61 protein-coding genes (2 of these 61 running past the window's edge) are annotated in these 53,908 nt (G+C 69.1%); 33 read left to right on the top strand and 28 right to left on the bottom strand.

Going from position 1 to position 53,908, the window contains the following annotated elements; all coding sequences use genetic code 11:
* On the bottom strand, positions 1-452 hold the 5' portion of the coding sequence (gene mntR, locus PK98_RS12260) for a manganese-binding transcriptional regulator MntR (RefSeq protein ID WP_039097158.1). 4 nt of this gene lie to the left of the window's left edge; 452 of the gene's 456 nt are visible here — the first part of the coding sequence; the start codon lies at positions 450-452; its stop codon lies beyond the left edge, outside the window.
* A gap of 61 nt (positions 453-513) precedes the next feature.
* On the bottom strand, positions 514-1,509 hold the full coding sequence (locus PK98_RS12265; protein ID WP_039097159.1) for an adenosine kinase: 996 nt from the start codon (positions 1,507-1,509) through the stop codon (positions 514-516).
* A gap of 92 nt (positions 1,510-1,601) precedes the next feature.
* Between PK98_RS12265 and PK98_RS12270 the strand changes: the two genes are divergently transcribed.
* Together PK98_RS12270 and PK98_RS12275 are read left to right on the top strand one after the other, a co-directional pair.
* A complete protein-coding gene (locus PK98_RS12270) occupies positions 1,602-2,300 on the top strand; it encodes an EI24 domain-containing protein (protein WP_039097160.1) in 699 nt (232 codons plus the stop codon).
* Complete coding sequence (locus PK98_RS12275) at positions 2,297-2,734, top strand: hypothetical protein (RefSeq protein ID WP_039097161.1); 438 nt, start codon at positions 2,297-2,299, stop codon at positions 2,732-2,734. The genes PK98_RS12270 and PK98_RS12275 overlap by 4 nt, the downstream gene beginning before the upstream one ends.
* A 22-nt stretch (positions 2,735-2,756) precedes the next feature.
* On the opposite strand, the gene PK98_RS12280 is transcribed toward PK98_RS12275, so the two are convergent.
* From PK98_RS12280 to PK98_RS12320, 9 genes are read right to left on the bottom strand one after another with little or no spacing between them, the layout of a single operon-like run.
* A complete protein-coding gene (locus tag PK98_RS12280; protein WP_039097162.1) occupies positions 2,757-3,116 on the bottom strand; it encodes a HesB/IscA family protein in 360 nt (119 codons plus the stop codon).
* The gene (locus PK98_RS12285) at positions 3,116-3,571 is read right to left on the bottom strand and encodes an SUF system Fe-S cluster assembly protein (protein ID WP_039097163.1); all 456 of its coding nucleotides are present in this window, start codon (positions 3,569-3,571) and stop codon (positions 3,116-3,118) included. Before PK98_RS12285 ends, PK98_RS12280 begins: the two co-directional genes overlap by 1 nt.
* The gene (locus PK98_RS12290) at positions 3,568-4,770 is read right to left on the bottom strand and encodes an aminotransferase class V-fold PLP-dependent enzyme (RefSeq protein WP_081996221.1); all 1,203 of its coding nucleotides are present in this window, start codon (positions 4,768-4,770) and stop codon (positions 3,568-3,570) included. Before PK98_RS12290 ends, PK98_RS12285 begins: the two co-directional genes overlap by 4 nt.
* Positions 4,767-5,513, bottom strand: coding sequence for a SufD family Fe-S cluster assembly protein (locus tag PK98_RS12295; protein WP_039097164.1), 747 nt, complete (start codon positions 5,511-5,513; stop codon positions 4,767-4,769). Before PK98_RS12295 ends, PK98_RS12290 begins: the two co-directional genes overlap by 4 nt.
* Positions 5,513-6,253 (bottom strand): Fe-S cluster assembly ATPase SufC, encoded by a 741-nt coding sequence (gene sufC / locus PK98_RS12300; RefSeq protein ID WP_039097165.1) that lies wholly within the window; start codon positions 6,251-6,253, stop codon positions 5,513-5,515. The genes PK98_RS12295 and sufC overlap by 1 nt, the downstream gene beginning before the upstream one ends.
* Before the next feature lie 7 nt (positions 6,254-6,260).
* Complete coding sequence (locus tag PK98_RS12305) at positions 6,261-7,229, bottom strand: hypothetical protein (protein WP_039097166.1); 969 nt, start codon at positions 7,227-7,229, stop codon at positions 6,261-6,263.
* Positions 7,230-7,286: 57 nt separating this feature from the next.
* Positions 7,287-7,850, bottom strand: coding sequence for a DUF559 domain-containing protein (locus PK98_RS12310; protein ID WP_039097167.1), 564 nt, complete (start codon positions 7,848-7,850; stop codon positions 7,287-7,289).
* Entirely contained in the window at positions 7,847-9,379 is a 1,533-nt protein-coding gene (sufB, locus tag PK98_RS12315; RefSeq protein WP_081996222.1) for a Fe-S cluster assembly protein SufB, read from the bottom strand. Before sufB ends, PK98_RS12310 begins: the two co-directional genes overlap by 4 nt.
* Positions 9,376-9,792 (bottom strand): SUF system Fe-S cluster assembly regulator, encoded by a 417-nt coding sequence (locus PK98_RS12320; protein WP_039097168.1) that lies wholly within the window; start codon positions 9,790-9,792, stop codon positions 9,376-9,378. The genes sufB and PK98_RS12320 overlap by 4 nt, the downstream gene beginning before the upstream one ends.
* A 398-nt stretch (positions 9,793-10,190) precedes the next feature.
* Between PK98_RS12320 and PK98_RS12325 the strand changes: the two genes are divergently transcribed.
* On the top strand, positions 10,191-11,222 hold the full coding sequence (locus tag PK98_RS12325; RefSeq protein WP_039097169.1) for a quinone-dependent dihydroorotate dehydrogenase: 1,032 nt from the start codon (positions 10,191-10,193) through the stop codon (positions 11,220-11,222).
* Here PK98_RS12325 and ggt read toward each other — a convergent pair.
* Positions 11,219-12,967 (bottom strand): gamma-glutamyltransferase, encoded by a 1,749-nt coding sequence (gene ggt, locus PK98_RS12330; RefSeq protein WP_039097170.1) that lies wholly within the window; start codon positions 12,965-12,967, stop codon positions 11,219-11,221. The genes PK98_RS12325 and ggt overlap by 4 nt on opposite strands.
* A gap of 136 nt (positions 12,968-13,103) precedes the next feature.
* Between ggt and PK98_RS12335 the strand changes: the two genes are divergently transcribed.
* A complete protein-coding gene (locus PK98_RS12335; protein ID WP_052208627.1) occupies positions 13,104-14,909 on the top strand; it encodes an AMP-dependent synthetase/ligase in 1,806 nt (601 codons plus the stop codon).
* 7 nt (positions 14,910-14,916) lie between these two features.
* Here the strand turns inward: PK98_RS12335 and PK98_RS12340 are convergent, their stop codons facing one another.
* Both PK98_RS12340 and PK98_RS12345 read right to left on the bottom strand, forming a co-directional pair.
* Positions 14,917-15,627, bottom strand: a complete 711-nt coding sequence (locus PK98_RS12340) for an anti-sigma factor (protein WP_039097171.1) — start codon at positions 15,625-15,627, stop codon at positions 14,917-14,919.
* A complete protein-coding gene (locus PK98_RS12345; RefSeq protein WP_052208629.1) occupies positions 15,617-16,240 on the bottom strand; it encodes a sigma-70 family RNA polymerase sigma factor in 624 nt (207 codons plus the stop codon). Before PK98_RS12345 ends, PK98_RS12340 begins: the two co-directional genes overlap by 11 nt.
* A 108-nt stretch (positions 16,241-16,348) precedes the next feature.
* On the opposite strand from PK98_RS12345, the gene PK98_RS12350 reads away from it, so the two are divergent.
* Both PK98_RS12350 and PK98_RS12355 read left to right on the top strand, forming a co-directional pair.
* Complete coding sequence (locus PK98_RS12350; protein ID WP_039097172.1) at positions 16,349-17,332, top strand: ferritin-like domain-containing protein; 984 nt, start codon at positions 16,349-16,351, stop codon at positions 17,330-17,332.
* A gap of 50 nt (positions 17,333-17,382) precedes the next feature.
* Complete coding sequence (locus PK98_RS12355; protein WP_039097173.1) at positions 17,383-18,435, top strand: ferritin-like domain-containing protein; 1,053 nt, start codon at positions 17,383-17,385, stop codon at positions 18,433-18,435.
* A 58-nt stretch (positions 18,436-18,493) separates the two neighbouring features.
* On the opposite strand, the gene hemE is transcribed toward PK98_RS12355, so the two are convergent.
* Complete coding sequence (gene hemE, locus PK98_RS12360; RefSeq protein ID WP_039097174.1) at positions 18,494-19,522, bottom strand: uroporphyrinogen decarboxylase; 1,029 nt, start codon at positions 19,520-19,522, stop codon at positions 18,494-18,496.
* 294 nt (positions 19,523-19,816) lie between these two features.
* Here hemE and PK98_RS12365 point away from each other — a divergent pair, with 294 nt between their 5' ends.
* The 9 genes from PK98_RS12365 (at position 19,817) to PK98_RS12405 (ending at position 25,902) form a co-directional block, all read left to right on the top strand.
* Positions 19,817-20,671, top strand: coding sequence for a pyruvate, water dikinase regulatory protein (locus tag PK98_RS12365; RefSeq protein WP_039097175.1), 855 nt, complete (start codon positions 19,817-19,819; stop codon positions 20,669-20,671).
* Positions 20,668-21,252, top strand: a complete 585-nt coding sequence (locus PK98_RS12370) for a Maf family protein (RefSeq protein ID WP_039097176.1) — start codon at positions 20,668-20,670, stop codon at positions 21,250-21,252. Before PK98_RS12365 ends, PK98_RS12370 begins: the two co-directional genes overlap by 4 nt.
* Positions 21,249-22,115, top strand: a complete 867-nt coding sequence (locus PK98_RS12375) for a shikimate dehydrogenase family protein (RefSeq protein ID WP_039097177.1) — start codon at positions 21,249-21,251, stop codon at positions 22,113-22,115. Before PK98_RS12370 ends, PK98_RS12375 begins: the two co-directional genes overlap by 4 nt.
* Positions 22,112-22,723: a dephospho-CoA kinase gene (gene coaE / locus PK98_RS12380; RefSeq protein ID WP_039097178.1), complete on the top strand. Its 612-nt coding sequence runs from the start codon at positions 22,112-22,114 to the stop codon at positions 22,721-22,723. The genes PK98_RS12375 and coaE overlap by 4 nt, the downstream gene beginning before the upstream one ends.
* A 5-nt stretch (positions 22,724-22,728) precedes the next feature.
* Positions 22,729-23,433: a DNA polymerase III subunit epsilon gene (gene dnaQ, locus PK98_RS12385; protein ID WP_039097179.1), complete on the top strand. Its 705-nt coding sequence runs from the start codon at positions 22,729-22,731 to the stop codon at positions 23,431-23,433.
* A gap of 88 nt (positions 23,434-23,521) precedes the next feature.
* Complete coding sequence (gene hpf, locus PK98_RS12390; RefSeq protein WP_039097180.1) at positions 23,522-24,091, top strand: ribosome hibernation-promoting factor, HPF/YfiA family; 570 nt, start codon at positions 23,522-23,524, stop codon at positions 24,089-24,091.
* Between the two features lie 120 nt (positions 24,092-24,211).
* Positions 24,212-24,673 carry a PTS sugar transporter subunit IIA gene (locus PK98_RS12395; RefSeq protein WP_039097181.1) on the top strand — a complete coding sequence of 154 codons (462 nt, stop codon included), beginning with the start codon at positions 24,212-24,214 and terminating at the stop codon, positions 24,671-24,673.
* Positions 24,674-24,997 carry a DUF1491 family protein gene (locus tag PK98_RS12400; protein ID WP_039097182.1) on the top strand — a complete coding sequence of 108 codons (324 nt, stop codon included), beginning with the start codon at positions 24,674-24,676 and terminating at the stop codon, positions 24,995-24,997.
* A gap of 239 nt (positions 24,998-25,236) precedes the next feature.
* Positions 25,237-25,902, top strand: a complete 666-nt coding sequence (locus PK98_RS12405; protein WP_039097183.1) for a cell wall hydrolase — start codon at positions 25,237-25,239, stop codon at positions 25,900-25,902.
* A gap of 59 nt (positions 25,903-25,961) precedes the next feature.
* On the opposite strand, the gene PK98_RS12410 is transcribed toward PK98_RS12405, so the two are convergent.
* The gene (locus PK98_RS12410) at positions 25,962-26,729 is read right to left on the bottom strand and encodes a LytR/AlgR family response regulator transcription factor (RefSeq protein WP_039097661.1); all 768 of its coding nucleotides are present in this window, start codon (positions 26,727-26,729) and stop codon (positions 25,962-25,964) included.
* Positions 26,730-26,734: 5 nt separating this feature from the next.
* A complete protein-coding gene (locus PK98_RS12415; RefSeq protein WP_235425502.1) occupies positions 26,735-27,979 on the bottom strand; it encodes a sensor histidine kinase in 1,245 nt (414 codons plus the stop codon).
* 248 nt (positions 27,980-28,227) lie between these two features.
* On the opposite strand from PK98_RS12415, the gene PK98_RS12420 reads away from it, so the two are divergent.
* From PK98_RS12420 to PK98_RS12435, 4 genes are read left to right on the top strand one after another with little or no spacing between them, the layout of a single operon-like run.
* Positions 28,228-28,860, top strand: coding sequence for a protein-L-isoaspartate O-methyltransferase family protein (locus tag PK98_RS12420; protein WP_039097184.1), 633 nt, complete (start codon positions 28,228-28,230; stop codon positions 28,858-28,860).
* A gap of 31 nt (positions 28,861-28,891) precedes the next feature.
* Entirely contained in the window at positions 28,892-30,433 is a 1,542-nt protein-coding gene (locus tag PK98_RS12425) for a TolC family outer membrane protein (protein ID WP_081996277.1), read from the top strand.
* Between the two features lie 32 nt (positions 30,434-30,465).
* The gene (locus PK98_RS12430; protein ID WP_039097185.1) at positions 30,466-30,915 is read left to right on the top strand and encodes a DUF2497 domain-containing protein; all 450 of its coding nucleotides are present in this window, start codon (positions 30,466-30,468) and stop codon (positions 30,913-30,915) included.
* The gene (locus tag PK98_RS12435; RefSeq protein WP_235425503.1) at positions 30,908-31,336 is read left to right on the top strand and encodes a (2Fe-2S) ferredoxin domain-containing protein; all 429 of its coding nucleotides are present in this window, start codon (positions 30,908-30,910) and stop codon (positions 31,334-31,336) included. The genes PK98_RS12430 and PK98_RS12435 overlap by 8 nt, the downstream gene beginning before the upstream one ends.
* On the opposite strand, the gene PK98_RS12440 is transcribed toward PK98_RS12435, so the two are convergent.
* On the bottom strand, positions 31,321-31,620 hold the full coding sequence (locus PK98_RS12440) for a hypothetical protein (RefSeq protein WP_039097186.1): 300 nt from the start codon (positions 31,618-31,620) through the stop codon (positions 31,321-31,323). The two genes, PK98_RS12435 and PK98_RS12440, sit on opposite strands and share 16 nt — an antisense overlap.
* Before the next feature lie 124 nt (positions 31,621-31,744).
* Between PK98_RS12440 and PK98_RS12445 the strand changes: the two genes are divergently transcribed.
* The 3 genes from PK98_RS12445 to xth all read left to right on the top strand — a co-directional run bounded on the left by PK98_RS12445 (position 31,745) and on the right by xth (position 33,438).
* Positions 31,745-32,203 carry a CBS domain-containing protein gene (locus tag PK98_RS12445; RefSeq protein ID WP_039097187.1) on the top strand — a complete coding sequence of 153 codons (459 nt, stop codon included), beginning with the start codon at positions 31,745-31,747 and terminating at the stop codon, positions 32,201-32,203.
* Between the two features lie 91 nt (positions 32,204-32,294).
* Positions 32,295-32,654 carry a HesB/IscA family protein gene (locus PK98_RS12450; protein WP_052208632.1) on the top strand — a complete coding sequence of 120 codons (360 nt, stop codon included), beginning with the start codon at positions 32,295-32,297 and terminating at the stop codon, positions 32,652-32,654.
* A gap of 13 nt (positions 32,655-32,667) precedes the next feature.
* Positions 32,668-33,438, top strand: a complete 771-nt coding sequence (gene xth / locus PK98_RS12455) for an exodeoxyribonuclease III (protein WP_039097188.1) — start codon at positions 32,668-32,670, stop codon at positions 33,436-33,438.
* Between the two features lie 29 nt (positions 33,439-33,467).
* Here the strand turns inward: xth and PK98_RS16060 are convergent, their stop codons facing one another.
* Positions 33,468-33,785 (bottom strand): UrcA family protein, encoded by a 318-nt coding sequence (locus tag PK98_RS16060; RefSeq protein ID WP_081996278.1) that lies wholly within the window; start codon positions 33,783-33,785, stop codon positions 33,468-33,470.
* Positions 33,786-34,010: 225 nt separating this feature from the next.
* Between PK98_RS16060 and PK98_RS12465 the strand changes: the two genes are divergently transcribed.
* The 3 genes from PK98_RS12465 to PK98_RS12475 are packed head-to-tail and all read left to right on the top strand — an operon-like array spanning position 34,011 to position 36,028.
* A complete protein-coding gene (locus PK98_RS12465) occupies positions 34,011-34,265 on the top strand; it encodes a hypothetical protein (RefSeq protein ID WP_039097189.1) in 255 nt (84 codons plus the stop codon).
* A gap of 60 nt (positions 34,266-34,325) precedes the next feature.
* The gene (locus PK98_RS12470; RefSeq protein ID WP_039097667.1) at positions 34,326-35,174 is read left to right on the top strand and encodes a diacylglycerol kinase family protein; all 849 of its coding nucleotides are present in this window, start codon (positions 34,326-34,328) and stop codon (positions 35,172-35,174) included.
* Complete coding sequence (locus PK98_RS12475; RefSeq protein WP_039097190.1) at positions 35,171-36,028, top strand: metallophosphoesterase family protein; 858 nt, start codon at positions 35,171-35,173, stop codon at positions 36,026-36,028. Before PK98_RS12470 ends, PK98_RS12475 begins: the two co-directional genes overlap by 4 nt.
* Positions 36,029-36,047: 19 nt before the next feature.
* Here PK98_RS12475 and PK98_RS12480 read toward each other — a convergent pair whose 3' ends face one another.
* From PK98_RS12480 to PK98_RS12500, 5 genes are all read right to left on the bottom strand, one after another.
* Positions 36,048-36,320, bottom strand: a complete 273-nt coding sequence (locus PK98_RS12480; protein WP_052208637.1) for a hypothetical protein — start codon at positions 36,318-36,320, stop codon at positions 36,048-36,050.
* Between the two features lie 87 nt (positions 36,321-36,407).
* The gene (gene rpsI, locus PK98_RS12485; protein ID WP_039097191.1) at positions 36,408-36,941 is read right to left on the bottom strand and encodes a 30S ribosomal protein S9; all 534 of its coding nucleotides are present in this window, start codon (positions 36,939-36,941) and stop codon (positions 36,408-36,410) included.
* On the bottom strand, positions 36,941-37,420 hold the full coding sequence (gene rplM, locus PK98_RS12490) for a 50S ribosomal protein L13 (protein ID WP_039097192.1): 480 nt from the start codon (positions 37,418-37,420) through the stop codon (positions 36,941-36,943). Before rplM ends, rpsI begins: the two co-directional genes overlap by 1 nt.
* Positions 37,421-37,580: 160 nt before the next feature.
* A complete protein-coding gene (locus tag PK98_RS12495) occupies positions 37,581-38,357 on the bottom strand; it encodes a hypothetical protein (protein WP_039097193.1) in 777 nt (258 codons plus the stop codon).
* A complete protein-coding gene (locus tag PK98_RS12500) occupies positions 38,354-39,457 on the bottom strand; it encodes a COX15/CtaA family protein (protein ID WP_081996223.1) in 1,104 nt (367 codons plus the stop codon). The genes PK98_RS12495 and PK98_RS12500 overlap by 4 nt, the downstream gene beginning before the upstream one ends.
* A 201-nt stretch (positions 39,458-39,658) precedes the next feature.
* Here PK98_RS12500 and PK98_RS12505 point away from each other — a divergent pair, with 201 nt between their 5' ends.
* Genes PK98_RS12505 through PK98_RS12515 form a run of 3 tightly spaced genes read left to right on the top strand, consistent with a single transcriptional unit; the run spans position 39,659 to position 42,815 of the window.
* Complete coding sequence (locus PK98_RS12505; protein ID WP_052208803.1) at positions 39,659-41,398, top strand: DUF885 domain-containing protein; 1,740 nt, start codon at positions 39,659-39,661, stop codon at positions 41,396-41,398.
* Positions 41,395-42,027: an NUDIX hydrolase gene (locus PK98_RS12510; protein WP_052208639.1), complete on the top strand. Its 633-nt coding sequence runs from the start codon at positions 41,395-41,397 to the stop codon at positions 42,025-42,027. Before PK98_RS12505 ends, PK98_RS12510 begins: the two co-directional genes overlap by 4 nt.
* Positions 42,024-42,815 carry a FadR/GntR family transcriptional regulator gene (locus tag PK98_RS12515; protein WP_081996224.1) on the top strand — a complete coding sequence of 264 codons (792 nt, stop codon included), beginning with the start codon at positions 42,024-42,026 and terminating at the stop codon, positions 42,813-42,815. The genes PK98_RS12510 and PK98_RS12515 overlap by 4 nt, the downstream gene beginning before the upstream one ends.
* 36 nt (positions 42,816-42,851) lie before the next feature.
* On the opposite strand, the gene PK98_RS12520 is transcribed toward PK98_RS12515, so the two are convergent.
* Both PK98_RS12520 and PK98_RS12525 read right to left on the bottom strand, forming a co-directional pair.
* A complete protein-coding gene (locus PK98_RS12520) occupies positions 42,852-43,619 on the bottom strand; it encodes an SDR family NAD(P)-dependent oxidoreductase (RefSeq protein ID WP_039097194.1) in 768 nt (255 codons plus the stop codon).
* Between the two features lie 29 nt (positions 43,620-43,648).
* Positions 43,649-44,446 carry an IclR family transcriptional regulator gene (locus tag PK98_RS12525; RefSeq protein ID WP_039097195.1) on the bottom strand — a complete coding sequence of 266 codons (798 nt, stop codon included), beginning with the start codon at positions 44,444-44,446 and terminating at the stop codon, positions 43,649-43,651.
* Positions 44,447-44,620: 174 nt separating this feature from the next.
* Between PK98_RS12525 and rhmD the strand changes: the two genes are divergently transcribed.
* The 5 genes from rhmD (at position 44,621) to PK98_RS12550 (ending at position 51,188) form a co-directional block, all read left to right on the top strand.
* The gene (gene rhmD / locus PK98_RS12530) at positions 44,621-45,808 is read left to right on the top strand and encodes an L-rhamnonate dehydratase (RefSeq protein WP_039097196.1); all 1,188 of its coding nucleotides are present in this window, start codon (positions 44,621-44,623) and stop codon (positions 45,806-45,808) included.
* Positions 45,809-45,821: 13 nt separating this feature from the next.
* Entirely contained in the window at positions 45,822-46,679 is an 858-nt protein-coding gene (locus PK98_RS12535) for a fumarylacetoacetate hydrolase family protein (RefSeq protein WP_039097197.1), read from the top strand.
* Positions 46,676-47,431 (top strand): SDR family NAD(P)-dependent oxidoreductase, encoded by a 756-nt coding sequence (locus PK98_RS12540; protein WP_039097198.1) that lies wholly within the window; start codon positions 46,676-46,678, stop codon positions 47,429-47,431. Before PK98_RS12535 ends, PK98_RS12540 begins: the two co-directional genes overlap by 4 nt.
* 17 nt (positions 47,432-47,448) lie before the next feature.
* Positions 47,449-48,354 (top strand): amidohydrolase family protein, encoded by a 906-nt coding sequence (locus tag PK98_RS12545; RefSeq protein ID WP_039097199.1) that lies wholly within the window; start codon positions 47,449-47,451, stop codon positions 48,352-48,354.
* A 71-nt stretch (positions 48,355-48,425) separates the two neighbouring features.
* Positions 48,426-51,188, top strand: coding sequence for an exo-rhamnogalacturonan lyase family protein (locus PK98_RS12550; RefSeq protein ID WP_039097200.1), 2,763 nt, complete (start codon positions 48,426-48,428; stop codon positions 51,186-51,188).
* A 48-nt stretch (positions 51,189-51,236) separates the two neighbouring features.
* Here the strand turns inward: PK98_RS12550 and PK98_RS12555 are convergent, their stop codons facing one another.
* On the bottom strand, positions 51,237-52,751 hold the full coding sequence (locus tag PK98_RS12555) for an MFS transporter (RefSeq protein WP_039097201.1): 1,515 nt from the start codon (positions 52,749-52,751) through the stop codon (positions 51,237-51,239).
* A 100-nt stretch (positions 52,752-52,851) separates the two neighbouring features.
* Positions 52,852-53,908, bottom strand: the 3' portion of a protein-coding gene (bglB, locus tag PK98_RS12560) for a beta-galactosidase BglB (protein ID WP_039097202.1). Its footprint extends 59 nt past the window's final position; the window shows 1,057 of its 1,116 coding nt (coding positions 60-1,116); the start codon falls outside the window, past its right edge; the stop codon is at positions 52,852-52,854.

Genomic DNA, 53,908 nt, shown 5'->3' on the forward strand with positions numbered 1-53,908 from the left:
CTGTCCGCTTGCGGGTTCCGGGCGCGCAGTTCGGCCGTCAGCGCCTGCAGCTTGCCCAGCGTCGTCTCGCTGACGTGATGCTCCATCCCCTCGGAATCCTCATGCGCGGTGGGTTCGTCCACGCCCAGTGCGCGCAGGAAGTCGAACACGACCTGGTGCCGGGCGCGCGACATGGTGGCCATCGCCTGCCCGGCCTCGCTGAGGAAGATGGAGCGGTAGCGGCGGTTCTCCACCAGCCCGTCACGGCGCAGGCGGGCGACCACCTTGCTGGCGGTGGCCTGCGTCACGCCGACATTGTCGGCGATGTCGGTCAGGCGCGCCTCGCCATGCTGGCGGATCAGGTCGCCGATCAGCTCGACATAATCCTCCGCCATCTCCGTCTGGTGCGCCTCGCGCACCTTGCGGAAGGCATCCGCCCGTTCGAAGACCCGTTCCGCATCCGACCCCGTCATGCGGCCGACCTTATCTGCAAGCCAGTCGCAAGGCCAGAGGCGGCCGCAGGACCCGGACGGCTCAGCCCAGCCGCTCGGCCATCAGCTGCTTTAGGTTCACCTCCGTACGGGCGCCGTAATGGCCGATGATCTCCGCCGCGGCAATCGCGCCCCGCCGCAGGCAGGTTGCAGGATCGTCGCCCTGCACATGGCCCCACAGGAAGCCGGCGGCGAACAGGTCGCCCGCGCCCGTCGTGTCGACCACCCGCGCGATCGGCTCCGCCGCGACTTCCGCCCGCACGCCGTCGACCAGCGCCACGGCCCCGTCCGGCCCGCGAGTCACTACCAGCACCGGCACCCTGGGGCTCAGCTGCGCCAGCCCGGCATCGAGCTCCGCCTCGCCCGTCAGCGCGGCCAGCTCGCCCTGGTTGGCGAACAGGATATCGATCTGCCCGTCCGCGATCAGCGCACGGAAATCGTCGCCATGGCGGGCGATCACGAACTCTTCCGACGGGGTGAATGCCACCAGCCGGCCCGCGGCCCGGGCCGTGGCGATCGCCCGGCGCATGGCGGCGCGGGGCTCCTCCGGATCCCACAGATATCCTTCCAGATACAGCACGCGGGCATCGGCGATCGCTTCCTCGTCGATCAGCTCGGCCGGCAGGAACTGGCTGGCGCCCAGGAAGGTGTTCATGGTCCGCTGCCCGTCCGGGCTGACGAAGATCAGGCAGCGCGCGGTGGCCGGATCGCCGGCGCGGGCGGGCGTGTCGAAGTCGATGCCGCCGGCGCGGATGTCGTGCGCGAACACGGCACCCAGCTGGTCGTCCGCCACCTGGCCGATGAAGGCACAGCGCGCGCCCAGCGCGGCAAGCCCGGCCAGCGTGTTGGCGGCGGACCCCCCCGAGATCTCCCGCGCCGGACCCATCGCATCGTACAGCGTGTCGGCCTGTGCCTCGTCCACCAGCGTCATGCCGCCACGGTTCAGGCCCAGCCGGGCGATCAGCGCATCTTCGGCCGGGGCCATGACATCAACGATGGCGTTGCCGATGGCGATGACATCGTAGCGGGGTTCGGACATTGAGATTCCACACAGCTGAGAAGGGAGACGCCGTGGCAGGCCTGCCCGGCGGGCGTTGACTTGCCCTGCCGCCCGCGCAATCGCAACCCCGTATGCTGCTCGTCATCCGATCCCTGATGCTCGCCTTGCGCGAACTGGCCCGCCCCCGCGTGCTGGCCATCCTGGCGCGCAGCCTGGCCGTGTCGCTGCTGCTGTTCGCGCTGCTGGCGGGCGGCGGCTGGTGGGCGCTGGACTGGCTGTTCGCCACGCTGGGGCTGGAGGATGCGCTGTTCGCCGGCGCCGGCCCGCTGCGCGCCGCACTGTCGGTGCTGCTGGTCGGCCTCGGCCTGTGGCTCGGCTGGCGGATCGTGGCGATGGCGGTGATCGCCTTCTATGCGGACGAGGTGGTCGCGCTGGTGGAGCAGCGGCACTATCCCCATGCCGCGCAGACCGCGCGCGACCCGTCGCTGCCCACCCAGGCGCGCGTGGCGCTGGCGGGTGCGGGGCGTGCGCTGCTGGCGAACCTGCTGGTGCTGCCGGTCGCGCTGGCGCTGCTGGTGACAGGGGTTGGCACGCTGGCGCTGTTCCTGCTGGTGAACGCCGTGCTGGTGGGGCGCGAACTGCAGGACATGGTGTGGCTGCGGCATCGCGCCGATGCCGGTCAGCCCGCCCCGTTCAGCCGCGCCGAACGGTTCCTTTTGGGCGGCATGATCGCGGTCCTGCTGGCCGTGCCGGGTGTTGCGTTCATCGCCCCGCTGCTAGGGGCAGCGGCGGCCACTCACCTGCTGCATCGCAAGCTGGACAAATCATGACCCCTCGCCTTCTTGCCCCCCTGTTGCTGACCAGCCTGGCAGCCTGCACCACCATCCCGCAGGCCGGCAATGGCGGCTCGCGCCCGCCGGCGCGTCCGCCCGTGCAGACGCAGGTGCCGCCGCCCACACGCCCGGCTCCGCCGCCGCAGACCGGCTTCCTGGCACCGCAGGTGCAGCGCCTCGCCGGGCTGGAGCGGGTGATCGAACGGGATGGAGCCACGCTGGTCCGGCAGTTCGGCCAGCCGCGGCTCGACGTGCGCGAAGGCGACATGCGCAAGCTGCAGTTCAGCAGCAGCGCCTGCGTGCTGGACGTGTTCCTGTATCCCTTGCGCCAGGGGGCGGAGCCGGTCGCCACCTGGGTGGATGCCCGCCGCGCGAGTGACGGGCAGGAAGTCGATCGCGCGGCCTGCGTGGCCGCGCTGGCGCGGGGCTAGGTCCAGCCCCCCGCGGCGCGGGCTACACCATGAAGCTTTCGCCGCAGCCACAGGCGCCCTTGGCATTGGGGTTGGTGAACACGAAGCCGGCGGTGAAGTCGTCCTCCACCCAGTCCATCGTGCTGCCCACCAGATAGAGCACGCTGGCGCCATCGATGTAGAAGGTACCGCCGGGGGTCTCGATCTTCTCGTCGAAGGCGGCTTCGGCGCTGACATAGTCGACCGAATAGGCCAGCCCCGAACAGCCGCGCCGCGGGGTGGACAGCTTCACCCCGATCGATCCTTCGGGCGCCTTGCCCATCAGCTCGGCAATGCGTGCCTCGGCTGACGGCGTCAGGTTCACCGCGGCAGGCCGGGCGCGGACAGGTGCGGTCGTCGCCATCACAGCATCCCCAGTTCGAGGCGGGCCTCGTCGGTCATCTTGGACGGATCCCATGGCGGATCCCAGGTGACGTTGACCTGCGCATCGCGCACGCCGGGCAGCGCGCCCACGCGCATCTCGATCTCGCCCGGCATGGTCTCGGCCACCGGGCAATGCGGCGTGGTCAGCGTCATGGTGATCGCCACGTCGGCATCCGCCGTCACGTCCACGCCGTAGATCAGCCCCAGATCGTAGATGTTCACCGGGATCTCCGGGTCGAAGATGTCCTTCAACGCCTCGATCACGGCATCGTACATCTGGCCGCCGGGCTCGCCCACCGGCTGCTCCGCTGGCTTCTGCGCCAGGAAGCCGGACAGGTAATCCTTCTGCCGCGGCTCTGGCTCGGGCGCGGGCAGGTCCGCATCCGACACGCGGGCGCGGGGGGGTTTGGCGAGCTGCTGTTCGTCGGGGGTCATCCGAAAATCCTTCTGGTCCGCGCGATGCCGCGCAGCAGCGCGGCGACGTCGTCCTCGTCGCTGTAGAGGCCGAAGCTGGCCCGGGCCGTGGCCGGCACGTCCAGCAGTTCCATCAGCGGCTGGGCGCAATGGTGCCCGGCGCGGATGGCGACGTCCTCTTCATCCAATATGGTGCCCAGATCGTGCGGGTGAACCCCGTGCATCGCAAAGGATACGATGCCGGCGCTGTCCTCCGGTCCGAACAGGGTGATGTCGTCGAACTGCCGCAGCCCGTCGCGCAACTGCGCCACCAGCTGCGTCTCGTGCGCATGGATCACGTCACGGCCGATCCCGTCGACATAGTCGCACGCCACCGCCAGCGCGATCGCCTCCACGATGGCGGGGGTGCCGGCCTCGAACCGGGTGGGTGCCGGCAGGTAGGTGCTGGCGGCAAAGGTGACCTTGTCGATCATCGAGCCGCCACCCTGCCAGGGCGGCATCCGGTTCAGCAGCTCGCTGCGGCCCCACAGTGCACCGATCCCGGTTGGACCGTACAGCTTGTGGCCGGACAGGGCATAGAAGTCGCAGTCCAGCGCCGCCACGTCGACCGGCAGCCGGGGGGCCGACTGGCAGCCATCCAGCAGCAGCAGCGCGCCGACATCGTGCGCCAGTGCCGCTGCCCGGGGGGCGTCCAGCACGCTGCCTAGCACGTTGGACACATGGGCGAAGGACACCATCCGGTGCTCCGCCGTCAGCATCCGTTCGGCAGCGTCCAGGTCGATCCGGCCATCGGCGGTCAGCGGGCAGACATCCACCTGCCAGCCGGCCAGCTGCCACGGCACGATGTTGGAGTGATGCTCCAGAGCGGAGAGCAGCACCCGGCCCCTGGTGGGCCATTGATGCGCGACCAGGTTGATCGCCTCGGTCGCGCCACGGGTGAAGACCAGCTCGTCCTCCCGCCCGCCGATGAACGCGGCAACACGGCGGCGGGCCGCCTCGTAGCCCAGCGTCATGTCGGCGGAGCGGCCATAGACGCCGCGATGCACGGTGGCGTAGTCGGCCCCGATCGCGCGCGTCATCGCGTCGATCACCACCTGCGGCTTCTGCGAGGTGGCGGCGGTGTCGAGATAGTGCCACGGCGCGCCACTGGCGGTCCGCATGCCGGGGAAGTCGGCCTTGCGCGCACTCGTGACAGACAGGGCCGGCGCCATGCTGCTCATGACCGGTCCCCCAGCGCCGCCAGCGCCACGTCCATCAGCCGCGCCTGCTCGTCCTCGTCCTCCAGCGCGGCGAAGGCATCGCCGATGAAGGCCTGCACCAGCAGCTTGCGCGCCAGTTCGGGCGGCAGGCCGCGTGCCGCCATGTAGAACCGTGCGCCCTCGTCCAGCTGGCCGATGGAGGCACCGTGGGCGCACTTCACGTCGTCGGCATAGATCTCCAGCTCGGGCCGCGCATTGGTCGCCGCGCCGCGTTCCAGGATCAGGCCCTTGAAGTCCTGCGCCGCATCGGTCTTCTGCGCGTGGCGCGCCACGTCAATCCGCCCCAGGAAATTGCCGGTCGCGGTGCCCCAGTGGACAGCACGGATCACCTGGTCGCTGGTGGCGTCGGGCAGCGCATGGTCCATGCGCGTCACGATCTCACGCACCGCATTGCCGCCGCCGATGGTGACGCCGCCGAACTGGAAATGCGCACCCTTGCCGAGCGAGACGACAACCTCGAGCCGGGCGTAGGCCTCGCCGGCCACCACACCGAACAGCTCCGCCGTGGCGCCGTCACCCACGCTGACGCGCACCCGGATCAGCTCCGGCCCGGCGCCACCGGCCACGATGACGCGGCGGGCGGTCTCGCCCGGGTCCACGGTGAAGTCGTCCCACTGGTCCAGCACGTCCGGGTCCAGGTTCGCCAGCACCGCGCCATCGGCGTAGCGCCAGCTTTCGTCACGGGTGGTGGGAAGTGTCGCCATCACGCCACCGCCTCGTAGCCTTCGCTTTCCAGCCGCTGTGCCAGTTCCGGCCCGCCGCTGGTGACGATGCGGCCGGCGGCCAGCACGTGCACGAAGTCGGGGCGCACGTAATCGAGCAGGCGCTGGTAGTGGGTGATCAGCAGCACCGCCTTGTGGGGCGCGCGCATGATCGTGTTGATCCCGTCGCCCACCACCCGCAGCGCATCGATGTCGAGGCCGCTGTCGGTCTCGTCCAGCACGGCGAAGCTGGGATCCAGGATGCCCATCTGCACCATCTCCGCGCGCTTCTTCTCGCCGCCGGAGAAGCCGACATTCACGTTGCGCTTCAGCATCTCCATGTCCATCCGCAGCAGCGCGGCCTTTTCCCGCGCCAGCTTCAGGAACTCGCCGCCGGACAGCGGGGTCTCGCCCCGGGCGCCGCGCTGCGCGTTCAATGCCTCGCGCAGGAACTGCACGTTGCTGACGCCGGGGATCTCCACCGGGTACTGGAAGCCCAGGAACATGCCGGCGGCGGCGCGTTCGTGCGGATCCATGTCCAGCAGGTCCGCGCCGTTCAGCGTGACCGATCCGCCCGTCACCTCATATCCGAGACGGCCGCCCAGCACATAGGCCAGTGTCGACTTGCCGGCGCCGTTGGGTCCCATGATCGCGTGGATCTCGCCCGCATTGACGCTGAGGGTCAGGCCCTTGAGGATCGGCTTGCCGTCGATCTCGGCATGAAGGTCGTTGATGTGCAGCATGTTCGTGTCAGTCCAGCAGCGGGGCGAAGCGGCGCCCCTTCAGGTGATGCGCAATGGCGCGAATGGTGTTGCGGAGGCCCTTGCGCCGGCGTGCCACATCGGCGCGCAGCTCGGCCATGAAGGCGGCAGGAACGAAGGGTCCGGCGGCCGGGCGGGCCAGCAGGTGCTTGTCTGCGGGCAGATGCAGGATCGCGCATTGCTGCGCATCGGCCAGCCGCCCCAGCCGGCGCGTCATCGGAACCGACCACCAGCGTGCCACCAGACCGGCGGCGCCCGCATCGTTGAGGGCATAGCCATTGTCGATCAGCCGGTTCAGCGCGGCAGACAGGACCATCTCGTCGCCGCTGTGATACATGTCGCTGCCGACCGCATCGCGATAGGTGGGCCAGAGGTGCGCGACCGTCTGCCACAGGCCGGCGAAATCCGCCTGGCGCCCGGCCAGGAACTCCCCGCCGAACCAGCGTTGCGTATCCAGCGGCACGCGCGCGACCTGCTCCAGGCTGGCGATGGCCGCCCGGTGCTTCGGGCCGCCGAGGATCTCGTGCGCGATGTCATAGGCCCACAGGCCGGGCCGGTCGGGAAACTCCAGCGGTTTCAACGCGACCACATCCAGGTCCAGCAGCGCCGGGAACGGGCCGAAGCGCCCTTCGGCGAACAGCCGCAGCAGCTCCAGCTTAAAGTGCGCGGAATAGAACCGGACACCCGGTGGCACGTCCAGCGTGAAGGCGACCTCCTCGACCGCGACCGATCCGGTGCCGCCGGCCTGCGCCACCAGGGCGTCGACCCGCGCGGCATCGTTGACCAGCAGGGTAAAGGCCTGGCCATGCTGCCGCAGCGAGCCCGCAAGCGTCAGCGCGTTCCGGACATAGAGCAGCAGCGGATCGCCGCCGCCCGTGCCCACATTGGCATGCCGTTCCGTCCGGTCGCCGCAATACAGCAGGCCGCAGATGGCGCTTGGCCGCACGGTCCCGCTCATGCCGCATCACCCGCGCCGCCAACCGGCACGGGCCGGCGCTGCAGGGGCATGACGATCCTACCGCTTGTTGTCATATCCGGTCCTGCCCGGTCCCGAGCGCCCCGGCCCGCCACGCGGCGGTCCGTCGCGGCCGGGTAGGCGACCGCTGGTCTGGCCCGGATTGGCGCGGTAATGCGCCTTGCGCGCGGTCTGCTTGTCGCCGATGCGCATCCGCATGCCGGCCGCGATGCGCGGCAGCAGGGCGTCCATGTCGGTGAGGATCTCCTCGGCCTTAAGGTGCATGGTGCGGATGCCGACCGCTTCCAGGCTCTTGTCGCGCCGGTGAGTCAGCGGATCGCCTTCCTCGTCGATGGCGATCGCCATGCCCAGTTCAAGGCAGGCGAAGTCGACAATGGCGCTGCCGATCACCGGGAACTGCTTCCAGCTATATTGCCCGAAATCGGCCTCGGCGAAGCGGTCGGCCAGCGCCTTGTGCGCGTCGGTCGGGTGCCGGCGCATGTCACGCGCCCGTTCGTGCAGCTGGTCCAGCCGGGCAGAGTTGATCTCCCACCCGCGGCCCTTCTTCTTGATGGCCGGCGGGTCGGTGGCTTCACGGACGCCAAGGGTCTTGCGTTCGGTCACCCCACGCTCCCTTCCAGGCTGATCGCCAGCAGCTTCTGCGCCTCGACCGCGAACTCCATCGGCAGCTCCTTCAGCACTTCCTTGGCGAAGCCGTTGACGATCAGCGCCACGGCCGCCTCGCTGTCGAGGCCGCGCTGCATGGCGTAGAACAGCTGGTCGTCGCTGATCTTGCTGGTGGTTGCCTCATGCTCGATCTGCGCGCCGGGGTTGCGCACCTCGATATAGGGCACCGTATGCGCGCCGCATTGGTCGCCCAGCAGCAGGCTGTCGCACTGGGTGAAGTTGCGCACGCCATCGGCATTGGCGGCCACGCGCACCAGCCCGCGATAGGTGTTGTTCGACTTGCCGGCGGAGATGCCCTTGGAGATGATGGTCGAGCGCGAGCCCTTGCCATTGTGGATCATCTTGGTGCCGGTATCGGCCTGCTGGTGGTTGTTGGTGACCGCGATCGAGTAGAACTCGCCCACCGAATCCTCGCCATTCAGCACGCAGGACGGATACTTCCAGGTGACGGCGCTGCCCGTCTCCACCTGCGTCCAGCTGATCTTGGACCGGGCGCCCTGGCACAGGCCGCGCTTGGTGACGAAATTGTAGATGCCGCCCTTGCCCTCGGCGTCGCCGGGATACCAGTTCTGGACGGTGGAGTACTTGATCTCCGCATCCTCCATCGCGACCAGCTCCACCACCGCGGCGTGCAGCTGGTTCTCGTCCCGCATCGGCGCGGTGCAGCCTTCCAGGTAGCTGACATAGCTGCCCTTCTCGGCGATGATCAGCGTGCGCTCGAACTGGCCGGTATTCTCCGCATTGATGCGGAAATAGGTCGACAGGTCCATCGGGCAGCGGACGCCTTCGGGAATGTAGACGAAGGTGCCGTCGGAAAAGACCGCGCTGTTCAGCGTGGCGAAGAAGTTGTCGCGCTGCGGCACGACCCGCCCCAGCCACTTGCGGATCAGCTCCGGATATTCGCGGATCGCCTCGCTGATCGACCGGAAGATCACGCCGGAAGCCTCCAGCTCCTTGCGGAAGGTGGTGGCGACGCTGACGCTGTCGAACACCGCATCCACCGCCACGCGGCGGGCGCCCTCGACACCGGCCAGCAGCTCCTGCTCGGCCAGCGGGATGCCCAGCTTGTCATAGACCCGGCGGATCTCGGGATCGAGCTCGTCCAGGCTTTCCAGCGTCGGCTTCTGCTTGGGCGCGGCGTAGTAGAACGCGTCCTGGTAATCGATCGGCGCGATGTTCAGCTTGGCCCAGTCGGGCGCCTCCATCGTCTGCCACAGGCGGAACGCCTTCAGCCGCCAGTCGAGCATCCATTCCGGCTCGTTCTTCTTGGCGGAAATGAACCGCACCGTGCTCTCGTCCAGGCCCTTGGGGGCGAACTCGGTGTCGATCTCGCTGGACCAGCCATGCTGGTAATCGGCCGCGCTCGCCGCTGCTTCGCGCGCGGCAAGATCGGTCACTTCGGGCGTGTCCCGTTCGGCCGTATCGACCAGGTCACGGGTGTCGGAGGTCAGGATAGACTCGCTCATGCCGGTACTTCCATCTGTGCCAGGCGGGTCAGCGGCACATCGGCCAGCGCCCCGCGCAGGGCATCGTTCACAGCGCCCCAATGCGGGCGCACGGTGCAGCAGCCATCCAGCGCACAATCATGGCGCTGCCCCTGCGTGCAATTGGTCAGGGCGATCGGCCCGTCGACGGCTTCCACGATTTCCGCCAGCGTGATCCCCGCCGCCGGGCGCGCCAGTTGCAGGCCACCACGCGCGCCGCGTTCCGATACCAGCAGCCCGGCCGCGGCCAGCTTGCCAGCCAGCTTCTGCATGGTGGGCAGCGGCACACGGGTTTCCGCTGCCAGGCTGGCCGCGCTGAAACGCGCCCCGGTCGGCTGGCGGGCGGCGGCCGTCATCGCGACCACCGCATAATCGGCAAGGTTGGACAAGCGCATGGTGGACCTTCGAAACTGGCGACCAGCGGGCGATTCTCAAATAGGATCGCTGCGGTCCGATTTCACCTAATGCCCCGGCAGATCGTTTTCAACCGGAACGATCGGGATCGCAGACGCAAAAAAAGGGCGGCCCATGCACGAATGCGCGGGCCGCCCTGTAAAGTCAGAACTCGTTGCATTCCTGCCTCGAGCCCTTCGGGTCGCACAGGTCATGTAGCTGATTCGCCATTCAGCGGCTTGTAGGAATGCGACAGTTAGCAGGGTAATTTTCTGACGAATGTTAGGAAAGCATCATCAGATCGCCGCCAAGGACGACAAATGGCAACTGGTGGCAGATTTGTGACGCTGCGGCGCAGCAATCGACAGCGCGGGCGCACGATGCCATAGGCGCGGCCATCATGCTTTACCGGTTGCTGCGGCCCGCCCTGTTCACCATCGATCCCGAACAGGCCCACGAACTGTCCCTGAAATGGCTGGAGCATCGACGGCCGGGGCCACCCGTTGCGAATGGTACTTGCGCGATCAACGTGGCGGGGATCACCTTCCCCAATCCGGTCGGTCTGGCGGCCGGCTACGACAAGGATGCCCGCGTGCCCGATGCACTGCTGGGCATGGGCTTCGGCTTCGTGGAGGTGGGATCGATCACTCCGCGCCCGCAGGCCGGCAACCCCAGGCCCCGGCTGTTCCGCCTCGCAGCGGACCGGGCGGTGATCAACCGCATGGGATTCAACAATGGCGGCTCTGAAATCGCGGCGCAGCGACTGGCGCGTCGAGCCGCTTCCGGCATCCTGGGCGTGAACCTGGGGGCCAACAAGGATTCGCCGGACTGGATCGCCGATTACAGCCACATGGCGCGCGTCATGGCGCCATTCGCCACCTACCTGGCGGTCAATGTGTCCAGCCCCAACACGCCGGGGCTGCGCGCGATGCAGGATGCGGGCGCGCTGGGCGCGCTGCTGGATGCGGTGCTGGCGGCACGCGGGGCGGACGGCCCGCCGGTGTTCCTGAAGGTCGCGCCCGATCTGCTGCCGGCCGACATCGACGATATCGCCCGCATCGCCATGGACCGGCAGCTGGGCGCGCTGATCGTGTCCAACACCACGATCTCCCGCCCGGCCCTGCGATCGCCCCAGGCGGACGAGACCGGCGGGCTGTCGGGCGCGCCACTGAAGGCGCTGGCGCTGGAACGGCTGCGTGACTTCCGCCAGGCGACCGGCGGTGCGCTGCCGCTGATCGGCGTGGGCGGGATCGGCAATGGCGTGGATGCGTGGCAACGGATCAAGGCCGGCGCCAGCCTGGTGCAGCTGTACAGCGCGCTGGTCTATCGCGGCCCGGGCATCGCCCGCACCATGGCCGACGATCTGGAGCGGCTGATGCAGCGCGAAGGCTTCGCCACCCTAGCCGAGGCCGTCGGCAGCGAGGCCGGTTAGGGCTGCCGCGGCGCCGTTTCCGCCACCGCGCGCCCTTCGCGCCGGGGGTCGTAGCCGCCGTCGAACACGCCATTGCGGATCATCACCGCATGCACACCCGAATCCTCGCCTTGACCGGGCTTGAGGTCGATGCCGCGTGCGGCCAGCCCGGCCAGCAGCTCCGGCGTGAACTTCGTCACCTCCCCCTGGAAGGCATTGCCGCGCGCGACCAGGTTGGGCAGCGCCAGCGCGTCCTGCGCCGGCAGGCCCCAGTCGATCGCCGCGACCAGGCTCTTGCCGACATAGGCGAGAATCGAATTACCCCCGGCCGATCCCATCGCGCCGGCAAAGCGCCCCTGCCCGTCCACCAGCACCAGCGGCGTCATGGAGGATCGCGGCCGCCTGCCCGGCGTCACCGCATTGGCCGCCGCCGTGCCGTCGGGCAGCAGCGGGGCGAAGGCGAAGTCGGTCATCTGGTTGTTCAGGAAGAAACCGTCGACCATGCGGCCGCTGCCGAAGATCGATTCCACGGTGGTGGTCATGGACACCACGTTGCCCTGCGCATCGCCCACCACGAAATGCGTGGTGCCGGCAGGCTCCCGCGTGCGGTCGGCCGCGCGGGCGGGAGCCCCCGGCGGGGTGCCGGCCACCGGTGCCGGCCCGGCGCGCTCGCCGATCAGCCGTGCCCGCGACGCGACATAGGCCGGGTCCAGCAGCCCCGCGACCGGCACGTCGACAAAGGCGCTGTCGCCCACATACAGGTCGCGATCGGCATACATCAGCCGGCTCGCCTCCGCGAACAGGAACCAGCCCTGCGGATCCTGCGGGCCGCGCTCCGCGATGTCGGTCCGTTCGAGCAGCGCCAGCAATTGCAGAAGGCCCACGCCGCTGGACGGCGGCGGCGGCACGCAGACCATGTACACCCGGTAGCTGCCGCACACCGCATCGCGCTTCAGCGGCTGGTAGCCGGCGAGATCGGCGAGAGTCATGGTGCCCCCCAGCGGGCCGGCCTGGGTCCGGGCGACGATCCGTTGCGCCGTCTCCCCGCGATACAGCGCATCGGTGCCCTGCGTGGCTAGGCGGCGCAGGAACGCAGCGTAGGCCGGGTTGCGCAGGGTATCGCCGGGATCGAGCAGCGTGCCGTCCGCCTCCGCGAAATAGGCCCGCACGTCAGGCGCCTGCAGCTGCGGGAAGCCGCCCCCCAGGAAACGGCCGAGCCGGGGGGAGACGGTGAAGCCGTCCTCCGCCGTGCGGATCGCATCGGCGAACAGCCCGTCCCACGACAGTTCGCCATGTTCGCCCTGCACCATCGCCAGCATCCGCACCGCGCCGGGCACGCCCGTCGCGCGCCCGCTGGTGACCGCGGCGGAGAAGTCCAGCGGGCGGCCATTGTCGTCCAGGAACATGTCGGCCGTCGCGCCGGCGGGGGCGGTCTCCCGCCCGTCATAGATCGCGACCTCACCAGTCTCGCCGTCGAACCAGGTCATGAAGGCGCCACCGCCCACGCCGCTGCTTTGCGGTTCCACCAGCGAAAGCATCGCCTGCACCGCCACCGCCGCATCCGCCGCGCTGCCACCGCGACGCAGCACGGCCATGCCGGCCTCCACCGCCAGCGGATTGGCGGCGGACACGAAGATCTGCGGCTCTGCCAGTGCCGACGTGGTGACCGGACCCCGGGTCGCCAGTGAGGCATCCGCCGGCAAGGTCGCGCAGGCGGTGGTGAACAGCGCGCCGATCAGCGCCGCGAATGTGCCAAGCCGTGCCATCACCTGTTCCCCTGCGTGCAAACCCTTGGCGTCCGTGATGGGGCAGTCCGTTCGCAGGTGCAAGGTAGCAGCCGCTTGCCCGGCTGGCGGGCGTGCCGTAACCCCGCTGCACCGGCACGACATGGCCGGGCAGAGGATGAAAGGGGCTTTGTTGCAACTCGCGGATTTTCCCGCCGCCAGCAGCCTGGTGCGCCTGTTCTTCGATCGCGCCGATGCCTTGCGCGATGCTCCCTTCCTAGGTCGCAAGCATGGCGGCACGTGGACGACGCTGAGCTGGGCGGAGGCGGCCGACCGGGTCTGCCTGCTGGCGCAGGCGTTACGCGAACTGGACCTCGCCACCGGGGACCGGGTGCTGATCGTGGCGGAGAACCGGCCCGAATGGTGCATCGCCGACATCGCGATCATGGCCGCGGGGCTGGTCACCACCCCTGCCTACATCACCAACACCGCCGCAGATCACGCGCATATCCTGGCCGATAGCGGCGCGCGCGCGGTGATCGTCAGCGGCGGCAAGCTGCTGGCACCGCTGCTGCAGGCGATGCGCGAAACCGGCGTGGCACAGCATCTGGTGGTGATGGACGGCGACCTGCCCGATGCCACCGCGCAGCCCTTCGCCGTGCACCGCTGGGCCGACCTGGTCGATCCGGGCGCGCCGGAGGACGGCCGCGCCGCACATGCCCGCACCGCTGCGGAACTGCGCCAGTCGGGCGTGGGGCGGACCGATCTTGCCTGCATCATCTACACCAGCGGCACCGGCGGGGTGCCGCGCGGGGTGATGCTGTCGCATGGTGCGATCCTGGCCAATGTCGCCGGCGCCGCGACCGCGCTGGTGGGCGATTATGGCTGGCACACCGAACGGTTCCTGTCCTTCCTGCCGCTCAGCCACGCCTACGAGCATACGGCCGGGCAATGGCTGCCGGTCGGGCTGGGCGCGGAGATCTGGTACGCCGAAAGCCTGGAGAAGCTGGCCGGCAACATGGCGGAGGCATCCCCCACGCTGATGGTGGTGGTGCCCCGCCTGTTCGAGGTGCTGCGCGCGCGGATCATCAAGCAGGTGGCCGGCCAGGGCAAGCTGGCGCAGCGTCTGATGGATCAGGCGCTGGCGCTGGGCACGCGGCAGGCGGCGGGCACGTACCGGCTGGGCGACAAGCTGCTGGACCTGGCGCTGGACCGCACGCTGCGCCCCAAGATCCGTGCGCGGTTCGGCGGGCGGATCAAGGCGCTGGTGTCGGGCGGGGCGCCGCTCAACCCGGAGGTCGGACGCTTCTTCCAGTCGCTCGGCCTGCCGCTGCTGCAGGGCTATGGCCAGACGGAGGCGGCGCCGGTGATCAGCTGCAACTATCCCAGCGCCGGCATCGCCATGGAAACGGTCGGCCCCCCGCTGCAGGGCAACGAGGTGCGCGTGGCGCCCGATGGCGAGCTGCTGGTGCGCGGCGAGCTGGTGATGAACGGTTACTGGAACAATCCGGAGGAAACAGCCAAGGCGCTGATCGATGGCTGGCTGCACACCGGCGACATCGGCCATTTCGATCATCGTGGCCGGATCGTCATCACCGATCGCAAGAAGGACCTGATCGTCAACGACAAGGGCGACAATGTCGCGCCGCAGCGGGTGGAAGGCATGCTGACCCTGCAGCCGGAAATCGCGCAGGCGATGCTGTATGGCGACCGCCGCCCCTACATGGTGGCGCTGCTGGTGCCCGATGCCGAATGGCTGACCGAACGCGGCATCACGGAGCCGGAGGCAATCCGCAGCGTGCTGGACGTGGCGGTATCCCGGGTGAATGCATCGCTGGGGGTGGTGGAACGCATCCGCCGCTTCACCCTGGCGGACGCGCCCTTCGCGATCGACAATGGCGAGCTGACGCCCAGCATGAAGATCCGCCGCCACATGATCCGCGCCCGGTACGAGGACCGGCTGGGCGCGCTGTACCGCAGCTAGGCCGCGATCAGCTCGTCACCAGCGGCCCCGCCGCGATCACTTCGCCGGTCGGCAGTCCCGTGGGGGACCCGCCAGCGGGCTCGATCGAGATGGCAATCGTCTCGTCCGGCTGCAGCACCAAGTCACCCTCGATGCGGATGGTGGCGCGATTGCCGGGGCTCAGCAGGCCCAGCGCCCGCGGCACATTGTCGCTGCCGATGCGCCACAGTTCCGCGGCGCGGTCCGCCGGCACGGTGATGGTGGCGGTCAGGCGCAGGGTCCGGGTCTGCTGGTCGTACACGGCGGCGACCGGTGCGCGGTCGATGCCCTTGCCTGGTGCCAGCACGGCGACCAGCGGCGGTGGCGCAGCCACGGGCACCTCGACCACGCGCTCCGTCACGCGCTCGATCACCTCCGGCCCGGGCATCAGCAGCAGCGCCGCCAGCCCCGCGGCCAGCGCGCCCGACAGCATCCCGCCGCCGAACCACGGCCATGGGCGGCGGGCGGAGACAACCCGCACCGGAGCAGTCAGCCGTTCCTCGATCCCCTCCAGCAGGCCGGCGGGCGGATCGGCAGGCACCGCATCGTCGGCCAGACCGGCGAACTGTTCCTGCCACCACGCGGTCTCCGCCGCGAACTCCGCATCGGTCAGCAGGCGTGCGCGCGCGGCGACCAGCTCCGGCCCTTCCAGCAAGCCCAGCGCGAGCTCGGCGGCGAGGAATTGATCGTCAGGATTCATTGTTCAGGCACTTCCGCAACTGGAGCAGCCCCCGCCGCACCGTGCTCTTCATGGTTGCCAGCGGCACGCCTTCGCGCCGGGCAAGGTCGCTGTAGGTCAGGCCGCCCAGGAACGCCGCGCGGATCGCCCGGCGCGGCTTGTCCTCCAGGATCATCAGGCAGTCATGCAGCTGCTGCACCTCCTGCTGCCGGATCATCGCTTGGTCGGCCGGAACAGCATCGTCCGCCGCATCGTGGGCCCGGGCACTCCCGTCCCCGGAGACTGCGGGTGCAAAGCGGCCATTCGCCCGTTTCCAGTCGATCGCCCGGTTGCGGGCGATGGTTGCCATCCAGGTGATCGGACTGGCGCGGGCCGCATCGAAGCTGGAGGCACGGCGCCAGATGATCACATATACCTCCTGCAGCACATCCTCGGCCGCCTGCCGCTCCCCACAGATACGCAGGCAGATGCCGAACAGCTTCGCCGCGGTCAGCTGGTACAGCAGCTTGAAGGCTTGCCGGTCCTGCATGCCGGTGGCGATCAAGGCACCCTGCAGAGTGCTGCGGCGGGAGGATTCAGGCGTATCCGGGTTGCCCGGCTGCAAGGTGGCGGGCTGATCGATTCCGATGCCCATTATTTATTTGCTCGCAATTGCATCCGCAACGACCCCCCAGGCGTAGTTGAGAAAGCCCGCACGACCATAACCGTTCCCCAACAGCTGGCGGGCACACGGGAGGTGCCAATGACGTTGCCACAAGAACAGGTCATGGAAGCGTTCGAATCGCGTGCGGAACGCCGCGCCGACCGGCGGGCTTTCTTCACCGCCGCAGTAGGTGCCGCCGCAGTCGGCTCCGCCTTTGCCTATTCCAACCCGGCCGCCGCTCAGGCTGCCGTGACCGATGCCGATGTGCTGAACTTCGCGCTCAATCTCGAATATCTCGAGGCACAGTTCTACCTCTTTGCCGTGAACGGCGCCGGCCTCCCGGCCAACCTGACCACCAGCGGCAGCGGCGCAGCTGGCGGCACCGTTACGGGCGGCGCATTGGTGAACTTCACCAGCGACCCGCTGACCGGCGCCTATGCGCGCGAGATCGCAGCGGACGAGCAGGCGCATGTCGCCTTCCTGCGCACTGCGCTGGGTTCCGCTGCAGTCGCGATGCCCAACATCAACATCTCCGGCGATGCCAACGGCCCGTTCACCGCTGCTGCGCGTGCGGCCGGCGTGGTGCCTGCAGGCGGGGTGTTCAATCCCTATTCCTCGCCGGAGAACTTCCTGCTGGGCGCGTTCATCTTCGAGGATGTCGGCGTCACCGCGTACAAGGGCGCAGCCCCGCTGCTCACCAACAAGACCTTCCTGGAAGCCGCTGCCGGCATCCTGGCGGTCGAGGCCTATCATGCGGCGATCGTGCGCACGACGCTGTATGCCAAGGGCATCCCGGCACTGATCGACGCGACGGAGCAGATCTCCAACGCGCGTGACACGCTGGACGGCACCGTCACCGACGACCTGATCCGGGGCATCGGCGCCGATGCCGACCAGGGCATCCGTCCCACCGGCAGCGGCAGCACGCTGACTTCCAACATTGCCCCGCTCAACAGCAATGGCTTGGCCTACAGCCGGACCACGGGACAGGTGTTGAAGATCGTCTATCTCAACGCCGGCACCACCACGATGGGCGGCTTCTTCCCCAACGGCGTGAACGGCACCATCCGCTCGACCACCTGAGCGACCGGGACCGATCCGTTTCACGACCAGTCTACAGGGAATATTTCACCATGATCGACCCAAGCAATGCACTCGATATCCTCGCCGCCGCACAGGCCCGCAAGGGCGCCCGCCGCCAGTTCCTGAAGATCGCCGGCGGCAGTTCGCTGGCGGTCGGCGGCCTCGCCATGCTGGGCGGCTGCTTCGGCGACGATGACGATGGCGAAGTCATCGTCCCGGCGCCGACGCCGACCCCCGCCCCCTCCGCACCGACCGACGCGGACATCCTGAACCTGGCGCTGAACCTCGAATATCTCGAGGCGCAGTTCTACCTGTTCGCGATCAATGGCGCGGGCCTGCCCGCCAACCTGACCGCGAGCGGAACAGGCACCGCCGGCGGTACCGTCACCGGGGGATCGCAGGTCAACTTTACCGCCGATCCGCTGGTGGGTGCCTATGCCCGCGAGATCGCGGCCGAAGAACAGCAGCACGTCGCCTTCCTGCGCGCCGCGCTTGGCAGCGCCGCCGTGGCGATGCCCAACATCAACATCTCGGGCGATGCCAATGGCGCCTTCACCGCGGCGGCCCGGGCGGCCGGCGTGGTCGGCGCGACCGAGACGTTCAATCCCTACGCTTCGCCCAACAACTTCCTGCTCGGGGCCTTCATCTTCGAGGATGTGGGCGTCACGGCATACAAGGGCGCGGCCCCGCTGCTGACCAGCAAGGTCTTCCTGGAAGCGGCAGCCGGCATCCTGGCAGCAGAAGCCTATCACGCCGGGCTGGTCCGCACGGTACTGACGGCCCGGGGGGTCAACACCGCAGCGCTGGTCACCGCGGCGGAGCGTATCTCCAATGCCCGTGATACGCTGGATGGAGCGCCGGCGGACGATCTGATCCGCGGCATCGGTGCCGACGACGATCAGGGCATCACCCTGACCGGCAGCGGCAACACGCTGACGGCGAACCTGGTGCCGACCAACTCCAATGGTCTCGCCTACAGCCGCTCCAGCCAGCAGGTGCACAACATCGTGTACCTGAACGCCACGGGGACCAACCGCACTGGCGGCGGGTTCTTCCCCAACGGGACGAATAACGGCAACCCGGCTCTGCGCGTCGGTCTCTGATCGTCCTTCAACCCTTTCGGGGCGGCACCTCCCCTGTTTCAGGCCGCCCCGGAAACCCCTAGCTACGCTGCCACCCCCGCGCCGCCGCCAGCAGGCGGTCAACGTGGGGGATCGGCGTTTCCTTGTCGATCCCATGTCCCAGGTTGAAGACATGCGGCCGGTCGGCAAAGGCATCCAGGATCGCATGGGTGCGTTCCTCCAGATCCGCGGTGCCAGCCAGCAGCAGCAGGGGGTCCAGATTGCCCTGCACCGGCATGTTCGCTGGCAGCTCGCGCGCTGCCCATAGCGGGTCGACCGTCTCGTCCACGCCTACCGCATCCACACCCGTTTCCCGCGCATAGGCCGGCAGCTTGGCACCCGCCCCCTTGGGGAAGCCGATCACCGGCACATCGGGGCAGCGCGCCTTGAAGGCGGAGACGATGGCGGCATTGGGCGCGATCACCCAGCGTTCGAACTCGGCCGGGGCCAGGCTGCCGGCCCAGCTGTCGAACAGCTGCACCGCCTCGGCCCCCGCCTCCGCCTGCTTCACCAGATATTCGACCGTACAGCCGATGATCGCATCCACGATCGCCTGCACCGCCGCCGGGTCGCGATAGGCCAGGGCGCGGGCGACGTGCTGGTCACGGCTGCCCTCGCCCGCGATCATGTAGGTGGCCACCGTCCATGGACTGCCGGCAAAGCCCAGCAAGGTCACCTCCGGCGCCAGTTGCGCCCGCACCAGGGCCACGGTGCGATACACCGGCTCAAGGCGCTGTGGCACGGCTTCCAGCCCTCCCAGCGTGGCATCCACCAGCCGCGGGGAGAGCCGGGGCCCTTCGCCGGCCATGAATTGCAGATCCTGACCCAGCGCATGCGGCACCACCAGAATGTCCGAAAACAGGATTGCCCCGTCCAGCCCGAAGCGGCGGATCGGCTGTACCGTCACCTCCGCGGCGGCCGGTGAATCATGCACCAGCGCCAGGAACCCGCCCTTCTCCGCCCGCAAGGCCCGGTACTCGGGCAGGTAGCGACCGGCCTGGCGCATCATCCAGATCGGGCGACGGGGGCTGTTGAGCCCATGGAGCGTGTCGAGAAGAAGACCGGGCATGTCTGATCCACATAATAACTAGATTAGAGTCTGGTGATTGAGTCTGTTGGCCCTGTGGAAAACGGGGACAAGCCGCCCTGCCCCATTTTATCCCGGGCGGCCAGCAGCGGCGACCCGGTGCGACTCCCGCCCTCCCCTGAGTCGAGTCAAGGTTTTGCGCCTTATCCCCAGCCTGTGGAGGGAAAACTGCACCTGTGCATTTGGCGCGGTGCGAATCAGCCGACAGTGGGTACGAGAGTCATTGCCGAACTTGTCCCCAGGCTTGTCCCGTGGTTTATGCCTGGATCTATCCACATGGCCCTGCACCTCCATCTTCTCTCGGACTCCACCGGCGAAACGCTGGAGATGATCGCCAAGGCCGCGCTGGCCCTGTTCGACAATCCGCGGGTGGTGCGCCATTTCTGGCCCATGGTGCGCAGCCAGCAGCATCTGGACCGTATCGTGGAGGAACTGGCGCTGCACCCCGGCCTGGTACTCTATACCCTGATCAATCCGGAGAACCGTGCCCGGCTGGAAGAACGCTGCCGCGCGCTGGGCATCGGCCATATCGCCCCGCTCGACCCTGTGACCCGGATGCTGGAAGGGCAGCTGGGACAGATGGCCGGCGGCGGTCGCCCCGGCCGCCAGCACGTGATGGACGAGGCGTATTTCGCACGGGTCGATGCCATCCAGTTCACCATCGCGCATGATGACGGGATCGGGTGGGAAAACTGGGAAGAGGCGGACATCCTGCTGGCGGGTGTGTCGCGTTCGTCCAAGACGCCGACCTCCATCTACCTGGCCAATCGCGGCTACAAGGTCGCCAACATCCCGCTGGTGGTGGAAAGCCCGCCGCCGGCGCAGCTCTATGGCCTGCGCCATCCGCTGGTGGTGGGGCTGACCACCGCGCCCAAGCGCCTGGTGGAGATCCGCCGCAACCGCCTGCTGTCGCTGAACGAGAAGGTGGAGACCGCCTATGTCGACCAGGACCGGGTGGAGGAGGAGGTGGCGCTGGCTCGCCGCATGTTCGCCGACAATGGCTGGCCGGTGATCGACGTCACCCGCCGCTCGATCGAGGAAACGGCTGCGGCCATCATCAAGCTGTACAACGAACGCCAGGCGCGCATCGCCGAAGGGCGGCAGGCGGCCCCTGGACCACGGCCGATATGATCGTGCTCGCATCCGGCAGCGCCAGCCGTCGCGCCATGCTGAAGGCGGCGGGCGTCGCCTTCACCGCCATCCCGCCGGCGCTGGACGAACGCGCGCTGGAAGCCTCGCTGGAAGGCGCCGCGCCTCCGGCAGTCGCCCTCGCGCTGGCCGAGGCAAAGGCGCAGGCGGTCGCGGCCGGGCAGCCCGATGCACTGGTGCTGGGCAGCGATTCACTGGTGGTGGTGGAAGGACAACGGTTCGACAAGCCGGCCAGCCGGCAGGCGGCCGAGGCGCATCTGTCCCACTTCTCCGGCCGCACCATGGAACTGCATTCGGCCGCGGCGCTGGTGCGCGATGGTGCGGTGGTGTGGCGCCATGCGGCGGTGGCGCGGCTGCAGGTCCGGCCGCTGACCGACGCCTTCATCGATCATTATCTCGATCGCGAATGGCCGGCGATCGGCGGCTGCGTCGGCGCCTTCCGTATCGAAGGGCCGGGCGTGCAGCTGTTCGATTCCGTCGACGGCGATCACTTCACCATCCTGGGCATGCCGCTGCTGCCGGTCCTGGGTGCGTTGCGCGACCAGGGTGTGCTGCCGGCATGATTCCCTACGCAGAGGTGATCGGTGATCCGATCGCCCAGTCCAAGTCGCCGGTGATCCATGGCCACTGGCTGGATCGTGCCGGCATCGCAGGCGAGTATCGCCGCTGCCTGGTTACTGCGGACGGGCTGGCCGACTATCTTGCCACCCGGCGCGCCGATCCGGCTTGGCGTGGCTGTAACGTGACCATGCCGCACAAGCAGGCGGTGCTGCCGCTGCTGGACCGGGTCAGCCCGCTGGCGGCGCGGATCGGCGCGGTGAACACGATCGTGCGCGGCGAAGATGGCACGCTCACCGGCCATAACACCGATGCGCCCGGCTTCCTGGAGCCGCTGCGCCCGCTGCTGGCGGAACGGCACCTGCTGCGCATGGCGCGGGTGCTGGGCACCGGCGGGGCGGCGCGGGCGATCGTGGCGGCGCTGGCGGACGAGGGGTTCGTGCTGGTGCTCGCCGGGCGCGATCCGGCCAAGGCCCGCGCGCTGCTGGACGAGCTGGCGCCGGTGCATGGCGGGCTGGAGCATCACGCGGTGGCGCTGGACCACTTTGCCGGTGCGACCGGTTTCGCCTTCGACGACCGGCATGGGATCCTGGACCTGGTGGTCAATGCCAGCCCACTGGGCATGGCGGGGCAGCCGCCGCTGGCGCTCGACCTCAGCCATGTGCCGCCCGGCAGCATCGTCTATGACATCGTCACCCATCCTGCCCGCACCCCGCTGCTGGACGAAGCCGCTGCCGCTGGATTGCCGACGGTGGATGGCCTGACGATGCTGATCGGGCAGGCGGCGGAGGCGTTCGCGCTGTTCTTCGGCGCGCCTGCCCCGCGGCAGGATGGCGATGCGGAGCTGCGCGCGCTGCTGGCCGCATGAAGGTGCTGGGCCTGACCGGCTCCATCGGCATGGGCAAGTCCACTGTCGCCGCCATGTTCGCCGAAGCCGGCGTGCCGGTGTTCGATGCCGATGCCGCCGTGCGCGCGCTGCAGGGTCCCGGCGGTCCGCTGCTGCCTGCCATCGAAGCTGCGTTCCCCGGCACCACCGGCCCCGCCGGCGTGGACCGCCCGGCACTGGGCGCGGCGGTGTTCGGCGAAGCGGCGGCGCTCGCCCGGCTGGAGGGGATCGTGCATCCGGTGGTGCGGGAGGCGCGCGCGGCCTTCCTGCAGGCCCATGCCGCCGCGCCGCTGGTGCTGTTCGACATACCGCTGCTGTTCGAGACCGGCGCCACGCAGGAAGTCGACGCCGTGCTGGTCGTCTCCGCACCGGCACAGGTGCAGCGCGCGCGGGTGCTGGCGCGGCCGGGCATGACAATCGACAGGTTCGAGGCGATCCTGGCACGCCAGCTGCCCGATGCGGAGAAGCGCGCTCGCGCCGACCACCTGATCGACACCGGCACCAGCCACGAGGAGACCCGCGCGGCGGTGCGGGCGTTGGTGGAGAAGCTGACCGCCCCGCTTGCCAGCGACGTCGGATCACGCACATAGGCACCATGCGCGAAATCGTGTTCGATACCGAAACCACCGGCGTGGACCCCGCCACCGGCGACCGCATGGTGGAGATCGGCTGCATCGAGCTGGTCAACCGCATCCCCACCGGGCGCACCTATCACGCCTATTTCAATCCCGGCCGCCCCATGCCGGCGGAGGCGGAGCGGATCCACGGGCTGGGCGATGCCTTCCTGGCGGAACAGCGGGCGTTCCATCACCATGTGATGGAGCTGATCGAGTTCCTGGGCGATTGCCCGCTGGTGGCGCACAATGCGCAGTTCGACTTCGGCTTCCTCAATCACGAACTGCGCCTGTGCGAACATCCGCTGGTGGCGATGGACCGCATGGTCGACACGCTGGCGCTGGCCCGCAAGCGGCATCCGGGTGCCAAGCATTCGCTGGACGCGCTGTGCAGCCGCTACGGCATCGACCGCAGCCACCGCGTGCTGCACGGCGCGCTGCTGGATGCGGAGCTGCTGGCGCAGGTCTATGTCGAGCTGACCGGCGGACGGCAGATCGGCCTGGGGCTGATGGGCGAGGCGGCGGTGCGGGCCGTGGCGGCCGGCGAGGCGCCTGTTGCGGGCAGCGGCTTCCAGCCCAACCGCCGCGCCTACCGCACGCCCCGGCCGCATGGTCCTACACCGGACGAGCTGGCGCGGCACAAAGCCTTCGTCGGGACGTTAAGTTCTCCACTCTGGACGCAATAAGAGCGGCGGGCGCATACTGGTGACAGGTCGCGGGCGCCGACTCCGAAGCGGCCGGGCGACACAAGAACCAGAAGGAGAACCCCCACCCATGGAGATCCGCATTTCCGGCCACCAGATGGACACTGGTGCAGCCTTGCAGGAACATGCCACCGAGCGGCTGGAGGCGATCGCTGAAAAGTATTTCAGCCGGACCCTGTCTTCCACCGTCACCTTCGGCAAGGCGCCGTCAGCGGCGTTCACCTGCGACATCGTGATGCATGTGAACCAGGGACTGATCCTGAAGAGCCACGGCTCCGCCACGGATGTCCACCAGGCCTTCGATCAGGCGGCCGCCAAGGTGGAAAAGCAGCTGCGCCGCTACAAGCGCCGGCTGACCGACCGCAGCGAGCAGCACGAGTTCACCGCGGCGGAGCACGACGCCGCCTACACCGTCTTCGCGGCGGAGGAGCAGGAGGACGAGCTCACCACCGATGCACCGCTGGTGATTGCCGAGACCCGCATCGACGTGCCGGATGTCAGCGTGTCCGACGCAGTGATGCTGCTGGACCTGCGCCACACGGCGGCACTGTTCTTCAAGAATGCCGGCACCGGACGCCACAACATGGTCTATCGCCGGGACGACGGTTCGATCGGCTGGGTGGAACCCGCGCAGGCCTGACCGATCCCGCTCGCGTTGCCGGTGCCTGCGGCTCCGGTAGCGCGAGCACAACTTTTGTTGCCGCACTTCCGACCCGCGCACGGGTAGCGCCAGCTGGCAGGGCGGCCTACAGGCCATGGCATGAGCCCCTTTTTCACCCTCGCGCCGGAGGCGGTCAGCATTGCCACCCTGCCCGACAAGCCAGCCGTGCTGCGCGCGCTGGCCGGGCAGTTCACGCGCGCCTGGGGCCTGGATAGCGGCGCGGTGCTGGATGCGCTGGAGGAACGCGAGCAGCTGGGCAGCACCGGCTTCGGCCGCGGCGTGGCCATGCCGCATTCGCGCATTCCCGGCATTGCCCGCCCGGTGGTCGCGGTGATCCGCCTGAAGCAGCCGATCGACTTCGCCGCGGCCGACGGCATGCCGGTCGGCCTGGTGTTCGGCCTGCTGTCCCCGACCAACAGCGGCGCCACCCATCTGCATGCGCTGGCCGCCCTGTCGCGCCTGGTGCGTGACGAACGCGTACATGAGTCGCTGCTGGATGCCCCCGATGCGGAGGTGCTGTACGGTCTGCTGGCCAATGCCACCGACCGGGATGCCGCCTGAATGGATGCCCGCCTGCCCACCCATCTGGAGGTCGGCGGGCTGATCCGCGCAGTGCAGGCCGCCGGCGGCTTCGCCACCGTCATCGCCACCGGGGAGCGGGATGCCGGCACGCTGATGCTGGTACTGAGCGAGCGCGGCGCGCCGGCGCGCGCGTTCGAGCGGATGCCGCAGCCGGACGGAACGCGTCGCTGGGTGCCGAGTCGCGCACAGGACATGGAGGACCCGCGGGCATTCTGGGACTGGTGCGATCGGCGTCACCGGCAGGACAGCGATCTGTGGGTGCTGGAGCTCGACGTCGCTGACGCAGAACGCCTCATCGGCTGATCCTGCCACAAAGGCGCCACAAAGCTTGACTCGATGTCGGTGGGGGTTAAAGGCCCCGCCACTTCGACAGCGCAGGCAGTGCGGGTGCGGCAGGACGCCGTTCCGCATCGGCGCGCAGACGGGGGGTGGCCGTCAGGCTGCCGGACGGATCGTACGGGTTCACAGCGGCAAGCCATCGGCCTGCCCTGCCCGGTCCGCCGGCCCTGGGCAGGCGCCAACCGCCCTGAGTACCAGGATCAATGTCTTTTACTTCTACCCGCGTCAGGGTGACCGCCCTTGCGCTGACACTGTTTGCTACGCTTTTCGGCGCCACCGGTTCCGGCGCCATCGCCCAGGATGATCTGGGCCCCTATTCCGGCCTTGCCGCGGCCCCTGTGGCGGTTACCCCGCCCGCGCCGCCGGTCCTTGATGAAGCTGCCCAGGACGCAGATGCGCCGCGCTTCGTCGCCGAACCCGTGATCCAGCAATTGCCCGTACCGGCCCAGGCTGACAGCCTGGCCGAGCTGGTGGCGATCCTGCCGACCGAAGCCGACCTGTCCGACGAGATGCAGTGCCTGGCGCAGGCAATCTACTGGGAAGCCCGCGGCGAGGACCTGGACGGCCAGCTGGCCGTGGCCCAGGTCATCATCAACCGGAGCGAGAACCGCCGCTTCCCCGGCAATTATTGCGGCGTGGTGACCCAGCCGGCGCAATTCTCCTTCGTGCAGGGTGGCCGGATCCCCGCCGTGCGCAGCGGCACCCGCGCGTGGCATCGCGCAAAGGCGATCGCCCAGATCGCGCATGACGATCTGTGGGACAGCGAAGTCGGCGATGCGCTGTATTTCCATGCCCGCCGCGTGCGCCCCAGCTGGGCCCACACCAAACTGGCCCGCGCAACGATCGACAGCCACATCTTCTATCGCTGAGCAGGCGTCCTGCGACAGGCTCCGGACCGGCAGGTCGAAGCGCTGGCCCGGAACCGGCCCTATCGCCCGGCCATGGCCTTGACCCGGCGCAGATAGGTCCGGCCGATCCGCAGCGCCGTGCCGTCCGCCAGTTCCACGCACCACACGCCCAGTCCTTCGTGCCGCAGGCCGTGGATGCGGTCGCGGCGCAGGATGGTGGAACGGTGGATGCGGATGAACTGCTGCGGATCCAGCCGCCCTTCCAGCCCGGCGATGGTCTGCAGCAGCAGATGGCTGCGGCCTTCCCCGCCGCCGACATGCAGCCGCACATAGTCACGCTCCGCATCGATGCGCTCGACCTGATCGACCTCGATGCGCAGCAGCTCGGACCGGTGCGGCACCCAGAACTCGCGCAGCCAGCCGGCACCGTCCGCCGCCTCGCCGGCGCCGTTCCGCTCCCGCCGGGTCAGCGCCCGCTCCACCGCGCGGGCCAGGCGGTCGGCGGCGACGGGTTTCAGCACATAGTCCACCGCATCGATGTCGAAGGCCTGCACCGCGAAATCGCCATGCGCGGTGACGAAGATGACGGCGGCATCCGGTACCCGCCTGGCCAGCTGGCGCGCAGTGGCCAGGCCGTCCAGCCCGGGCATGGTCATGTCCAGCAGCAGCAGGTCGGGCCGCAGCCGGTCCGCCAGCCGCAGCGCGGACTCGCCATCGCTGGCCGTGCCGATCACCTGCAGGCCGGACAGCCCGGCGCACAGCACCTGCATCCGTTCGATCGCCAGCGGCTCGTCATCCACGATCAGCGTGCGCAAGGCGCCCCCGTCCGCACCCGTGCCTTCGTCCATGCCGTTCATTCCCCCATGTCTTCGCCAACCAGTGGCAGGTCCAGCCGCGTGCAATAACCGCCGCCGGCTGCCGGGCCGAATGTCACCTGCGCCGCGCTGCCGAAGCGCGCCGCCAGCCGGTCGCGCACATTGGCGAGCCCGATGCCGAACCCGCGATGCGCCGGCGCGGCACCCTCCGGCCGGCCCGGCCCGTCATCGGACACCTCCAGCAGCAGCCGGTCGCCCTCCGCCCGGGCCGCGATGGTGATGGTCACCGTCTGCGTGGTCGGGGCCAGGGCGTGCAGGATGCTGTTCTCCACCAGCGGCTGCAGGATCATGCCGGGCACGCGCACGCCTTCCAGCCCGGCCGGCAGGTCGTAGCGGGTGCGCAGGCGTTGCGGGAAACGCACCGCCTCGATGTCGAGATACAGGCGCTGCAGCTCCAGTTCCTGCCGCAGGGGCACGTCGCCGGTGGGATCGTCGGCCAGCGAATGGCGGTAGAAGGTCGACATGGTGCCGATCATCCGTTCCGCATCCTCCGTGCGCCCGGTCAGCACCAGCGCGGACAGCGAGTTGAGCGTGTTGAACAGGAAATGCGGGTTCACCTGATAGCGCAGCGATCGCAGCTCCGCCGCGCGTGCCGCCCGGCGGTAGGCGCTTTCGCGCCGCTCGGATGCGCGGGCGGCGACGCCGGTCAGCAGCGCCAGGTACAGCGCGCACCAGGCCAGCATCATGAAATACCGGCTGAACACCACCTCCACCAAATAATGCCACGGATCGCCGCGCAGCGATGCGGCGGGCAGGGTAATGCTCTGCCCGGCTGCGGTGATGGCGGGCACCGCGGGCGGCGGCGGCACGGGCGGGACCGGGTCGCCCGGTTCCGGTTCCGGGGCCGGTGGCGGGGGTGGTGCCGGCGGGGCGGGCAGGTCGGGTATGTCGACCAGCAGGTCGCCATTGGGGAACTGGCTGACCGTGAACCCGCGCCGTTCCGCCTCCCGCGTGAAGACGCGTTCCTCCAGCGACTGGAACACCAGCCGGTTGCTCTGCGCCAGCGCCACCGACACGGGCAGCGACAGCAGCAGCGCGGCGATGATCTTCACTGGCAGCGGACGGTGATCGAACAGGCGCAGCACCAGCCACAACGCCAGCGTGATCAGCACGCCGATCGCGCAGGCCAGCGCGCGCCGCCACAGCGTCTCCGCCGGGAAGCCGAAATCCATCAGTTGCGCGCGCAGCGTGCTGAGCAGGAAATAGCACAGCCACAATCCCACGGCGGAGGCGAGCACCGTGCGAATGGCACGCCGCCATGCGGTGCGGGATCTTCGATGGTCGGGGCGCGGTCCATGGCACCGTGTAACGGCGGCGGGGCGGGCGGCGCCAGCGCCGTTGTCGGACGTGGTCGGCCGCTGGTCGATCGCTGGTGGCCGCCGGGCGATCGGGCCCGTCAAACCGCTTGGCGCAGGGCAGGATTCTGTCCTAATGCGCCGCAACAATTCCTTTCATTGCGACCGGACAGCCTGTGACCATTGTCGAAGACCGCACGCCCACCCGTACCGTTGCCGCCGACTTCGCCGTCGCGCGCAGGGCGATGATCGACTCCCAGCTGCGCCCCAGCGGCGTCAGCGCACCATGGGTGCTGGAACGGATGGCGGAGCTCCCGCGCGAAGATTTCGTGCCGCCCGCCCGCCGCGCCGTCGCCTACATGGATCGCGCCGTGCCGCTGGCCGGCGGTCGCTGGCTGGCCCCGGCCACGGTACACGGCCTGATGGTGCAGGAAGCGCGCCCCCGCGCCGACGACCGCGTGCTGGTGGTGGACGGCGGCAGCGGCTACCTGCCCACGCTGATCCGCCCGCTGGCGGGTTCGGTGGAGGTCATCGGGGTGGAGGCGGCAAGTGCCGGCACCGTGGCGGCCGACGGAGCCGGGGGCGGCTACACGCTGCTGCTGGTCGATGGCGCGGCGGAGCAGCTGCCCGCCCCCCTGCTGGCCACGCTGGCACCGGGCGCGCGGATCGTCACCGGGCTGGTGGAATCCGGTGTGACCCGGCTGGCGGCGGGACAGGCGGTGGACGGGCGCGCGGCGCTGCTGCCGTTGATGGAGATCGGCATTCCCGTGCTGCCCGAATTCGCCGCCCCCCGCGTCTGGAGCTTCTGAGCCGGTGACCCGTACCCCTGTCGGTAACGGCCTGCACCGTGCGGTCCGATTGCGCGGTCTGGCGGGCGGGTCACTGGCCCTGGCGCTGGTGCTGGGCGGTCCGCCCGCCCGGGCGGACACGCTGGAACAGGCGCTGATCGCCGCCTACACCAACAATCCCACGCTGAATGCCGCCCGCGCGGACCAGCGCGCGGTGGACGAGAACGTGCCGATCCAGCGTTCGGCCGGCCGGCCGACGGTCAACGGCACCGTTACCCTGATCGAGTTCCTGAAGCAGGCGCAGGTGAACTTCATCGCGCCGGAGCGGGCGCTGAATGCCGGGCTGGACCTGGCCGTGCCGCTGTATCAGGGAGGCGCGGTCCGCAACGGCATCCGCGCGGCGCAGGAGCGGGTCGCCGCCGGCCGGGCCGATCTGCGGTCGACCGAAAGCGTCATCTTCAGCCAGGTGGTCACGGCCTACATGGACGTGATCGGGAACGAGGCGATCGCATCCCTGTCCGCCAATCAGGTGGAGGTGCTGGAGATCAACCTGCAGGCCACCAGCGACCGGTTCGAGATCGGCGACCTGACCCGGACCGACGTGGCGCAGTCCGAGTCGCGCCTGGCCATTGCCCGCGGCGACCTGGAAAATGCCCGTGCCAACCTGGTGGGCGCCCGCGAACGCTACATCCAGCTGGTCGGCCTGGCGCCGACCGACCTGCAGCCGCCGCCCCCGCTGGCCAACCTGCCGCTGGTGGTGGACGATGCGGTCGACGTGGCGGTGCAGAACAATCCGGACGTGATCGCCGCGATCGAACGGGCGGAAGCGGCCGGCTTCGACATCCGCGTGGCGGGTGCCGGGCGGCTGCCGCGGCTGGATGCCTTTACGCAAGGATCCTACCAGAATTTCCTCGGTACTCTGGGCTCGGTGCCGGGCACCGGGAGCTCGAACCAGGTCGCGACCGACCTGCAGGCCGGGGTGCGGCTGACGCTGCCGCTATATCAGGGCGGGCAGTTCGCCGCCCAGCGGCGGCAGGCGCAGGCGCAGGCGGCCAGCACGCTGGAGAACGCCGTCGCCATCGAACGCGACGTGGTGCAGCAGACCCGCTCGGCCTTCACCAGCTGGCGCGCGGCGCTGGCGGTGATCGAATCCAGCCAGGTGGCGGTCGATGCGGCGGAGCTGAGCCTGGAAGGCGTGCAGGCGGAAAACACCGTCGGCAACCGGACCATCCTCGACATCCTCGACGCGCAGCGGGAATTGCTGATCGCACAGGTCGATCTCGTCACCGCGCGGCGCAACGCCTATGTCGCGGCCTTCACCCTGCTGGCGGCGATGGGCCGGGCGGAGGCGCGCGACCTGGGGCTGGCGGATGATGTCCCGTTCTATGACCCGGCAGCCAATTACGAACGCGTACAGGGCAAGTGGTGGGACTGGGACACCGACCCGAACCCCACCGTGCAGAGCCCGCGCACGGTTGACATTCCGGCGCAGGCGGCGGACGTTCCCACCGAAGATCAGGCCGGTTCCGGGGCGCAGGACATCCTGGAGGATACCAAGGCGGGCGAGCAGCCGGCGGTGGCGCCACAGCCTTGAGGTCGGCCTGGCAAAGGGCAGGGAACAGCAGCATGCAACTGGGTAACGAGGCGTCGGTGGAGGACATCCTGGCCTCCATCAAGCGGGTGATCGCGCGCGACCCGCCGCCGCCGCGTCCGGCCGCGCCGGCACCGGTCCCGGTCCCGCCCGCTGCTGCTGCCGCGCCGACCATGCGTGATCCGGAGCCGGTGGAGCCCGCCGATGCGGAGGAAGCCGCCGAGGTGCTGGCCGTGGTCGAGGCAGCGGTGCAGCCCGATCCGGCGCCGCTGACCAGCGATGCGACAGATGGTGCGCTGCGCGCCTCCTTCTCGCAACTGACCGCGATTGCCGGCCTGACGCAGGACGGCGCGGCGCCGCTGGACGATGCCGTGCAGCAGGCGCTGCGGCCGCTGCTGGCGCAATGGCTGGACGCCCATCTGCCGGCCCTGGTCGAGCGTCTGGTGCGCGAGGAGATCGCGCGTATCGCCGGCCCGCGTGGCTGACACCCCGCCCACCAGCGAGACGGAAGCCGAATGGGCGGCCGGCGCACTGGCCCGCGCAGGCCGGGCGCTGGCGGCGGTCGGCGGGGAAGCGATCCACCGACATATCTTCCTGTGCGGCATTTCCGACAAGCAGCAATGCTGCTCCCGCCCGGAAGGGGAGGAGGCGTGGAACTTCCTGAAGGCCCGGCTGAAGCAGCTGGGCCTGACCGCGCCGGGCAGGGAAGGCGGCATCGTGCGGCGGACCAAGGCCGATTGCCTGCAGATCTGCCATGCGGGGCCGATCGCGCTGATCTGGCCGGACCGGGTCTGGTATCATTCCTGCACGCCCGCGGTGCTGGAACGGATTATCCAGCAGCACCTGATCGACGGCGTGCCGGTCGCCGAATACCGGCTGCTGCCGGCGGATCAGTCGGGCGCCTGATCCTCGCCGTCCAGCCGGTGGTTCACCGAATGGTCGTGGCCGGTGCCGTTGGACAGGAAGACCAGCCCCATCAGCGCGCTCATCAGCAGCATGGTCAGGCCGATGCCCAGGGCAGACGCGATGAAGAAGTGCACGGACACCAGCGCCCCCTGCTGCCACAGCACCAGCATGGCGATCACCACCACGGCGATCGTCAGCGCCAGCATCAGCCACATCAGCCGGCGGAACCTCGCCCAGGCATGGGCGGCGGCATGCGGATCGTCGAGTGGGGAGCGGCGGGCCATGAAACCGCTTGTGCCCGTTCCGCATGGTCCGCGCAACAACATGGGGCAAAGGCCGCTGGCGGGGCGGGCACGATCATGGCATCCTCCCCAGCCCGAGGATAATAATACCAGGGGAGAGGAAGCCATGACCATCGCCGCCATCCTGCAAGAGCGCGACCACGAGATTGTCCATTGCACCCCCGGCACCAGCGTGGGCGATGCCGCCCGGCTGCTGGCCGAGCGCCGCATCGGCGCGCTGCCGGTGATGGCCGCGCCGGACGGCGGCACCAGCGGCGCGGTGCAGGGCATCTTTTCCGAACGGGACCTGCTGTATTGCCTGGCGCATGAAGGCGTGGCCGTGCTGGACCGCCCGGTGGCGGAGGTGATGACCAGTCCGGTCATCAGCGTGCGGCGCGACACCGCCGTGCTGGATGCGCTTGCGCTGATGACCGAACAGCGCGTCCGCCACCTGCCGGTGCTGGAAGGCGATGGCGGGGACGGGGTGCTGGTCGGCTTCCTGTCGATCGGCGACCTGGTGAAGTACCGGCTGGAGAAGATGGAGCGCGAGGCGGAGGCGATGCGCGAATATATCCGCAGCGCGTGATCCTTCGACAGGCCCCGGACGGAGCGGGGTTGTGGGAGAGCCGCACCCCGCGCCGCTTGAGCCATGGCTGCCGCCCCCCTACATTGCCCGCATGAGCAGCGCCCCCGCCACCGTCGCCCCCGATTCCGCCATCCCCGTGCTGACCCCCGCCGCCGCGGCGCGGGTGCAGGCGATCGCCGCGAAGCTGGGCAAGCCCGCCGTGCTGCGGCTGGCGGTGGAAGGGGGCGGCTGTTCCGGATTCCAGTACCGCTTCGGCCTGGCCGATGGCGTGGACGCCGATGACCGGGTGAGCGAGACGGGCGGCGTGCGGCTGGCGGTCGACCCGGTCAGCCTGGACCTGGTGGCCGGCTGCACGGTCGATTTCGTCGAGTCGCTGGGCGGTGCGGCGTTCAAGGTGGACAATCCACAGGCAGCGGCCGGCTGCGGCTGCGGCTCCAGCTTCGGCATCTGAGCCGGAACGGCCGATGCGGATCGCCAGCTTCAACATCAATGGCGTCAAGGCGCGCCTGCCGCGGCTGCTGGAATGGCTGGAGGAGCGTCGCCCGGCGGTCGCCTGCCTGCAGGAGATCAAGAGCCAGGACGAGACCTTCCCGGCCGAGGAATTCGCGAAGATCGGCTACCACGCGATCTGGCACGGGCAGAAGGGCTTCAACGGAGTGGCGATCCTGGCTGACGGCGCGCCGCCGGTGGAGATCGCCCGCGGCCTGCCCGGCGACCCGGAGGACGTGCAGTCCCGCCTGATCGAGGCGGAGGTGAACGGGGTGCATATCGTCAACCTGTACCTGCCGAACGGCAATCCGCAGCCCGGCCCGAAATTCGACTACAAGCTGGCCTGGATGGCGCGCCTGCGCACCCGGATGCAGGAACTGCTGGCGGCGGAGCGGCCGACCGTGGTGCTGGGCGACTACAATGTCATCCCGCATGACCGCGATACCTTCAGCGTGCGGGCCATGGCAGCCGATGCGCTGATGCAGCCGGAAAGCCGGGACGCGTATTTCCGCCTGCTGGCGGATGGCTGGACGGACGCGATCGACACGCTGAACCCGCAAGGCGGGGTGTGGACCTTCTGGGACTATCAGGCCGGCGCCTGGCAGCGGGACCACGGTTTCCGCATCGATCACCTGCTGCTGAGTCCGCAGGCAGCGGACCGGCTGGTCGCAGCCGGGGTGGACAAGGATTATCGTGGACGGGAAAAGGCCAGCGATCACGCGCCCGTCTGGGTGGAGCTGGCCTGATCCGTCGGCAGCCGCAGCACGGGCTGTCCTTACCCGCCGCGTCCGACCCGGTCGGTCATGACCTCGGCGAACTGCACCGCCACATCGCGCCGCGCCTGGCGGTAGCAACGGGCCTCGTTCTGGGTGCTCAGCAGCGTCTGGTTCGTGGGATAGCGGCAGACCTGCTTCGCAGCGCGGTTCAGCCGGCGCTGCAGCGTGACCTGCCCGTCCTGGGTGGCGAGGTCGAGATCGTCGTGCATCACGGCGACGCTCACGGTCTCGCGGCCGTCGGCGGCGGCGGCCGGCAGGGCCAGGGTGCCGCTCGCGGCGACGGCGGCGGCGATCAGGGTGGCGGTGGTCTTGAACATGATGCCTCTCTCCTTGTTGGTGCGGTTCGGGTCGTGCGGTGTGCCCCGCCGGGCCCGGGACTGATGAGCCGGCGGGGCACGAGTCACGGGATAGGCGGTTGCCGCGCCCCTCGCCTGCTGCCATCGATCGGCCATGGACGGCGTTCGACCACGGGCAGGCAGGATGGGTGAACGGCCGCATGCGCCCGCCAAAGCGCGTTTGTGGCCCGACGGGCGGCGTGCCGCATGGCGCTGATCGTCGCCTTCCTGCTCGGCATCGCCAATTTCGCGCTGCACGCCGCGGTGCTGGAACGGCGCCGGCAGCTGCTGGCGGGCATGGGCTGGCCACAATGGGCCGGGCGGGCCAGCATGGTGGCGGAGTTCGCCGTGCTGCTGGGCGCGCTGCTCCTGGTGCAGGGTGGTTACCCCCAGTGGGTGTGGCTGTATGCCGGCTATACGCTGGTCAATGCGGCGGGCGGCTGGCTGCTGCTGCGGCAGTAATGACGGGGGCGGCATCACGATGCGCGGGAACAGGCAGGCGCGCCGGCGCTTTGGCGGATGATGGCTGAACCTCGCGCCCTATGGCTGGTCAACAATGCCTCCAGCGGCAGCAATGATGACGATGCGCTCCAGGCGCTCGACAAGTGTTGCGGCACGCATGGCGTGCGCGTGGCGCAGCGGACGACATTCCCCAAGCATGACCTGCCCACACCGGCGATGCTGGATGCGGCCGGAATCGGGCTGGTGGCGGTGTTTGCCGGCGACGGCACGATAAACGCCACGATCAGCGCGCTGGCCGGCTGGGGCGGGGAGGTGCTGGTCCTGCCGGGCGGCACCATGAACCTGCTGTTCCACCGCCTGCATGGCGATCGCACCATGGACCAGGTGATCGCCGACGCCGCCGCCGGCCGCTATCAGGCGCGCCGCCCAGGCCTTGCCCGCAGCGATGCGGGCGACGCACTGGCGGGCGTGCTGGCCGGGCCGGGCACCAGCTGGAACCAGGTGCGCGAGGCGATGCGCGATGTCGCGGTGCTCGACCTGGCTGCGGGAGCGGTGGCGGCCGTCAGCGATTCGCTGGCGGGCGACATGATCGCCTGTGCCGACCCGGCGCTGGGCCGGGCGGAAGGATACCCGCTGCTGATGCTGACACCGACGGACGAGGGATTGCAGGTCGACGCCTACCGGGCCGAGACCGTCGGCGATTATCTGCAGCAGGGCTGGGCTTTGATGCGCCGCAATTTCCGCGACGGACCGCACGAAAAGCTGGGCACCGTCGACCAGGTCAGCTTCACCAGCCTGTCGGGCAAGCCGTTCGGCATGCTGATCGATGGCGAGCCGGCCGAGCCTGCCCCGAGAGCCACATTTACTCTGGCCCGATGCGAGGTTGACCTGATAGCGACCGCTGCATGAGTACCGAGACCCTGCTGTTCCATATCAGTGACGTGCATTTCGGGCTGGAGGACAGCCGTGCCGTCAACTGGGCGCGGGACGAGATCGCCCGGCAGCAGCCCGACGGCGTGGCGTTGACCGGCGATCTGACGATGCGCGCGCGCAGCCATGAATTCACCGCCGCCTGCCGCTGGATCCAGTCGCTGGACGCGCCGGTGACCGTCGGCGTCGGCAATCACGACCTGCCCTATTTCAACCTGCTGGAGCGGTTCTTCGCGCCCTATCGCCGGTTCGGCGCGGTGCAGGCGCTGGTGGAGCGGGAACTGGACCTGCCCGGCCTGGCGATCGTGCCGCTGAAGACCGCCATCCGCGCGCAACCGCGCTTCAACTGGTCCAAGGGCTGGGTGACGAAGGCCGCATTGCGCCGCTGCCTGGCCGCGATCGATGCCTTGCCGGCAGGCACCCGCGCGCTGGTGGCGGTGCACCACCCCTTGCGGGAGGTCGGCACGAAAGGCACCGCGCTGACCCATGGCGGCAGCCATGCACTGGCCCAGCTGGCGAAGCGGAACGTGCTGGGCGTGCTGAGCGGCCATGTGCACGACCCGTTCGACATCGTGGAGCAGACGCCGCACGGGCCGGTGCGGATGATCGGCGCCGGCACCCTGTCGCAGCGGGTCCGTTCCACCCCGCCATCCTTCAACGAATTGCGGTGGGACGGGCAGACGCTGCAGGTGCGCGCACGTAACCTGGCGGAGGTGCCAACGCCGGAGATGCAGATCGACGACGTGCCGGAAGACGCCATGCCCCCCCGTACACCCGGCGAGCCGGTCGCCCCGGTGGGTGCGGTGCCGGCGGTCGATCCGCCGGTGCATTGAACAGTGGCTGAGGCGGCGGTCAGTCCGCCGTTGCCAGCATTGCCCAGACCAGCACGGCCAGAGCCAGCACAGCCAGCAGCGCCGCGATACGCAGCCCTGCCGGGCGGATGCGACGCGCCCCTTCGACCAGCACGCCCGTGCCCAGCAGCAGCACGGCCAGCGCGGCAAAATCCTCTACCCCCCAGCGCATCGCCGAGGTGAAGCGCATGGCGAGCGCCGGCAGGAGCAGCAGCGCGGCGGCACCGATCCACAACGGGTGACTCGACAGGCGGGCGGGGGTGGTGCTGACCATGCGGGCAGGCTGCGCCCGGCGCTGCGGCCGGGCAACAAAAAAGGGCGGCCCCGCAGGACCGCCCTTTCTGTGTTCGGAGAAGACCGATCAGCGCTTGGAGAACTGGAAGCTCCGGCGCGCCTTGGCGCGGCCATACTTCTTGCGTTCCACGGTGCGGCTGTCGCGGGTCAGGAACCCGGCGGCCTTGACGGCGGCGCGCAGGGCCGGCTCGTACTTGGTCAGCGCCTGGCTGATGCCATGCTTGACCGCGCCGGCCTGGCCGGACAGGCCGCCGCCCTTGACGGTGGCGATCACGTCGTACTGGCCTTCACGCTCCGCCACCTGGAACGGCTGGTTGATCACCAGGCGCAGGGTGGGACGTGCGAAGTAGCTTTCCTGCTCGCGGCCATTGACCACGACCTTGCCGCTGCCGGGCTTGATCCACACGCGGGCGACGGCATCCTTGCGGCGGCCGGTCGCATAGGCACGGCCCTGCGCGTCGATGATCTGCTCCCGCAGGGGCATGGTGGACACGCGCGGCGTGTTGACGGTGGCTTCGCCGGCATCGTCGCCGCCATTGCTGGCAGCGCCCAGATCCTGCAGATCGGCCAGGTCGGTGACGGTGTTGGTGGTGTCGGCCATTACGCGGCAGCCTTGTTCTTGCGGTTCATGGAAGCGACGTCGAGCGCGGCGGGCTGCTGCCCGGCATGCGGATGATCGGTACCGGCATACAAGTGCAGGGCGCGCATCTGGTCACGACCCAGCGGGCCGCGCGGAATCATGCGCTCCACGGCCTTCTCCAGCACACGCTCCGGGAAGCGGCCGTCCAGCACCTTGGCTGCGGTCGTAGCCTTGATGCCGCCGGCATAGCCGGTGTGCTTGTAGTAGGTCTTCTGATCACGCTTGTTGCCGGTGAAGCGGACCTTGTCGGCATTGATGACGATCACGTGGTCGCCGCAATCGACATGCGGGGTGTAGCTCGGCTTGTGCTTGCCGCGCAGATGGTTGGCGACGATCACCGCCAGGCGGCCCACGACCAGCCCCTCGGCATCGATCACATGCCACTTCTTTTCGACTTCGGCCGGCTTGATCGACCGTGTCTGCTTGCTCAGCGCCTTCATGGCTGCTCCGTTTGCTTGAACTGCTTGAGTGATTCGCTCGGGGCGCACGGCAGGGCCGGTCCTTGGCGAAGTGGCCGCGCTTTAAGCTGCGGCACCGCAAACGGTCAAGGTTTTCCGCCGGTTTGCGGGCCGGTAAAATAATACCGTGCCGCCGGATGCGTCAGGAAAGCGGGCGCAAGGTCCAGCTTTCCACCGTGCGCTTGTGGTGGCCGCCGACCTCCGTGATGATCTCCCGCTGCGCTTCCGTCAGCAGGCCGGTCTCCGGCGTGCGCGCCATGTGATAGCTGGCGGTGACCACGCCTTCGCTGCCATCCGGCAGGTTCACCGTGCGGCTTTCGTGATGCTGCGCGCGCTCGGGCGCGAACAGGTCCGGGGGCAGGGTGGTCAGCAGCAGCAGCGCGTTCTCGTGGATAGCGCGGGCGAAGCGGGCCAGCTCCTCGGCATCCTTGGGCACCTTCGCCGCTTCGCCGATGGTGGTCAGCACCTGCGTGATCGCCTCGTTCAGCTGCGGCGCCTCTTGCACTTCGTTCAGGCCGACGATGTGCCCGGTATCGGTCAGGTGCAGGGGAAACAGGCCCTGCTCCACCCGCTGCCGCTCCAGCTGCACGAACCGGTCCAGCTGCGGCGGGGCGTCCACCTCCACCCCGACCTGTTCCCCGGTGACGAGGTAGCCATCCTCCGCCCGCTCGAACCGGATCGCGAAGGATCGGGTGACCACGAACAGCTTGCCGTCGCGCAGCTCCCGCTGCAGGCGGCGGGTATAGAGCATGGGCGTGGCCGGCGGCTCGAAGCGGAGCGATGGCCTGTCCGCCGGCGGCGGCGCCAGCGCCTGGTCCGATCCGCTGGCCAGCACCGGTACCGGCAGCACCAGCAGAGCGAGCAGCGCGGCCTGCCCGATGGCGGAACGGCCGGTCAGGGCATGGCGCGGCGTCGTCACGCGCCGCGCCTCCCGATCACATGCACGCCCCAGGCGGTGGCTATCACCAGCAGCGCGCCGACCAGCTGGTGCAGCACCGCGATCCACAGCGCGACACCCGTCAGCACGGTGGCGATCCCCAGCAGGATCTGCGTGCCGAAGGCGCAATGGATGGCGACGGATGCCGGCCGCGAGCCTGCCTTGCGCACGCGCCGCGCCAGCACCACCAGCGCCGCCACCGCGACAAAGGCCCACCAGCGATGCAGCCAGTGGACCGCGAACGGATCGCTGGTCAGCGCCCGCAACGCACCCCCGCCCAGGCCCAGGTCCGGCACCAGCCGTCCACCCATCAGCGGCCAGCTGTCGCTGGCATGGCCGGCATCCAGCCCGGCGACCCAGGCGCCCAGCAGCAGCTGCACGAACAGCACCGTCGCCACCAGCAGGCCGGTACCGGTCAGCCGCGCGTGCGTTGCCGCATCCCGCGTCAGCTGCAGCCGGCGCAGGTCCAGCGCGGTCCAGACCAGCCCCGCCAGCGTGAACAGGGCGGTCAGCAGATGGATCGACAGCCAGAAATGGCTGACGCTGGTGCGCGTACCCGCCAGGCCAGACCGGACCATGAACCAGCCGAATACCCCCTGCAGCGCCCCGAGCGCCAGCAGCGCCAGCAGCCGCGGCAGATATCCGGCCGGGATCGCCCGCCGCAACCAGAACCAGGCCAGCGGCAGCGCGAACGCCAGGCCGATCACCCGGCCCAGCAGGCGGTGGGCCCATTCCCAGAAATAGATGAACTTGTAGTCGGCCAGTGTCATGCCGGCGGGCCCGGTGACCTGCCGGTACTCGGGGATCTGGCGATAGGCGGCGAACTCCGCCTCCCACTGGCCTTGCGTCAGCGGGGGGATCGCGCCGGTCACCGGCTTCCATTCGGTGATCGACAGGCCGCTTTCGGTCAGCCGGGTAATGCCGCCCACCACCACCATCAGCACCACCAGCGTCGCCACGATCCACAGCCATCGCGCCACCGCCAGCGGCCGTGCGGTAGCATGCGGAGCGTCGCGGGCAGGGGCAGTGGCGGGGCCATTGCTGGGATGGGCATGCGCATTGCCCGGGATGCGAGTGACCATGAAGGTGTGTTGGCATACGCAGGGAAAATCGCAAGTGGCACTGCACGCGGTTGATTATCTGCCGACGAAAGTTGCGCGGGTGCTTGTGGTGCGGCCGGGCGGCGGGCAGGCAGCTGGCATCTGCCCGCCGCCGCCAACCGGAGTTTGCCGCCCTTGCGTCCGATCGCCTATCTGCTGCCGCTGTTCCTGCCATTCGCCGCCATGCCGGCCCTGGCGCAGGAAGCGTCCGCCACCAGCGTGGCGGCCAGCCGGACCGACACTGATGCCGACGCCCGCCTGCGTGCCTTGTACGAGCGGGAGTGGGCCTGGCGGCAGGAGCAGTTCGCGCGGATCACCGACGCATCGGGTGGCGACAAGCCGGCCGACCACCTGCCCCGCGTCGATCCCGCCGTCCAGGCCGCACGCCTGGCCTACTGGCAGGCGGCGCTGGCGGAACTGGACGCCATCCCCGTCGACCGGCTGAGCGAGGAGGAGCAGGTCAACGCCGCCGTGCTGCGCACCAGCCTGGAGGCGTTTGTGGCCGATGGCCGGTATCGCGGCTGGGAGATGCCGCTCAACGCCGACAGCAATTTCTGGTCCTATCTGGCGGAGCAGCGCCCGCTCGCCGATGCGGAGGAGTATCGCCGGTATCTGGGCCGGATGCGCGACGTGCCGCGTTACTTCGACGAGCAGATCGCCAACATGCGGGCCGGCCTCGCCCGCGGGTTCAGCGTGCCGCGCGTGACGCTGGCCGGACGGGATGCCTCCATCGCCGCCCATGCAGTGGCCGGGCCGCAGGACAACCCCTTCTGGGCGCCGTTCGCCGCCATGCCGGCGAGCATCCCGGCGGCCGAGCAGGCGGCATTGCGGGCCGAGGCCGAGCGTGCGATCGGCGAGGCTGTCGTCCCGGCCTACACGAAGCTGCTGGCCTTCTTCCGCGACGAATACCTGCCGGGCACCCGCACCACGCTGGCGGCGCGCGACCTGCCGGACGGTGCGGCCTATTATGCCGCGCAGATCCGCGAATACACCACGCTGGACCTGTCGGCGGAGGAGATCCACGCGATCGGCCTGGCCGAGGTGGCGCGGATCGAGGCGGAGATGCAGCTCACCATGGCGGAGGCCGGCCATACCGGCACCTTTGCCGAGTTCCTGCAGTTCCTGCGCACCGACCCGCGCTTCATCGCCCGCGATGGCGACGAGCTGCTGGGCTATGCCGCGCTGGTCAGCAAGCGGGCCGATGGCGAGTTGAAGAACGTGATCGGCCGCCTGCCGCGCTACCGCTTTACCATCCTGCCGGTGCCGGATGCGATCGCGCCATTCTACACCGCCGGGCGCGGCGGGCTGGAGGCGTGCTACATGAACACGCACGATCTGCCGTCGCGCCCGCTCTACAACATCCCCGCGCTGGTGCTGCACGAATGCAATCCGGGCCACAGCCTGCAGGCGGCGCTGGCGCTGGAAGGGCCGGCGCGGCCCGCCTTCCGCCGGCAGGCCTATTTCAGCGGCTATGGCGAGGGGTGGGGCCTGTATGTCGAATGGCTGGGCACGAGCATGGGCATCTACCGCACGCCATATGAAAGGTTCGGGCGGCAGACCTACGAGATGTGGCGCGCCGCGCGGCTGGTGATCGACACGGGGGTGCACCATCATGGCTGGAGCCGGGAGCAGGCGATCGCCTATCTGGCGGACCGCACCGCCCTGTCGCGACACGAGGTCGAGACGGAGGTCGACCGCTACATCAGCTGGCCCGGACAGGCGCTGGCCTACAAGCTGGGCGAGCTGACGCTGCGGCGAAAGCGCGCCGATGCCGAGGCGGCGCTGGGTGCAGGCTTCGACCAGCGGCGCTTCCACGATCTGGTGCTGGATCTCGGCTCCGTCCCGCTGCCGGTGCTGGAGGCGCGGATCGACCGCTGGATCGCCGCGGGCGGGCCGGCCGTCTACCCGGAGGAAGGCGCATGACGGGCGAGGCGCGGATCGTCGGCCGCACGCGGGTCTATGATGGATGGTACCGGCTGGACCGGCTGGCACTGGCGCTCCCCGGCGGGGTGGTGGCGGAACGGCACCTGCTGGACAATGGCAGTGCGGTCGCGGTGCTGCCCTACGATCCGGAACGGCGTGTCTGCCTGCTGGTCAGCCAGCCGCGCGCGCCGGTGATCGACGCGGGTGCGCCGCCGCTGCTGGAGGTGATCGCCGGCGGGCTGGACGGGGCCGGCGCGGCGGAGCGGATCGTCGAGGAGGCGTGGGAGGAGGCCGGTCTGCGGCTCGGCATGCTGGAGCCGGTGTGCAACATCTGGCCGATGTGCCCGGTGTCAACGGAGCGGGTGCAGCTGTACCTGGCGCCCTATTCGGCCGCCCAGCGCGAAGGGCCGGGCGGCGGGTCGGAGCCGGACGAGCTGATCGAGGTGCACGAGATCGGGTTGGACGCCCTGCGCGAGCAGGCGTTGAACGGGGCCCTGGTCGACGCCAAGACGCTGATCCTGGCGCAGGCGCTGCTGCTGCGGCATCCGGGATTGTGGCAGGCGGACGGCGCGGCGGACCCTTCGTCAGCGTTGCAATTGGGCGGAACGCCTCGCATGACAGCGCCATGAGCGACACGGGCAGGATAGCGGGCGCAACGGTGCAGGGCGGCGTGCCGGGCCGGCGCGACCGGCTGTATCAGGAACTGGCGCGTACCCTGATGGCCGATTTCGGAGCCGCGGGCCACAAGCCCGGCGATCGCCTGCCACCCGAACGCGAGCTGTCGCAACGCTACGATGTCAGCCGCCCGACCGTGCGGGAGGCGCTGATCGCGCTGGAGGTGCAGGGCCTGATCGAGGTGCGCATCGGCTCCGGCGCCTATCTGAAGGCGTTGCCCGATGATGACGCGCCGGCCACCTTCGCCGTCAGCGCGTTCGAGGTGACGGAGGCGCGGCTGCTGGTGGAGCCGGAGGTGGCCGGTCTGGCCGCGGCGCAGATCGACCGGCAGGAGCTGGCGCAGCTGGCCGCGCTGGTGGACGGGATCGCGCAGGAGAATGCGCGCCACGCCGGGACGGAAAGCGCCGACCGGGAGTTCCACCTGCTGATCGCGCGCGCCAGCCGCAATGCCGCGCTGCTGCGCATCGTGGAGGATCTGTGGACGCTGCGCGCCGCCTCGCCCGAGACGGCGCTGCTTTATGCCAAGGCACGGGCGGCCAACATCCAGCCGGTGGTGGAGGAGCACACCGCCATTCTGCGGGCACTGGAGGCCGGCGATGCGACGGCTTCCCGCGCCGCAATGCGCGCACATCTGAACGCGGTGCTGGACAGTCTGCTGTTCGCGACGGAGGAACGCGCGATCGAGGAAGCGCGGCGGGCCTCCCGGTCGCGCAAGGCCCGCATCGCGCACACGATCGACTGAGCGGGCGCCCTCTCCCGCAGGAGAGGGCCGACCGCCCTACTGCAGGTTCACGTAAGCGCCGCCATCGACCAGCAGCGATGCGCCGGTGACGTACTTCGCCAGGTCGGATGCCAGGAACACGATCGGCCCCGCCAGATCGTCCGGCTCGCCCAGCCGGCCCAGCGGCACGCGCGCGGCCATGCGGTCGCGCTTCTCCTGGTCGGCCAGATCGTCCTTGTTGATGTCCGTCAGGATGGTGCCCGGCAGCACGGAATTGCAGCGGATGCCATGCCGGCCCAGCGCAATGGCGGTGGACTGCATCAGCGAGTGCAGGCCCGCCTTGGTCGGGGTGTAGTGCGTCTGGTACTCGCCGCCGACCAGCGCGCTGATGGAGGACACGGCGATGATCGCGCCGCCATGGCCCTGGTTCACCATCTGGTTCGCGGCGGCCTGCACCATGAAATAGGCGCCGTGCAGGTTGACCCGCATGGTCCGCTCGAACGTCTCCACCGGCATGTCCAGGAAGGCATGGAAGGGGCAGATGCCGGCATTGTTGACGAACACGTCCACCTTGCCAAATGCGTCGGTCGCCGCCTTGACGAAGGCGGTCGCGGTTTCGGGGTCCGACACGTCGCCCTGTACCGCCAGCCCGCGCTGACCCAGTGCCTCGATCTCCTTTACCGCGGCCTCGGCTCCGGCGGTGTCGCGGCTGAAATTGATCGCCACATCGGCGCCATGGCGTGCAGCGCCGATCGCGGCGGCGCGGCCGATGCCGGCCGATGCGCCGGTAACGAGCACGGTCTTGCCTTCCAGCAAACGGGTCATTCATCCACTCCTTCGTATATGTGAAAGCTTCAGGGTTGCGAAGAACCGCTCCAGCCCAGATCGCCGCTGATCGCCTGCGCGGTGTTCACCACGTCGCGGGTTAGTGCCTCCATCCGGGTGTCGTCCATATATTGCGCGGCGCTCGACACGCTCAGCGCACCGACGATGCGCCCGCCGACATCGCGCACGGGGGCAGCGACGCAGCGGATCTGGTCTTCGTTCTCCTCCAGATCGAACGCGCGGCCGATCGCGACATAGCCCTGCATCCGGTCCAGCCACTTGCGCCAGTCGATCGGCACCGCGCCGCCTGCCTGATCGGCCGCGAACAGCGCCTGCCAGCCGGCCTCGGGCTCGTCGATCAGCAGCGCCTTGCCGAGACCTGTGGCGGTCAGCGCGTGACGGTCGCCCACCCGGCTGGAGATGGCGATCCGCCGCCGGCCGGGGATCTTGTCGAGGTACAGCACGCGGTCACCGTCACGCACACCCAGATGCACGGTATCCTCCGTCCGGTCGGCCAGCTGCGCCAGCCGCGCATGGGCAACCTGCACCAGGTCGATCTGCTGCTGCGCGCAGAAGCCCAGTTCCAGCAGCTTGGGGCCGAGCTGATAGCCGCGGCCCGGCGCCATCGCCAGATACCGCCGCTCGATCAGGGCATTCGCCAGCCGGTGGGTGGTGGAGCGGGTCAGCCCGAGCCCACCCGCCAGGTCGCTGAGCGAGACCGGGCCGGCAACCACCGCCTCCAGCACGTCCAGCCCGCGCAACAGCGTCTGGCTGCCGGCCGGAACCTTGCCGGCCTTGCCATCATCGTCGCTTTCGCCTTCACCCATGCGGGAGTCGATTGACTGGACTTGTTCCATCTAATAATACCCTATCCCATTATGTGAAAGGCGCAAGACCGGACATGCGGGTGTCGCATGGGCGGGTGCACAAGACACATTATTTGGATGTAAACCTGCGTCCCATGATGTGGGACGTATAGGGTTGAGGGGGAGACTGCCAGCATGAATTTGCCCCGGATCAAGCATGTCCGTGCCTTTGTGGCGCGCGGCAAGGGCGCGGATTACCATGACCAGCCCGGCGGTCACTGGATCGACGACCACATCGCCACGCCGATGGCCCGCTATCCCGAATATCGCGAAAGCCGGCAGAGCTTCGGCATCAACGTGCTGGGCACGCTGGTGGTGGAGATCGAGGCGGAAGACGGCACGATCGGCTTCGCCGTGACCACCGGTGGCGAGCCGGCCTGCTACATCGTCGAAAAGCACCTCGCGCGCTTCCTGGAAGGTCGCAATCCGGTCGAGGTCGAGAAGATCTGGGACCAGATGTACTTCTCCACCCAGTATTACGGCCGCAAGGGCCTGGTCATCAACGCGATTTCCGGCGTGGACCTGGCGCTGTGGGACCTGCTGGGCAAGCTGCGCGGCGAACCCGTCTATCACATGCTGGGCGGCGCCGTGCGCGACGAGCTGCAGTTCTACGCCACCGGCGCGCGGCCTGACGTGGCCAAGGAGCTGGGCTTCATCGGCGGCAAGCTGCCGCTGCATCACGGCCCGGCCGAAGGGCTGGAGGGGATGGACAAGAACATCGCCCTGCTGGCCGACATGCGCAGCAAGTGCGGCGACGATTTCTGGCTGATGTACGATTGCTGGATGTCGCTCGACATCGACTACGCCACCCGGCTGGCGCACCGCGCCTACAAGGAATGCGGCCTGAAGTGGATCGAGGAGGCGCTGAGCCCCGACGATTACTGGGGCTACCAGCAGCTGAAGAAGAACGCCCCCCCGGGCCTGCTGGTCACCACCGGCGAGCATGAGGCAACCCGCTGGGGCTTCCGCATGCTGATGGACATGGAATGCTGCGACATCATCCAGCCGGATGTGGGCTGGTGCGGTGGCGTGACCGAACTGATCAAGATCGCCAATTACGCCGACAGCCGCGGCGTGATGATGATCCCGCACGGATCGTCCGTCTATTCCTACCACTTCGTCATCACGCGCCACAATTCGCCCTTCGCCGAATTCCTGATGATGCATCCGGGGCCGACGGAAGTGGTGCCGATGTTCGCGCCGCAGCTGCTGGGCGAACCGGTGCCGGTGAACGGCCGCATCCGCGCCAGCGAACTCGACAAGCCCGGCTTCGGCGTGGAACTGAACCGCGACGTGCCGCTGCACCGCCCCTATACGCGATAAGGATACCAGACCCATGAAGCTGTGCCGTTACGGCCCCGCCGGCGCCGAGAAGCCGGGCCTGATCGACTCCGACGGGAAGCTGCGCGATCTGTCGGGTACCGTATCCGACATCACCGTCGACACCCTGGCCGACCTCGCCGGCGTCGACGCTTCCAGCCTGCCGCTGGTCGAAGGGGAGCAGCGCCTGGGCGTGCCGTTCGCCGGCGCGACCAAGATCGTCGCCATCGGCCTGAACTATCGCGACCACGCGATCGAATCGAACCTGCCGATCCCGACCGAACCGATGATGTTCATGAAGGCGCTGTCCAGCCTGTCTGGCCCGTATGACGACGTGATGCTGCCCAAGGGCAGCACGCATGGCGACTGGGAAGTCGAGCTGGGCGTGGTGATCGGCAAGACCTGCCGCTACGTCAGCCAGGAAGAGGCGCTGGACGCCGTGGCCGGCTACACGCTGGTGAACGACGTGTCCGAACGCTTCAACCAGAAGGAGCGTGGCAGCCAGTGGTCCAAGGGCAAGGGGCATGACACCTTCTGCCCGACTGGCCCATGGCTGGTGACGCCGGACGAGGTGGGCGACGCGCAGGAACTGGACATGAGCCTGGACGTCAACGGCCAGCGCATGCAGACCGGCAACACCCGCACGATGATCTTCAACCTGGCTGAGCTGATCAGCTATGTCAGCGAGTACATCACGCTGCTGCCGGGCGACCTGCTGATCACCGGCACGCCCCCGGGCGTGGGCGAGGGCAAGAAGCCGGACAAGATCTTCCTGAAGGACGGCGACGTGATGGAACTGGCGATCGAGAAGCTGGGCACGCAGCGCCAGCAGGTCGTGGCGTTCGATCCCGCCCGCCTGGGGAAGCTGGCATGAGCACCGCCTATTCCGGCCGCTTCGCCGGCCGCCGTGCGGTGATTACCGGCGGAGCGTCGGGCCTTGGGCTGGCGGTCGCCACCCGCATCGTGGCGGAGGGCGGCAACGTCGTCCTGTGGGACATGAACCCCGATGCGCTTGCCACCGCCAAGGACCAGTCGGGCGCGACCCATGTGGTGGCGTTGGACGTGTCTGATCAGGCGGCCGTGGAGCAGGCGGCGGCGGACAGCCGTGATGCGCTGGGCGGCGGGATCGACATCCTGATCGCATCCGCCGGCATCACCGGCGCCACCGCACCGGTGCATGAATTCCCGCTCGACAGCTGGCGCCGGGTGATCGACGTCAACGTCAACGGCCTGTTCTACTGCAACCGCGCGATCGTGCCGGTCATGCTGGAGGGCGGCTATGGCCGGATCGTCAATGTTGCCAGCGTGGCAGGCAAGGAAGGCAATCCGAACGCCTCCGCCTATTCCGCATCCAAGGCGGCCGTGATCGGCCTGACCAAGAGCCTGGGCAAGGAACTGGCGGGCAAGGGCGTGATCGCCAACGCGCTGACGCCGGCCACCTTCGAAAGCCCGATCCTGGCGCAGCTGCCGCAGAGCCAGGTCGATTACATGCGGTCCAAGATCCCCATGGGCCGGCTGGGCGAAGTGAGCGAAAGCGCCGCGATGGTCTGCTTCATGGCCAGCGAGGAATGCTCCTTCACCACCGCGTCCGTGTTCGACACGTCGGGCGGACGCACCACCTACTGATACCGGGAGTTCAGGCGATGCGCGTTCCCTTCGTGGATGCCCACATCCATCTGTGGCAGCTGGATCGCCTGCACTACCCCTGGCTGATGCCGCCATTCGCCGATGACGGCCCCAACGGGAGCGTCGAGGCGATTGCGCGGCATTATGCCCCGGCCGACTACCTGGCCGATCTCGACGGCTGGAACCTGGCCGGCAGCGTGCATGTGGATGCCGGCGCCGACGCGGTCCATGCGGTGGAGGAAACCGAGTGGCTGGAAGGGCTGGCCGCCGGAACCGGCGTGCCCACCGGCATCGTCGCCTATGCTCCGCTGCACGATCCCGCCGTCGGCAATCTGCTGGCGCGGCAGGCGGGGCACCGCCGGGTGCGCGGCATCCGCCAGATCGTGAACTGGCATGCCGATCCGCGCCGCAGCTACACCCCGCAGGACTGGACGCGCGACCCGCAATGGCAGGCGGGCTATGCCCTGCTCGCCAGGCACGGGCTGCGCTTCGACCTGCAGTGCTACCCCGCGCAGATGCCGGGAATGGCCGAAGTGGCGGCAAGGAACCCGGACGTGCCGGTGATCATCAATCACATGGGCATGCCGGTGCTGGGCGATCCCGATGGCATGGCTGACTGGCGCACCGGCATGGCGGCGCTGGCGGCGCAGCCGCATGTGGCGGTGAAGCTGTCGGGACTGGGCTTCGTGGACCGCCACTGGACCCCCGATGCGCTGCGGCCGCTGCTGCTGGAGGCGATCGACCTGTTCGGCACGCATCGCTGCATGTTCGCCAGCGACACGCCGACCGACAAGCTGTTCGCGCCACTGGGCACCTATCTGGAATTCTACGAATCCATCACCGACACGCTGTCGGATGATGAGCGGCGCGACCTGTGGGGGCGCAACGCCAACCGGATCTACGGCCTGGGCCTGACGATCTGATGACCTGACGATCTGCCCGGACGCCGACACCCGCACAAGCGGGGCGGAGTTGTCATGAGAGGACCACATCAATGCCCATCAGCCGCCGCCGCTTCGTGCAATCCACCGCGCTCGCCAGCTGTGCCGCCCTCGCCATCAGCCCGGGCGCGCTGCTGGCCCAAGGCGCACGCAGCCGGACGCAGGCGCTGCGCTGGCTGGATGGCTCCCCGCCCCCGGCGCAGGACGGGGTGACCTGCGGCGCCGCCTGGCCGCAGGGCGCGCTGCCCGCCCGCACCAGCTTCGCCGCCATCGCCGCCAGTGGCGATGCCGTGCCGATGCAGAGCTGGGTCACCGCCCGCTGGCCGGACGGCACGGTCAAGTGGACCGCCCACGCCTTTCCCGGCGGCAGCGGCGATCCCGCCACCCTGACCATCGCCCCTGGCCGCCCCGCCGCGCCGGCAGAGCCGGTCCGCGCGGTCGTGCGTGGCGACGCGATCGAGATCAGCAACGGCCCGGTGGTCTGGACAGTGGGCCGCAGCGGGCAGGCCATCATCCGCTCTGCCCGGCGCGGTGATGCCGAGGTGCTGCGCGACGTGGGCCTGACCGCCAGCAGCCAGAGCGAGGCCGAGGCCGAACTGGGCGAGGGCACGCCGCTGACCCGGTTCGACGGGATGATCCAGAGCGCCGAGATCGAGCAGGGCGGCCCCGTGCGCGTCACGATCCGTGTGTCCGGCGTTCACCAGGGTGCCGGGCGCGAATGGCTGCCCTTCACGCTGCGGCTGTATTTCCACGCCGGATCCCCGGCCGTGCGGATCGTCCATTCCTTCGTGTTCGATGGCGATGCCGCGACCGACTTCATCCGCGGGCTGGGCTTGACCGGGCAGGTGCCGCTGCGCGGCGCCACCTACGACCGCCATGTGCGCTTCGCCGGCAGCAATGACGGCATCTGGGCGGAGGCGGTGCGCCCGCTGACCGGCCTGCGCCGCGATCCGGGCGCCGCCTTCCGGCAGGCGCAGGTGGCCGGGCAGGCCACGCCGCCGCTGGAGCAGATGGGCGACAGTGTGCGCGAGAACCTGCAGTTCATTCCCGAATGGGGCGACTTCACCCTCTCGCAGCCCAATGCCGACGGCTTCACCATCGTGAAGCGCACCAAGGCCGGCCATGGCTGGATCGACGTGGATGGCGGCGAGCGCGCCCGCGGGCTGGGCTATGTCGGCAGCCCGAGCGGCGGCGTCGCCTTCGGGCAGGGCGATTTCTGGCAGCGCTGCCCGGTGCGGCTCGACATCCGCGATGCGCACACCGATAGCGCCACCTTCCGCCTGTGGTACCATGCGCCCGATGCGCCGGCGATGGACCTGCGCTTCTACCATGACGGGCTGGGCATGGAGTCCTACGTCGACCAGAACCGCGGGCTGGACGTCACCTACGAGGATTACGAGCCCGGCTACGGATCGCCGACCGGCATCGCCCGCACCACCGAGTTCACCCTGTGGGCATTGCCCGCGACGCCTTCGGCCGAGCGGCTGGCGCAGATGGCGCATAACCTCGCCACGCCTGCCCGGCTGATGCCGGAACCGGCTGCGCTGCACGCCGCCGGCCTGTTCGGCGACTGGTCGCCGGTCGATCGCTCCACGCCCGCAAAGGCGGAGATCGAGGACCAGAACCACTTCCTGCTGACCTTCTACCGCGATCAGGTGGAGCAGCGCCGGTGGTACGGCTTCTGGTCCTATGGCGACTGGATGCATTCCTACGACCGGGACCGGCATGTCTGGAAGTACGACATCGGCGGGTTCGCCTGGGCCAACAGCGAGCTCTCGCCCGATCTGTGGCTGTGGTATTCGTACCTGCGCAGCGGCGATGCGGCGACCTTCCGCCTGGCCGAGGCGATGACCCGGCACACGGGCGAGGTCGACTGCTACCATCTGGGCCCATGGAAGGGGCTGGGCACGCGCCATGGCGTGCAGCACTGGGCGGACAGCTCCAAGCAGCCGCGCGTCTCCACCGCCGCCTACCGCCGGATCTACTATTACCTGACCGCGGACGAGCGCACCGGCGACCTGCTGCGCGAGGCGCTGGCGGGCGACGAGGCGCTGACCCGCGTGGATATCGGCCGCAAGGTCGGTGCGCGCCCCGGTGGCGTGATCGCCGCGGGCACCGGGGCCACGGTGCGGTCCAACCCGCGCGCCGGCGAGGTGGAGATGAGCTTCGGCACCTCGTGGTGCTCGCTGGCGGCGGCGTGGCTGACGGAATGGGAGCGGACCGGCGACACGCGCTGGCGCGACCGGATCGTGGCGGGGATGACCACCATTGCCGCCCTGCCCAAGGGGTGGTTCGCGGGCGGCGCCAATTACGACCTTGCCACCGGGCGCTTCACCGGGCCGGGGGACGAGGTCAGCATGAGCCATCTCAATGCCGTGTTCGGCGCGGTCGAGGTGAACTCCGAGCTGCTGAGCCTGCTGGACGTGCCGGCCTATCGCCGCACCTGGCTGGATTACTGCGTCGCCTACAACGCATCGGACGAGGAGTTCCAGGCGATGACCGGCGCCCGCCGGCGCGGGCGCAATCTGGGGCAGGGCCATTCCCGCCTGACCGCCTATGCCGCACGCCAGCTGGGCGATGCGGCGCTGGCGCAGCGTGCCTGGAGCGAATTCTACGACGCGGATGCCGGTCTGCGCATGGATGTGGCGGGCAGCCAGCGCCAGCTGCACGGCCCGGCCGTGCTGCGCCCCGTGGACGAGGTGGCGAATGTCAGCACCAATGGCGCCAGCCAGTGGGGCCTTGCCGCGATCCAGAATCTGGCGCTGATCGGCGATCAGCTGGGAACGCTGACGCCGGTCTTACCGCCCCGCCGATAGGAGCGGGGTGGTCCGGGATGTCGTACGGACATCCCGGACGGATGGCCATCAACCCAGCGGGTTGCGGCCCCACAGCTGGTTGTGCCGCCAGCCGGTCAGGTCTTCGGTGATCGCCACGGTCGCCGCGTCGGGCGTGCCGGTGCCGCCGGCCTTGAAGCGGTCGATCTCCGTCATCAGCACCTGGTGCGTCTGCGCGTTGAGGCGGAAGCGGAGCGACACCAGCACGCCGAAGATCAGCATGGCGATGGTACCGATGCCCAGCACCAGAGCCAGCGTGTTGATCGCCTGCTCGCTCTGCACCTGGGCGCCCGAGACGAAGCCACCGAAGCTCATCACCGCGGTGACGCCGGCCACCGCGGCCGATTGGGTCACCTTGCGCACGAAGGTCATCACCCCGGCAAAGGCGCCCTCGCGCCGGCGTCCGGTGACCAGTTCGTCCACGTCGGCCATGTAGTTGTAGGTGGCCCAGGGAATGAAGTTCAGCGCCCCGCGGCCAAGGCCCGCGAACAGGATCGGCACCCACAGCAGCATGCTGCCGGAGCGCACGCCGGCCGACCACATGGCCAGCAGGACGATCACGCCGATGGCGAAGCTGAGCGCCGCCAGCTGATAGGCCCGCGCCGGGCTGGAACGCAGCGCCATGGTGATGGCGATCATCACCGCCACGAACTGCACGATGTACATCGTGCCCAGCAGGGTGGAGGCGGTGGAGATGGTCCCCGCCAGCGCGAACACCACGAAGAAGGTGAAGGCGGCGTTGAACACGTCCTGGCTGATATAGCCGCCCAGATACATGCCCAGATGCAGGCGGAACGCCCGGATGCGCAGGGTGGAGAACAGGTTGGCGTAGAGCGCGCGGAACGCCTGCCACAGGCTCAGCTTGTCGCCGTCGGGCCGGATCGCGGCGACCTCTGCCGGCGTGCGTTCCCAGCTGAACAGGAACAGCAGCGTGGCGGTCACCATGAACAGCACCGCGAACAGGATGCCCATGTACAGGAAGGTGTCGGCGCTCTGTTCGCCCAGTGCCTCGATCAGCATGCCCGGCAGGAAGCCCGCGAGGATGGCGCTGGCCTGCGCGAACAGGATGCGGATGCCGGCGAACTTGGCCTTGGTCTTGTAATCCTTGCCCATTTCGGCGGCGAGCGTCTCGTACGGGATGATCTCCATCGCGTAGACCAGCTCGAACAGAACATAGGTGGCGAGATAGTACCAGAAGCTCTGCCCGCTGACCCACATGATGGCGAACGAAGGCAGCAGCGGGATGGCGGCAAGGATGAAGATCCGCCGTCGGCCGATCGTCTGACCGATCCGCGTATGCGACATGTTGTCGGAGATATGGCCGATCAGCGGGGATGCGATCGCATCCAGGATGCGCGCCACGGTGAAGATCAGGCCGGCCTGCCATGCCTCCAGGCCGCAGAAGGTGGTGTAGAAGAACAGCACCCAGCCGCTGATGACCGCCATGGAGCCGGCGCCCATGATGTCGTTCGCGCCATAGGCGGCGAAGTTGTACCAGCGGACCGGCCGCGTTCCGGTGATGGCGAAGTTGCCGGTCAGGGCCATGGCCGCTGCTCTCCTGTTGGTGCGGCCGGTCTGCTGCCTGCGCGCGGGTTCGATGTTGCGGCAATGGCCGGCGGGTCATGTCCCCGCCGGCCGCTCGCCATCAGATGTAGGTGCGCAGGAACTCGGCCAGTGCCAGCACGGCCAGGCTCTGGCCGTAGGGCATGGAGGTCAGCGCGATGTCCTTGTAGAACTGCTGGGTGTCGCCCATCGCCGTGCCGAAGGACACCTGCTGCAGCTCGCCGGACTCGTCGATATTGGCCAGCACGCCCTCGACCGCCTTGATGCCGACAGCCTCGTATTCGCGCGGCAGGTAGCCCTTCCGAACCGACTTCAGGATGCCGTAGGCGAAGCCGGCCGTGGCGGATGCTTCCAGATAGCTGGAAGGATCGACGATCAGCGTGTGCCACAGGCCGGTTTCGGCGTCCTGCGTCTCGGCCAGGGTCTTCACCTGGGCGGCCAGCGTGTCGATCAGGAAGGTGCGGAACGCATCGCCCGGCTTCAGGTCGAGGATCTCGATGATCTCGGGAATGGCGATGGTGACCCAGCAATTGCCGCGCGCCCACAGCGCCTCGGCGAAATTGTGCCGGCCGTTGAAGTCCCAGCCGTGGAACCACAGGCCGGTCTTCTTGTCGAACAGGTACTTGATGTGGATCAGGAACTGGCGCTTGGCCTCCTCCACATAATGCGGGCGGTCCAGCAGCAGGCCGATCTTGGCCAGCGGCAGCACGCTCATCATCAGCGTGTCGTCCCACATCTCGCCCGGGTTCACATCGTTGTAGACGATGTGCTGGAAACCGCCTTCCTCCGTCTTGGGCAGGCCGTCCGGTGCCATCAGCCATTCGGCCCAGGTGTCCAGATAGGGGATGTAGGACGGGTTCGGCTCCCGCTCGTACAGGTAGGCGAGCGTGATGAACGGAGCCATCGTGTTGATGTTCTTGGTCGGCGTGCCTTCCGCGAAGCGATCGGCGAACCAGCCCTTGATGATGTCGAGCGCGGCGGTGTCGCCCGTCTGCTCGTAATAGCGCCACATGCCGAACAGGCCGACGCCGTGGGTCCATTCCCAGCCGGCCCAGCCCTTGGTGTCGATGATGCGACCATCTTCCAGGTGCAGCAGGAATTCGCCGGTCTCGTCCTTGATGTTGACGAGATTGTGCATC

The sequence above is a fragment of the Croceibacterium mercuriale genome (assembly GCF_000802385.1).
GTDB lineage: Bacteria > Pseudomonadota > Alphaproteobacteria > Sphingomonadales > Sphingomonadaceae > Croceibacterium > Croceibacterium mercuriale.

Bases quoted from the DNA above. Each gene is read 5' to 3' on its own strand.
- PK98_RS12465 (WP_039097189.1), top strand. From the start codon at position 34,011: ATGGCGCTGATCGTCGCCTTCCTGCTCGGCATCGCCAATTTCGCGCTG.
- PK98_RS12295 (WP_039097164.1), bottom strand. From the start codon at position 5,513: ATGGCGACACTTCCCACCACCCGTGACGAAAGCTGGCGCTACGCCGAT.
- PK98_RS12525 (WP_039097195.1), bottom strand. From the start codon at position 44,446: ATGGGTGAAGGCGAAAGCGACGATGATGGCAAGGCCGGCAAGGTTCCG.
- PK98_RS12555 (WP_039097201.1), bottom strand. From the start codon at position 52,751: ATGGCCCTGACCGGCAACTTCGCCATCACCGGAACGCGGCCGGTCCGC.
- PK98_RS12550 (WP_039097200.1), top strand. From the start codon at position 48,426: ATGCCCATCAGCCGCCGCCGCTTCGTGCAATCCACCGCGCTCGCCAGC.
- PK98_RS12430 (WP_039097185.1), top strand. From the start codon at position 30,466: ATGCAACTGGGTAACGAGGCGTCGGTGGAGGACATCCTGGCCTCCATC.
- PK98_RS12450 (WP_052208632.1), top strand. From the start codon at position 32,295: ATGAGCAGCGCCCCCGCCACCGTCGCCCCCGATTCCGCCATCCCCGTG.
- PK98_RS12365 (WP_039097175.1), top strand. From the start codon at position 19,817: ATGGCCCTGCACCTCCATCTTCTCTCGGACTCCACCGGCGAAACGCTG.
- PK98_RS12510 (WP_052208639.1), top strand. From the start codon at position 41,395: ATGACGGGCGAGGCGCGGATCGTCGGCCGCACGCGGGTCTATGATGGA.
- ggt (WP_039097170.1), bottom strand. From the start codon at position 12,967: ATGGCACGGCTTGGCACATTCGCGGCGCTGATCGGCGCGCTGTTCACC.
- PK98_RS12405 (WP_039097183.1), top strand. From the start codon at position 25,237: ATGTCTTTTACTTCTACCCGCGTCAGGGTGACCGCCCTTGCGCTGACA.
- PK98_RS12440 (WP_039097186.1), bottom strand. From the start codon at position 31,620: ATGGCCCGCCGCTCCCCACTCGACGATCCGCATGCCGCCGCCCATGCC.
- PK98_RS12280 (WP_039097162.1), bottom strand. From the start codon at position 3,116: ATGGCGACGACCGCACCTGTCCGCGCCCGGCCTGCCGCGGTGAACCTG.
- hpf (WP_039097180.1), top strand. From the start codon at position 23,522: ATGGAGATCCGCATTTCCGGCCACCAGATGGACACTGGTGCAGCCTTG.
- PK98_RS12290 (WP_081996221.1), bottom strand. From the start codon at position 4,770: ATGAGCAGCATGGCGCCGGCCCTGTCTGTCACGAGTGCGCGCAAGGCC.
- PK98_RS12400 (WP_039097182.1), top strand. From the start codon at position 24,674: ATGGATGCCCGCCTGCCCACCCATCTGGAGGTCGGCGGGCTGATCCGC.
- PK98_RS12355 (WP_039097173.1), top strand. From the start codon at position 17,383: ATGATCGACCCAAGCAATGCACTCGATATCCTCGCCGCCGCACAGGCC.
- PK98_RS12445 (WP_039097187.1), top strand. From the start codon at position 31,745: ATGACCATCGCCGCCATCCTGCAAGAGCGCGACCACGAGATTGTCCAT.
- PK98_RS12305 (WP_039097166.1), bottom strand. From the start codon at position 7,229: ATGAGCGGGACCGTGCGGCCAAGCGCCATCTGCGGCCTGCTGTATTGC.
- PK98_RS12515 (WP_081996224.1), top strand. From the start codon at position 42,024: ATGAGCGACACGGGCAGGATAGCGGGCGCAACGGTGCAGGGCGGCGTG.
- PK98_RS12540 (WP_039097198.1), top strand. From the start codon at position 46,676: ATGAGCACCGCCTATTCCGGCCGCTTCGCCGGCCGCCGTGCGGTGATT.
- PK98_RS12375 (WP_039097177.1), top strand. From the start codon at position 21,249: ATGATTCCCTACGCAGAGGTGATCGGTGATCCGATCGCCCAGTCCAAG.
- PK98_RS12285 (WP_039097163.1), bottom strand. From the start codon at position 3,571: ATGACCCCCGACGAACAGCAGCTCGCCAAACCCCCCCGCGCCCGCGTG.
- PK98_RS12545 (WP_039097199.1), top strand. From the start codon at position 47,449: ATGCGCGTTCCCTTCGTGGATGCCCACATCCATCTGTGGCAGCTGGAT.
- sufB (WP_081996222.1), bottom strand. From the start codon at position 9,379: ATGAGCGAGTCTATCCTGACCTCCGACACCCGTGACCTGGTCGATACG.
- PK98_RS12265 (WP_039097159.1), bottom strand. From the start codon at position 1,509: ATGTCCGAACCCCGCTACGATGTCATCGCCATCGGCAACGCCATCGTT.
- PK98_RS12350 (WP_039097172.1), top strand. From the start codon at position 16,349: ATGACGTTGCCACAAGAACAGGTCATGGAAGCGTTCGAATCGCGTGCG.
- PK98_RS12395 (WP_039097181.1), top strand. From the start codon at position 24,212: ATGAGCCCCTTTTTCACCCTCGCGCCGGAGGCGGTCAGCATTGCCACC.
- PK98_RS12275 (WP_039097161.1), top strand. From the start codon at position 2,297: ATGACCCCTCGCCTTCTTGCCCCCCTGTTGCTGACCAGCCTGGCAGCC.
- PK98_RS12500 (WP_081996223.1), bottom strand. From the start codon at position 39,457: ATGGTCACTCGCATCCCGGGCAATGCGCATGCCCATCCCAGCAATGGC.
- PK98_RS12480 (WP_052208637.1), bottom strand. From the start codon at position 36,320: ATGGTCAGCACCACCCCCGCCCGCCTGTCGAGTCACCCGTTGTGGATC.
- PK98_RS12470 (WP_039097667.1), top strand. From the start codon at position 34,326: ATGGCTGAACCTCGCGCCCTATGGCTGGTCAACAATGCCTCCAGCGGC.
- rhmD (WP_039097196.1), top strand. From the start codon at position 44,621: ATGAATTTGCCCCGGATCAAGCATGTCCGTGCCTTTGTGGCGCGCGGC.
- rplM (WP_039097192.1), bottom strand. From the start codon at position 37,420: ATGAAGGCGCTGAGCAAGCAGACACGGTCGATCAAGCCGGCCGAAGTC.
- PK98_RS12345 (WP_052208629.1), bottom strand. From the start codon at position 16,240: ATGGGCATCGGAATCGATCAGCCCGCCACCTTGCAGCCGGGCAACCCG.
- sufC (WP_039097165.1), bottom strand. From the start codon at position 6,253: ATGCTGCACATCAACGACCTTCATGCCGAGATCGACGGCAAGCCGATC.
- PK98_RS12505 (WP_052208803.1), top strand. From the start codon at position 39,659: ATGCCGGCCCTGGCGCAGGAAGCGTCCGCCACCAGCGTGGCGGCCAGC.
- PK98_RS12340 (WP_039097171.1), bottom strand. From the start codon at position 15,627: ATGAATCCTGACGATCAATTCCTCGCCGCCGAGCTCGCGCTGGGCTTG.
- PK98_RS12535 (WP_039097197.1), top strand. From the start codon at position 45,822: ATGAAGCTGTGCCGTTACGGCCCCGCCGGCGCCGAGAAGCCGGGCCTG.
- PK98_RS12320 (WP_039097168.1), bottom strand. From the start codon at position 9,792: ATGCGCTTGTCCAACCTTGCCGATTATGCGGTGGTCGCGATGACGGCC.
- hemE (WP_039097174.1), bottom strand. From the start codon at position 19,522: ATGCCCGGTCTTCTTCTCGACACGCTCCATGGGCTCAACAGCCCCCGT.
- PK98_RS12520 (WP_039097194.1), bottom strand. From the start codon at position 43,619: ATGACCCGTTTGCTGGAAGGCAAGACCGTGCTCGTTACCGGCGCATCG.
- PK98_RS12335 (WP_052208627.1), top strand. From the start codon at position 13,104: ATGAAAGGGGCTTTGTTGCAACTCGCGGATTTTCCCGCCGCCAGCAGC.
- PK98_RS12410 (WP_039097661.1), bottom strand. From the start codon at position 26,729: ATGGACGAAGGCACGGGTGCGGACGGGGGCGCCTTGCGCACGCTGATC.
- rpsI (WP_039097191.1), bottom strand. From the start codon at position 36,941: ATGGCCGACACCACCAACACCGTCACCGACCTGGCCGATCTGCAGGAT.
- PK98_RS12270 (WP_039097160.1), top strand. From the start codon at position 1,602: ATGCTGCTCGTCATCCGATCCCTGATGCTCGCCTTGCGCGAACTGGCC.
- PK98_RS16060 (WP_081996278.1), bottom strand. From the start codon at position 33,785: ATGTTCAAGACCACCGCCACCCTGATCGCCGCCGCCGTCGCCGCGAGC.
- PK98_RS12475 (WP_039097190.1), top strand. From the start codon at position 35,171: ATGAGTACCGAGACCCTGCTGTTCCATATCAGTGACGTGCATTTCGGG.
- xth (WP_039097188.1), top strand. From the start codon at position 32,668: ATGCGGATCGCCAGCTTCAACATCAATGGCGTCAAGGCGCGCCTGCCG.
- PK98_RS12370 (WP_039097176.1), top strand. From the start codon at position 20,668: ATGATCGTGCTCGCATCCGGCAGCGCCAGCCGTCGCGCCATGCTGAAG.
- coaE (WP_039097178.1), top strand. From the start codon at position 22,112: ATGAAGGTGCTGGGCCTGACCGGCTCCATCGGCATGGGCAAGTCCACT.
- PK98_RS12325 (WP_039097169.1), top strand. From the start codon at position 10,191: ATGCTTTACCGGTTGCTGCGGCCCGCCCTGTTCACCATCGATCCCGAA.
- dnaQ (WP_039097179.1), top strand. From the start codon at position 22,729: ATGCGCGAAATCGTGTTCGATACCGAAACCACCGGCGTGGACCCCGCC.